Origin of the sequence: Williamsia sp., assembly GCF_016462415.1 — a bacterium.
Taxonomy (GTDB): Bacteria; Actinomycetota; Actinomycetes; order Mycobacteriales; family Mycobacteriaceae; genus Williamsia_A.
This window is the reverse complement of sequence record NZ_JAEMTF010000012.1, coordinates 22922-79856: the sequence shown is the minus strand read 5'-3', so window position 1 is coordinate 79856 and position 56935 is coordinate 22922. Positions and strand designations below refer to the sequence as shown.

The following is a 56935-nucleotide window of genomic DNA, read 5'->3' as shown; positions in this document are numbered from 1 at the left end:
GCCCAGTCGACGTCCGCAACCGCCCAGTCGACGGGGTTACGTGCCCAACTGACGGCTCAGTAGGCCTTGGGCAGAGGCATCGAGCGATCGGCGAGCACCTGACGCAGCCGACTCGGGTAGTCGGTGATGATCCCGTCGGCCCCGGCATCGATCTGCGCGTTCATCACGTCGGTGTCGTTGATGGTCCACGGGATGACCGTGAAACCTGCCGAGTGCGCGCGATCGACGAAGCCCTTGTCGGCGATGAGCTTGAAACCGGCGTCCTTGGTCGTCTGGCCGTAGGGAACCGAGTAGCCGGGCGAGAGGACCTGCACCCCGAGCTGCTTGGCACCGGCGATCACGTCGCCACCGACCGCGTCGTAGTCCACCGACCCGGTCCACTGCGACTTCGACTTCCACGTGGTCTCGTCCCACAGCGCGACCAGCGGGATCGACGGATCGGCGGCCCGCACGAGCGGCAGGGTCCGCCAGTCGAAGCTCTGGATGTCGACGAGGTCGGTCTTGCCCGCCGCCTTGATCGCACCGAGCATCACGTCGACGTACTGCTGCGGCGTCGCCGATTCGCTGCGCTTCTCGCCCTCGATCTTGGTCTCGATGTTGTAGTGCACCCGCGCGTTGTACTTGTCCGCCAGCGCGAACAGCTGCGGCAACAGCGCGATCTTGTTGCCCTCGACGACCTTCGCGTCCGGGAAGCCCTCGAGCTTCTTGCCGCAGGTCAGCGTCTCGATCTGCTTGTAGGTCAGGTCGTGGACCACCTTGCCGACGTACGGGAACTGCCGATCTCCCGGCGTGGCGGCCGCGGTGTCGGAGCACTTCGTCGGGTCGATCGTGGGGTCGTGCCAGATGATCGGCTGCAGGTCCTTGGTGAGCACGATGTCGAGCTCGAGGGTGTCGACGCCCAGCTTCAGCGCCTGCTCGAACCCGTACAGCGACTCCTCGGTGTGCTCACCGCGTCCGCCACGGTGCGCCTGCAGATCGAAGGCGCGGGCGGACCCGGAGGCCGAACTCGACGAGTCGGACGCGGCGGACGAGGAATCCGAGCCGCACGCGGCGAGGCCGACGGCGGCAGCCGCGGCGGCGGTGAGCAGGGCGGCGCTGCGGAACAGGCGAGAAGAGGTCACGAAGATCCAAACTATGGGGGTCGTGGCGTGCAGGGCCAGCTCAGCCCGGGGTGTTCATCGAGTGTTAATGCCTGCGGACTCAGGCGTTGACCGGCGCGAGGACATCGACCACATCGCACAGCGCCACCCTGGTCACTGCCATCACGTCGTCCTCGGCGTCGGCGAGCGCGCCCACCACGGCGCCGTCCTCGACGGCCATCAGCTGGGCGATGCGCGCGGGACTGCCGACGCGGCCGGACTTCTCCAACACCTCGCCGTGCAGACCGGCCAGCAGCTTGCGCCGGTTCGCCAGCACCGGTCGCAGTCGCGGGAAGCGGGCGCACAGCACGACCATCTCGAAGCGGGTCGTGAGTTCGTCGCGGGTCGTGCAATCGCCGACGAAGACGTCCGCCAGCGCCTCTGCCGTGGCCTCACCGCCGCGACGACGACGCGTCAACAACTCCGACCGCAGCCGGATCGCCTCCTCGTCGTGATGACACGTGAAGGTGACCGCTTCGACGATCAGATCCTCGAGCGACTCGAAGTAGTACGTCGTCGACGCGAGGGGCAGTCCGGCACGTTCGGCGACCGCCCGGTGCCGAACGGCATCAAACCCACCCTCCAGCAAGAGTTCTCCGGCGGCGGAGATCAGTCGCGCCCGCCGTCGCAATCCCTTGGGCGTGGCTGCCGACGTCATCGGCTCATCGTGCCAAAGCACACACGACCTCAGACTTGTTTTGCGCAAATCTGCTCCAGGACGATCACCAATCGGTTCGGGGTGTGAGCAGCGCGGTCAGAGCCGGACGACGGGACCGAGCAACTCGATCCCACGCTCGATGTCGGCCGCACTGCCCGCGAAGCTGAGTCGGACCGTGCGGTGTCCGGTGCGGGTGTCGAAATCCGCGCCCGGGGCCATCGCCACCCCGGTCTCGGTCAGCACCCGCGCACACCACCCCAGGGAGTCGTCGGTCACCGCACCCACGTCGGCGTAGACGTAGAAGGCCCCGTCCGGTGGGGCGATGTCGTCGATCCCCAGACTCGTCAGACCGTCGAGCAGGACGGCCCGGTTCGCGGCGTACCGGGCGACGTGGGAGTCGCACTCGGCGATCGACTCCTCGTCGAAGGCCGCGATCGCCGCGATCTGAGACACCGCGGGCGGGCAGATCGTCAGATTCGCGGTCAGTCGCTCTACGCCCCGGAGGTATCGACGCGGCACCAACATCCAGCCGAGGCGCCACCCCGTCATCGAGAAGTATTTCGACACCGACCCCATCACCACCGACTCACGCGATGTCGCCCACGCGCACGAGGTCGGCCGGTCCGGGCTGCCGTACTCGATCCCGTGGTAGATCTCGTCGGAGATCAGCAGGGTGCCGTGCGCATCGCACCAGCGGGCGAGGTCGGCCAACTCCGCCGGGGTCAGGATCGTCCCGGTGGGGTTGGCCGGGCTGGCCACGATGAGCCCTGCGGGAGGTTCGTCGAGCGCGTCGAGCATGGCCGGGGTCGGGACGAACCGCGACTCCGGGCCGCAGTCGAGTTCGACGACCTCGCACCCCAGGGCGGTCAGCGCGTTGCGGTAGGCGGGGTAGCCCGGCCGTGCCATCGCGACGCGGTCCCCCACATCGAACGCGGCGAGGAAGATCAACGTGAACGCACCGGACGACCCGGTGGTGACGACGACGTCGGTCGCGTCGACGGCCAGTCCGTACCGGCGTCGGTAGAGATCGGCGATGGCCTCACGCAACGGCGTCAGACCGAGCGACTCGGTGTAGCCGAGCAGGTCGGAGTCGAGGGCGGAATGCACCGCGCGCAGTACCGGCGCCGGCGCCGGCGTGGACGGTTGCCCGGCCGCGAACGAGACCACCTCGAGCCCCGTTGCGCGTCGCGCGGCACTCGCAGCCAGCACGTCCATCACGTGGAACATCGCCACGTCCGATCGCCGCGATCCCTCCGCTGCCGCCATCCGTCGAGCGTAGTGGCCCACGCCGCGGCGGCGAGAAAGGGCGCCCACGTCGCGATTCATCGGTCGGCGGCCGCACCGGTACCCTGTGGGTTCGATGGCCAGGGGGCGCACACACCAGGGATTCGGGGGACGACGATGACGGGGCTCGATCTGTGACGAGCAGGTTCAACCGTCGCGCGCTGTTCCGAGCCGGCGCCGGTCTCTCCGCACTCGGTGCGCTGGCCGCGTGCGCCGGCGAACCGGCCACGGGATTGCCTCCGCGGCAACGATTGCAGGCGCGTGCACAGGACGAGGTCGTCCCCGAGAGCACGACCAGCGCGGCCGTCGTCCCCGGCGATCCCGCCCTGATCACCGGCAGTTTCCGCTCCGTCGCCATGCGTGGTCGCGACACCCGTTGGGTCGTCGCGCGACCGCCGGGTGTCACCGGCGACATCCCCGTCGTGGTGATCCTGCACGCGTTGAACTCCGACGAGCGCACCGCCTTCGACAGCAGCCTGCAGATGCACCGGTATCTGGCCCAGTCGGTCGCCGGCGGAACCGCACCGTTCGCCCTCGCGGCCGTCGACGCGGCACGGTCGTACTTCCATCCGCGGGTCGACGGCACCGACAGCGGAGCCATGGTGATCAACGAGTTCCTGCCGATGCTCACCGACAACCGTTCGCTCGGTCTGCGTACCGACCGCATCGGCCTCTACGGCTGGTCGATGGGCGGTTACGGCGCGCTGCGACTCGGGGCCATCATGGGCCCGTCGCGGGTGGCCGGTATCGCGGCTAGTTCGCCTGCGCTGTGGGGCGACCCACGCAATTTCCCGCCCCGCGCCTTCGACAACCCGGCGGATTACCAGGCCAATTCACTCTTCGGCCAGCAGGCCGCGCTGACGAAGATCCCGCTGCTCATCAACATCGGGTCGAGCGACCAGTTCTACCTCTACACCCGTCAGTGGATGGCGGGGCTGCATCCGGCCGCGGCCTTCTCCACCTCGCCCGGTGGTCACAACAACCGGTACTGGCGCAGCGTACTGCCCGACCAGATGGCGTTCCTGGGCCGCAGTCTCGCCGCCTGATGTTCCCGTCGACGATGGTCAGGGGATGGTGATGCGCCCCTCGAGGGCAGCGAGTCCGATGTCGGAACGGTGGTGTGCGCCCGCCAGTTTCACCGCCGCGATGCGCTCGTAGGCCTGGGCCCGCGCTGCCGCGAGGTCAGCGCCCGTGCCCACGACACTCAGCACCCGTCCCCCACTGGAGACGACGGATCCGTCGGAGCCGCGCGCGGTACCCGCGTGCAGCACCCCGTCGGCCTCGCTGCCGGTGATCACGTCACCCTTACGCGGCGTACCGGGGTAGTTCTCGGCCGCGACGACGACGGTGACCGCCGATCCCGCACGCCAGCGCAACGGTTCGAGGTCGGCGAGGGTGCCGGTCGCGGTCGCCGACAGCACCCGTCCCAGCGGGGATTCCAGCAGTGACAGCACGGCCTGGGTCTCGGGATCGCCGAAGCGACAGTTGAACTCGACGACCGCCGGCCCGTCGGCGCCGATGGCGAGCCCGGCGTAGAGCAGGCCGCTGAACGGTATACCGCGCGATTCCATCTCTGCCGCAACGGGTCTGACGACCTCGTCGACGATGCGATCAACCATGCCGTCGGGCAACCAGGGCAGCGGTGTGTAGGCGCCCATGCCGCCGGTGTTGGGGCCCTTGTCGTCGTCACCGACTCGTTTGTGGTCCTGCGCGGGCAGCAACGGGACCACCTCGGTGCCGTCGACGAGACAGAACAGGGACACCTCGGGTCCGTCCAGGAACGACTCCAGCAGGACCGGGTGCCCGTCTTCGAGCAGATCGGCGGCGTGCACACGGGCCGCGGCCCGATCGGTGGTGACCACGACGCCCTTGCCCGCGGCCAGCCCGTCGTCCTTGACGACCCAGGTGGGGCCGAACCGGTCCAGCGCCGCGTCGAGACGAGCCGGGTTGTCGACGATCTCGCTGTGCGCGGTGCGAACGTTCGCCGCGGCCATCACGTCCTTGGCGAACGCCTTCGAGCCCTCGATCCGCGCGGCCTGGGCGCCGGGACCGAATGTCGCGAAGCCCGCGTCCCGCAGGGCGTCGGCGACACCGAGGACCAGGGGCACCTCGGGTCCGATGACCACGAGGTCGGCCTCGACCTCACGCGCCAGGGCGATGACGGCGTCGGCGGAGGCGATGTCGACCGCGTGGTTGGTGGCCAGCGATTCCGTGCCCGCGTTACCAGGAGCGACGTGCAGCGCCGTGACCTCCGGATCGTTCGACAGCCCCACGAGCAGCGCGTGTTCGCGGCCGCCCGATCCGATCACCAGTGTTCGCACGGGGCCACACTCTACTAGCAGCGGCGCCCCGTCAGGACAGGCTGTGTTCCAGCCGTTCCAGGGCCACCGCGCGATGCTTCGTGCCGACGACCTCGTCGAGGATCACCACGGCGACGGGCGCGGCGGCCGTGACCACCAGGGCGTAGACCACCGACAATCCCGCCGCGGCGAGGAACACCGACCCGACGAGGACCGCGAGCGCCGCCACCGTCAGCGCCAGGTTCAGCACGTCGAACTCGACGAGGTAGGTGTACATCGCGGCGATCGACACGATGTAGATGCCGAGGGGGACGGCGACGCACGCCACTGCGGCCGCGGCCGAGATGTGCGACTCGTGTTCGAGATAGAGCGCCGCCACGTGTAACCCCGCACCGACCGCGGCGATGGACATGAAGACGATGATGTGCGCGTACCCCCACCCGAAACATTTGGCGCGCCGCAGTTCCAACGCCTCGCCGGTGGGCACCACGAAGTAGATCCACCACATCGCGAAGGTGGCCGCGGTCCCGGCCAACCCGAGCACGGCCGTCTCCAGGGTCCACCCCTGGGCGTGGACCACCGCCTGCAGCGCGACCACCGTGCCGACGATGCCCTCACCCAGGGTGATGATCGCCAGCAGCCCGTAGCGCTCGGCGATGTGGTGCGGATGCCACGGTGTGTCCGGCTCGGAGTTGAGCCGCTCGGCGATGAACGGTCCGGACAGTTCCACCCCGACCAGCACGAGGGTCGCGACGAGTGTGGGGATCAGCGACGTGTTCACCACGATGAGAACGATCCAGCCGACCTGCGCGACGAGGATGGCCAGCGCGTAGGTGAGGCAGGTCCGTCGGTACTCCGTGCTCTGTAGCGCGGCTCGGATCCACTGGAACATCATCGCCACGCGCATGACCACGTAACCGAGGACGGCGACCCGGTTGTCGATGTGCTCCCCCTCCGCGACAGAGGTGAAGACCGGCTCGATGCCCAGCGCGAGGATGAGGACACCACCCATCTGCACCATCGTCACGACGCGGAACACCCAGTCGTCGGTGTCGAAGGCCGAGGCGAACCACGAGAAGTTGATCCACGCCCAGATACTGGAGAACGTCGCGAACAGGAAGCCGATGATCGCGGTCTTGTAGTCGCCGTCGGCGAGATAGTGCGCCACCTGCGTGCCCGCCAACGAGAACGCGACGACGAAGGTCAGGTCGAAGAACAGTTCCAGATTCGTTGCGGTGCGGCCCTCTTCGTCCCGCGCGCGGCCGGTCATCTTCGCGGCGCGATGGCTCAGGACCTTTGCTCCACCGCTACCGGGGTCTGAAGTCATTGCGAAATAGTACGTATTGCCCGTTCCCTGCGTGCGGCACCGGCACCCGTTAGGTTGGGTAAATGGCCGCCGTCGTGCCCTACCCTCCGACCGTTCCCCATGAAACCGGCATGCTCGACGTCGGCGACGGCAACCTCGTCTACTGGGAGACCTGCGGCAACCCGGACGGTAAGCCGGTGTTGCTGGTACACGGAGGTCCGGGTAGCGGCTACCCGCCGGGCGGGGGACGCACGTTCGATCCGCAGCGGTACCGCATCGTCATCTTCGACCAGCGTGGAAGCGGGCGGAGTCTCCCCCACGCCAGTGATCCGGCGACGTCGCTGGAAGCCAACACGACATGGCACCTCGTCGCCGACATGGAGCTCATTCGCGAACATCTCGGGATCGAGCGATGGATGCTGCAGGGCGGATCATGGGGGTCGACGCTGACCTTGGCGTACGCGCAAACACATCCAGAGCGCGTGTCAGAGATCCTCCTGGTCGCGGTCACAACCTCGAGTCGCCGCGAACTCGACTGGCTCTACCGGGGCGTGGCCAGATTCTTCCCCGAGGAGTGGGATCGATTCCGCGCCGGCGCCGGCGTCGGCGAGCATCGTCCCGCAACCGAACGGCAGGACCTCGTGGCCACGTACGCGCGACTCGTGAACGATCCCGACATCGAGGTCCGTACCGCGGCGGTCGATGCCTGGTGTCGCTGGGAGGACACTGTTCTCTCCCTGGAACCACGTCCCAAGTCGAATCCGTTCGGTGATCGACCGTCGGACGCACGTGTCGCCCTGGTGCGGATCTGTAGTCACTTCTTCGCGAATGCGGCGTGGCTCGACGAAGGAGTCCTCATCCGCGAGGCCCACCGACTCGCGGGCATCCCCGGTGTGTTGGTCCACGGCCGCCTCGACTTCAGCTGTCCCGCCGAAACCGCCTATGACCTGGCCCGCGCGTGGCCCGGCTCGGAGTTGTTCATCACCGACGACGGCGGCCACACCGGGTCGACACAGATCGGGCGGCGTCTCCTCGAAGCCGCAGACCGCTTCGCGCGCACCTGATCACGCCTCAGTCGGACACTCGGGCGACGAAAGCAGCCAGATTGGTGTGCACTCGTTCGATCTTGGCCTCGACGTCGAGGTCCTCGCGGTACTGCTTACCCAAGGCCGGGGTCTTCTTCCCGCGCGCGTAGAGGGAGCAGGCGAGATCGGTGCACATGTATGTCCCGACCGAATTGCCTTTCCGTCCCGCGTCGCCGGACCTGCTCGCCGTCATCAGCGAGACCCCGCCGGACGGGTGCGTGGTCAGGCAGATCTTGCACATCTGGGCGCGCCTGGACCCACCGGTCTCGTGCCGCAGGGCCAGCCCGACGAGTCCGTCCCCGTCCGGGGCGACGAGGTAGCAGCGTCCGGCGTACGTCGGATCGGTCCATCCGAGGAAATCGAGCTCGTCCCACGGGCGCGTGTCGAGATCACGGGGGATGACGATGCGCTTGGCCTCGCCCTTGGTGCAGTTGACGAACGACGACCTGATGTCGGCTTCGGTGACGGGATGCATGGACTCACTCTTCGTTGATCGTCGGTCGGGCTCGGCGAGTGACGCTACGCGCGGGTCAGCGCGACGTACAACGAGTTTTCCGCGCCCGACGACAACGCGACGACCGCCGGATCGGGGGTCCGACGGCCGTCGCTGCCGTGACTCAGCCCTTGGGCTGGGTCAGGTCGTAGAGCGTCACCGAACCGACCGTCTTCTCGGTGTAGTTCGCGGTGACCCACTCCCTGATCTGGGTGGCCGTGCCCTCGGCGTTCATCCCGCCACCCATCATCCCGCCGCCGATGAAGTAGTGGATCTTGCCCTGACGGACGTACTCCTGGAACTGCGCGAGCGTCGGCGACGGATCGCTGCCGTTGAACCCGCCGATCGGCATGACCGGATCCTGCGTCGCCAGCTGATACCCCGCCGCCGACATCGCCGTGACGGTGGCCGCCACCCACGTGTACTTGTCGGAGTCGGATTCCAACAGTTCCACCAGTTGCGTCGACGGCGTCGACGCCTGCATGAACCCGCCGGGACCGCCCATGCCGCCGAATCGCTCGGCCAGGGTCGAACCGGTTGAACCCGTTCCGGCGCCCGGCGTCACACCACCCTGTTGACCGCCGCCCTGAGCCATCCCCGGAGGCATCTGACCGCCGAAGCCACCGGGTGCCTGACCACCGGGTGTCTGGCCTCCTTGTGCCTGGCCACCGAACCCGCCCGGTCCGAAGCCGCCGCGCATCCCGCCACGACGACCGCCCATACCGCCGGGACCGAAGCCGCCCTGCGACGGTCCGGCCGAGACGATCGGTCCGTTCTTCGCGGTCGTCACGGTGTCCAGGGCGTACGCCGTCGGACCGGCGAGGCCCATCACGATCGCGACCGCGGCCGCGATGGCAGCAACCCTCGGCCACTTCGGCACCACCAGCGCGACGGCGGCGACCACGGCGAGGACCACGACCACCCACCGCAGCCACGGCAGAAAGTCCGAGGATCGGTTGAGCAGGAAGAACGACATCGCGCCGGTCACCAGGACGGCGACCGCGAGCACGATCCGCACCCACGTGATGTGACGACCCTTCCAGCACATGACACCGCCGGCCCCGATGAGCGCGGCGATGGCGGGTGCCAGTGCGACGGTGTAATACGCGTGGAAGATGCCGGACATGAAGCTGAAGACAGCCGTCGTGGTGAGCAGCCACAGCATCCAGACGCTGATGAGCGCCCGGTGGATGTTGGTTCGAGACGACCTGCCGCACAACACCAGTGCCGCAACGCCGAGGATGAGCGCGGTGGGGATGAGCCAGGCGATCTGACCGCCCTGCTCGGGCTGGAACATGCGGAACACGCCGGTGTCACCCCAGATGCCGCCGCGTCCGCCCGGCCCGCCCATGCCGCCGGGTGCCTGACCACCGAACCCCGTGGCCGCCTCGGCTGCACCGGACCGGTTGCCGCCACCGGGAACGACGCTGCCGGTCTCGTTTCCGGTGAGTCTGCCGAATCCGTTGTAGCCGAACGTCAACTCCAGGATCGAGTTGTTCTGCGAGCCGCCGATGAAGGGCCGGGAGTCCTTGGGCCAGAACGTCACGGCCAGTACCCACCAACCCGCGCTGACCAACATGGCGGCGAGGGCGGCGAGCAGATGTCCGAACCGCTTGATCCAGGTGTGCTGTCCGAACGCGAGATAGGTGATCGCCAACGGCGGGATCACCAGGAACACCTGCAGCTGCTTGGTGAGGAACCCGATACCCACCAGCACGCCGGTGAGCACCATCCACCGGATCCGGCCGTCCTCGATCCCCTTCAGGGTCGCCCAGACGGCGGCGATCATCAGCAGCACCAGGAGTGCGTCGGGGTTGTTGAAGCGGAACATCAACGTGGCCACGGGTGTCAGCGCCAGCGCGGCGCCGGCCAACAGGCCCGCGGAGACCCCGAGGTACTTCTTGACGATCAGGTAGAGCAACGCCACCGACGCGACCCCCATCAGCACCTGCGGAACCAGGATCGACCAGGAGTTGAGCCCGAAGATGCGCACGGAGATCCCCGGGATCCACAGCGAGACCGGCGGTTTGTCGACGGTGATGGAGTTGCCCGCGTCGGAGGAACCGAAGAACCACGCCTTCCACGACTGCGACCCGGCCTGGATCGCCGCCGAGTAGAAGGAGTTGGCGTAGCCGTTGATGCTCAGATTCCACAGGTAGAGCACGGCAGTGGCGGTGAGCAGTATGCCGAGCCCCCACCGGTCCGGACGGGGAACCGCCCATCGGCGCCTCCCATCGTCGGATGGGGAGACGCCGGTGGGTGTGTCGAGAACGGATGTCACGCTGCGGCCTCCATGCCTGCGTCGTCGGATCGGGCCTGGCTCGCCGAGCCGTGGGCGTTGCGGAACACCCATCGGAAGGCGACGAATCGGGTCAGGGTGGCAACGAGGTTCGCCACGACGAGGACGAGGAGTTCGATGTGCTTCGAGGCGCCCGGGAAACCGGCCTCCAGGGCGAGCAGGGATCCTGCGGTGATCGCCCATCCGAACAGGAACACCGCGATGCCCTGCATGTGGTGCCGGGCGGCGCCCTCGCGCCCCTTGACCCCGAAGGTGAACGCGCGGTTGGCGGCGGTGTTGAACACCGCGGTGATGAGCAGCGCCGCGAAGTTCGCGAACTGGGCGCCGAGCATCGAGTGGAGCACGAGATAGAGCACCGCGTAGGCCACCGTGGAGATGACCCCGATGACGCCGAATCGGACCAGCTGACCGACCATGCCGTGCGGCACCCCGGTGAGTTGCGGATCGTCGAAGCGATTGCGTCCCAGGCTGCGTCGCAGCTCGACCACAGGGAGATCGCCGTTGGCCAGGGCGCGGGCGACGCGCCAGCATCCCTTGAGATCCTCGGTCGCGGTCTTGACGATGTCGACGCTGCTGTTGGGGTCGTCGACCCAGTCGACCGGCACCTCGGCGATCCGAAGTCCGATGCGCTCGGCGAGCACCAACAGCTCGGTGTCGAAGAACCAACCGGTGTCCTCGACGTAGGGCAGCAGCGCGTGCGCGACGTCGGCGCGCATCGCCTTGAAACCGCACTGCGCGTCCGAGAACTTGGCCCCCATCGTGGTGCGCAGGATCAAGTTGTAACTGCGCGAGATGAATTCGCGCTTCGCGCCACGCACGACGCGTGAGGACCGCGACAGCCGGGATCCGATGGCGACATCGGAGTGTCCCGACAGCAGGGGCGCCACCAGCGGCATCAGCGCGTTGAGGTCGGTCGACAGATCGACGTCGCAGTACGCGACGACGGTGGCGTCACTCATGCTCCACGTCGCGTTGACCGCACGACCGCGGCCCTTCTGCGCCAGGTGCACGACGCGCACGTGCTCCATGGTCTGCGCGAGCTCGACGCCGACGGCGAGGGTGCTGTCGGTGCTCGCGTTGTCGGCGATGGTGATCCGCGCCGAGTAGGGAAAGTTGTTCTTCAGGTGTTCGCCGAGGCGACGAATGCACCCGGCGAGGTCGGCCTCCTCGTTGTAGACCGGCACGACGACATCGAGCTCGGGATGGGCGGCCGTGCCGTCCACGACGACGATCATCTCAGGGGCGTCGGCCGGCTCCGGCATCGCGGGACCGCCCGACCGGTCAACGGTGTCTGTTGTCATGACACAGACTCTGATCCCGCAAGCTGCCGCGTCTCTGCGGCCGACCTGTCAGCTTCCTGTGAGCGAGGGCACCCCTAGTCGGACGTGTGCGCCTCGTGCCCGCCCGCCCGCAGAGCTGCACGAACACGGTTCGCGGCGTCGTCGAGCGACGCCGGATCCGGGTCCTTCTCGGCCAACGCGAGGTCGAAGGTCTCCACCGAGTGCGCCGGGAAGACGTGGATGTGCAGGTGCGGCACCTCGAGGCCGGCGATGAGCAGCCCCATCCGTGGGGCATCGAACGCCTCCCGGGTTGCCTGGCCGATGATCTGCGACACCGACGTCAGGTGGGCGAACACCGCCGGGTCGACCTGTTCCCAGTGGTCGATCTCCTCGCGCGGGACCACGAGCACGTGACCTGCGGTCACCGGGTTGATCGTGAGGAACGCGACGGCCGTGTCGTCCTTCCAGACAAAACGTCCCGGGATGTCGCCGTTGATGATCATGCTGAATACCGAAGCCATGGGGTCGATCGTATTGCGTCGCACAATCGAGCACGGGGCGTGTCAGCGCTCAACCCGCGTGAAACTCACGAACCCGCGTCGGGCAGGAGGCGGGTTCGTGAGTTGAGGGCGGAATCGTGTCCGCCTCACTCCAACCGCGGCAACCGAACCCAGAAGGTGGCTCCGCCGCCGGGGGTGTCCTCGACGCCGACGGTGCCTCCGTGGGCGGCGACGAGCGCGGCCACGATCGACAGCCCGAGCCCACTGCCCCCGGAGCGCTCGTCGCGGTGCCGTGAGCTGTCGCCGCGGTAGAAGCGTTCGAAGACCCGCGCCTGGTCGTCCGGACTCAGCCCGGGACCGGTGTCGGCGACGGCGAGGATCGCGCTGTGTTCGTCGGTGCCGACGCGGACGGTGATCCGCGCGTCGTCGCCGGTGTGTCGGATGGCGTTGGTGATGAGGTTGCTGAGCACCTGCGACAACCGCGGTGCGTCGCCCATCACGGCCGGGATGCCGGGCCCGTCGATCATCTCGACGGAGATGTCGCGGTTCGGCGCGGTGGCCCGCGCGCTGTGCACCGAGTCCGACGCCAGACCGAGCAGGTCGACCTGGGCACGTTCCAGCGGACGCTGCGCGTCGAGCCGGGCGAGCATCAGCAACTCCTCGACCAGTAGCCCCATCCGGCCGGCCTCGTGCTCGATCCGCGACATCAACTGGTCGGGATCGGTCATGGCGCCCTGGCGGTACAGCTCGGAGAAGCCACGGATCGACGTGAGCGGCGTGCGCAGTTCGTGACTCGCGTCGGCGACGAACCGGCGCATCTTGTCCTCGGAACGCCGGGCCTGTTCCTCCGACGCGGCGGTGGTGGCGAAGGCGGCCTGGATCTGGTGCAGCATCACGTTCAACGACGCCGCGAGCCGTCCGACCTCGGTGTTGGCCGGCGACACCGGGACACGCTGGTCGAGGTCGCCGCCGGCGATCGCCTCGGCGGTGACCTCCACGCGTCGCAGCGGGCGGAGGCTGCTGCGCACCAGCAGGTATCCGAGTCCACCGACGACGACGACGACCGCGAGTCCCACACCGAGCTGCAGCCAGGTGAGCCGCTGCACGGTGTCGTCGACATCCGTGAGTTTGATGGCCACCACCGACGTCCCGAACGCATTGACCGTCTTGACGACCCGCCATCGTGCCGAACCGCCGTCGGCGGAGAGCACGGTGGTCGGCCCGGTTCCCTGCGCCGGAAGGCTGTCGAGATCCGGCTCGCCGCCGACGTCGTTGATGACGAATTCGGAACCACCCGTCGGGGTCACGCGCACCCAGTAGGGGGATGGTGGTCGCCGTTCGTCCTGCGGCGGACCGAAGCGATCGGCGTTCTCCCGCGGTCGGGCCCATGTGTCCGCTGCGCCCACCAGACCGTTGTCGGTGCGGTCGATGAGCCGGTTCTCCATCGCCGACGTCACCGACACCCCCGACACCACGAGCCCGAGCGCGACGAGCACCAGCATCAACCCGACGAGCGACACCCGCAGTGGGATGCCGCGACGATGTCGAGGCGGGGTCGACGGTGGTGCGGTCGTGACCGCCTCCTGATCCGGGCGGGCAGTGGTCATCGGGGTTCGCGCATCACATATCCCACGCCGCGCAGCGTGTGGATCAGGCGTTTGTCCCCGGTGTCGACCTTGCGGCGCAGGTAGGACACGTACGACTCGACGACGTTGACCTCGCCACCGAAGTCGTAGTTCCAGACGTGGTCGAGGATGCGCGGCTTCGACAACACCGTGCCCGCGTTGATCATGAAGTACCGCAGCAGCGTGAACTCCGTCGGCGACAGCGACACCAGTTCGCCGTCCTTCCACACCTCGTGGGTGTCGTCGTCGAGTTCGATGTCGGCGAACGTGATCCGGGTGGGTTCGGCCTTCTGCTCACCGAAACCGTTGCGACGGAGAATGACCCGAAGCCTGGCCACCACCTCTTCCAGGCTGAACGGCTTGGTGACGTAGTCGTCACCGCCGATGGTGAGGCCGTTGATCTTGTCCTCCATCGAGTCGCGAGCGGTGAGGAACAGCGCCGGCGCCTCGATGCCGTCGGCACGCAGACGCCGCAGGAGGCCGAAACCGTCCATCCCGGGCATCATCACGTCGAGGACGAGCGCGTCGGGACGGAAGGTCCGCGCCTTGTCGATCGCGGCCGGACCGCTCGCCGCGGTGGCGACATCGAAGTGCTGGAACTTCAACGACACCGACAGCAGTTCGAGAATGTTGGGCTCGTCGTCGACGACGAGCACCCGGGCACCGGAATCAGTCATGGTGCCACCTTCCGTGTTTACGCTGGGCCACCGCTGAACACTTCCTGGCAGCTCGCTGTGAACTCTCATCGCACCACGTGAGCCGTCAGAAGAGCGTGGGTTCACCGAACCCCGGGACGCTCTCGGCGGCCAGGATCCGCCCCTTGGTCGCCGCTCCGCCGGGTGCCGAGAACCCTCCCACCTCGGTTCCTGCCCCGAGCACGCGGTGACACGGGATGACGACCGGTATGGGGTTGCGGCCCAGCGATCGCCCGACCGCCTGCGCAGCCAGCGGCTGACCGATCCGGGCCGCCACCTGCCCGTAGGTCAGGGTGCGGCCCCGTGGGATGGACCGGGTGACGGCGTAGACGCGTTGATCGAACTCGGGGAGGTCGGAGACGTGGACCACGATCGCCGACAGGTCGACGTCCTCACCGGCGAACAGACGGACGATGGACTCCGCCGCCTCGGCGACGGCCTCCGGTGGGGTCTGCTCGGTCGCGTCGAAACCGCGCAGATAGACGGCGACGTCGTTCGCGTCCGACTCGGGCAACGCGACGGCGACGATGCGGTCCTGGAGATCCCAGGCCAGCCCGCAGATACCCAACGCGGTGTCGAACAGGGTGAAACCGCGGTCGTCGCGGGTCATGCTCGCACCGCCATCACGAGGCGGTGTTCCGCATGAACGGGGCCGGATACCCCGGCTTCGGCCGCACCTCACCGAGCCAGCCGGCCAGGGCGTCGGCACGTGCGGTCAGGTCCTTCGTGGCGCCGCGCGACAGCTTCTCCAGGGGATGCAGCCCGGTCGAGCCGTCCGGCCGGAGGAACCATCCGCCGACGATCCGGCCGTCCCACCAGATGCTCTGACCGCCGTTGCCGTTGCGGTCGAACATCTCCGCCCCGTGCGCACCGAGATACCACCCGCGCTGTTTCCACCCCATGGTCGTGGGGTCGAGTTCGGGCAGGACGGCCCCGGTGGGCGGTACCGGCTCGACGGGGTCGAGATCGTCGGGCAGCAGATATCCGACCTCGAACCGGTCGGTGTCGACCTCGATGTCCACCTCCACCGCGTCGAGCTGCGCCAACGCCGTCCGGACCGCCTTCTTCGTCGATCCCAACCACCACACGATGTCGGTCTCGGTGCCGGGCCCGAAGGATCGCAGCCACCGCTCCACCATGGCCCGATGTCCGGATTCGGGATCGACGAGCGGGAGCTCGGCACCCAGCCAGCGCGGCATCGACGACCAGCGGGGGCGCGAGACGTGCCAGCCTGCGGTGTTGGGTCCGCGGACGATGTCGCCGGCCGCGCTCATCATGTTGAGCACCCGCGGCCCCATCGGGGACGACCCACCCCAGGTGTCGAGCGGGCCGGAGACGATGACGCCGTCGAGTTCCGGCAGGCGCTTGCGGAGTTCCGACGACGACGCGAGGGTGCCGTCGGACAGTTCGGTGGCGACGGCGGAGCGTGCGGCCTCGATCCAGCCCTCGGGGTCCGGGAAATCAGTGCTGCGGCGCAGATCGCGCAGCATGTTGGTCCGTTCGCTCGCCGCGACCCGCGGACCGACGGCGCTGACCGCATCGGCGAGGGTCGCACGATCCACGACGAACACGGTGCGACGCATCGCCAGCTGTTTGACCAGCGACCGCGACTCGTAGAGCAGGGACTGGAGATCGTCGGGCACGAAACCCGTTGTGCGCGCCCACACCGACATGAACACCGTCGGCGGGCAGGTGGCGTGCAACGCGACGACGGCCTGCGCCACCTCGAGGGCGCCGTCGGCCCGTGCGGTGTCGGTCAACAGGTGCCGTCGCAGCATGCGAGCGCGTCTCTGCGCGGCGGTGACTCGCAACCGGGTGGGCATCGAGGTGCGGGTCAGTTCTGCGGGATGGCCGCGATCGCCTCGATCTCGACGAGCTGACCGTCGTGGGCGAGCACGGTGACACCGATGAGGGTGCCCGCCGGCTTGTGGGCACCGAAGGCCTCGACCACCGCGTCCCAGGCCACCGAGAGGTCGGCCTGCAGACCCTCGGCGACGTAGACGGTCACCTTGGCCACGTCCGAGAGAGAAGCGCCCGCCTCGGACAGGATGGTGGTGAGGTTGAGCATGCATTGGCGTGCCTGGGCCTGTACGTCGCCGGGCCCGAAGGTAGATCCGTCCGCCTCGGTGGGTGCAGCGCCGGCGGTGAAGATGATCGAACCGGGCAACGCCGTTGCGCTGTAGGTGAATCCACCGTCGTAGAGGGTTTCGGAGCCGTTCAGGCGTAACTGCGACATGGGGTCCACCCTACGTCGTTGCCCTCCGCGGACGCCCGCATCCGAGTAGCGTCGAATCGTGTCCCGGATCTCGGGACGCCGCAGCGTCTCCAGCATCGGGCCTGTTCCGCTATCGATGAAGGAGCGCCACATGGCCGCATCCGCACCGGTGATCTTCGTCCACGGCCTCTGGCTGCACTCGTCCACCTGGAAACCCTGGATCGATCTGTTCGTCGCCGAGGGCATCCCCGCGTCCGCACCCGGATGGCCGCGCGAGCACTCCTCGGTGTTCAAGTGCCGCCAACGCGGCGAGGACGTGGTGGGCATGGGCATCGCCGAGGTCGCCACGCACTATGCGCGCATCGCCGCCGAGTTCGACAGCCCGCCGGTGGTGGTCGGTCACTCCCACGGCGGTCTCGTCGCGGAGTACCTGCTCGCCAGGGGACTCGCGTCGGCCGCTGTCGCCATCGACCCGGCCCGTCTGAGTGAGGAACTCCCGCAGCCCATCTCGCAGTTGATCGCCGAGTATCCGGCCATGGCGAACCCGGCCAACCGTGGCCGCGAGGTCAACCTGAACAACCGCCAGTTCCGATCGGTGTTCGGCAACGCCATCAGCGAGGACGAATCGGACAGCCTGTACGAACGATGGACGATCCCCGCGTCCGGGGCCCTCATGTTCGAGACCGAGTTCGCGGGCAGTGAGCCGCCCGCGGCGGACGACCCCGCCCGCGGACCCCTGCTCCTCGTCTCCAGTGGCCGGGGTCAGACCACCGACGACACCGCGCCGACGTCCAGTTTCGAGTCGTATCGCCACGCCGATGCCGTGACCGAGCGACGCACCTTCGCCGACCGGGGACACTCGCTGGTCATCGACAACGACTGGTCCGACGTGGCGAAGTCGGTCCTGGAGTGGGTCGGGGCGCACGGCGGCCGCGGATGACCGAGGAGCAACGCCGCAGCATCGGTCGCAATGACGGTCCCCTCGAGAGCGAACTCGAGGACAGCTTCGAGGTCATCGTCACCGAGGGGGCCGAGCGGCTGCACCGCACCGTCCGGACGGTGATCATCACCGGCCTGTTCGGCGGGATCGAGGTAGCCCTGGGGATCATGGCGATGCTGGCCGTGCTGCACGAGACCGGCAATCACCTGCTCGCCGGCCTGGCGTTCGGCATCGGGCTCATCGCGATCTTCCTGGCGCACAGTGAACTGTTCACCGAGGACTTCCTCATGCCCGTCGCGGCGGTGGTCTCGCGGAACGGATCCGTCGCCCAGCTGGCCAAGTTGTGGGTCGGGACGCTCGCGGCCAACCTCGTCGGTGGGTGGGCGATCATGTGGATCATCACCCGGGCGTTCCCTGAATGGTCCGGGGTGCTGAGCGAATCCGCGCTCCACTTCGTCGACGCACCGCTGGCGTTGCAGTCGATCTGTCTGGCGGTACTCGGTGGGGCCACGATGACCCTGCTGACCCGGATGCAGCAGGGCACGCAGTCCGACGTCGCGAAGATCGTGGCGGCCGTGGGTGCCGCGTTCCTGCTGGCCGGGCTGCAGCTGTTCCATTCGGTCCTGGACTCGCTGATCATCTTCGGCGCCATCCAGACCGGCGCCGAGGTCAGCTATCTCGACTGGCTGAACTGGTTCTGGTACACCACCGCGTTCAACATCATCGGTGGCGTGGTCCTGGTGACGGCGCTGCGACTGCTCCGCACCAAGGAACTCGTCGCGGAGGAACGCGAGCGCTGACGCCCTTCGACCACGACAACAGACCCCGCCGCGACCGAGAACTCATCGCGACGGGGTCTGGTGGAGCGGACGAGATCAGCGCAGGGCGCGGCGGGCGCGCACGGCTCCACTGAGGGTCAACGCGACCACGGCACCGACAACCGCCGAACCCAGCAGCGCGACACCGACACCCAGATCGAAATCCCAGGCGATGAAGCTGATGGAGGTGTGCACCGTGTTCTGCAGGACGAAGACGACGAGCGCGGCGACGAGAACGGTCGCGACGGCGAGCATCAGCTTCGACGCGGCGCCGAAGGTGCGGCGTCCGGAACGGTGGGTGGTGGTCTCGGTGGTGGCGGTGGCCATGGTGATGCCTTCTCTCTGGGGTGATGAAAGTGGATGGGTCAGGGCGGGGCGACGGCGGGTGGCCGGATCGCGGCCCTGCGGGTCGCCGCCGGATGGGCGGCGACCCGACGAGCGTGTGGCGAGCGGCGGATCAAGGGCCGATCAGCTCAGCTTGTCCTTGATGTTCTCGCCGACCTTCTTGGCGCCGGAGACGCCCTGGTCCTTCTTGCCCTCGGCCTCGAGGTCCTTGTTGTCGGTCACGTCACCGACGACCTCCTTGGCCTTGCCGATCGCGTCTTCTGCAGCGTTCTTGGCCTTGTCGACGATTCCCATGATGATTCCTTCCTCAGGTTCCGCGACCGGGGTGCCGCGGTTACATCCAGTGAGTCGTGGACCGACGAAGTTCTGCACTCCACATCCCGCGTGACACCGATCACACAGTGGCGGGCTACCGGTGGATCGGGCCGTTGAGGATCGACAGGGGCCGCGCGGAGGCGTCCGAGCGCACCGCGATGATCTGCGCGGCGATCGACACCGCCGTCTCCTCGGGGGTGCGGGCATCGAGGTCGAGGCCCATCGGGCTGTGCAGACGGGAGAGGTCCTCAGGGGCCACGCCCGCGTCGACGAGGCGCGACCGCCGATCAGCGTGGGTACGACGGGATCCCAGAGCACCGACGTACGCGAACCTGCCGAGGGTGAGGGCCGCCACGATCGTCGGGACGTCGAACTTGTCGTCGTGTGTCATCACCGCGACCACGGTCCGCCCGTCCAGGCGTCCGGCCGCGTGTTCGGCGCGGAGGTAGCGGTCCGGCCAGTCGACCACGACGGCGTCGGCACGCGGAAAGCGTTGCGGTGTTGCGAAAGTGGCGCGGGCGTCGACGACCGTCACCGCGTAGCCGAGCGTCCGGGCGGTGTCGGTGAGCGCGCGGACGAAATCGTTGGCCCCGGCCAGGATCATCCGCGGCGCGGTCGCGAACGACTGCACGAAGACCGGCCGACGGCACCCGGCCGCCTCGTCGCCGTTGTTGACCTCGCTGCCACCGACGATCCCGCTGCGACCGACAGCGAGCAACGCGCGGGAATAGCGATCGACCCGGTTCCACGGCGAATTCGGTTCATACCGCTGCGCGGTCGTCAGCACCGTGCGCAGTGTGGGTGCACCGACGGTGGTCACGAGCGCACACGGCGTGCGTGCGGCGATCCGAGCGCGCAGGTCGAGGAAGACGGAAGGGTCGTCGACGCGTTCGATGAGCACCTCGATCTCGCCGCCACAGGTGAGTCCGACCGCGAACGGGTCGATGTCGGATCCGCCGAAGCGCTCGAACGATGGTTCGCCGGTGGCGATCACGTCGACGGCAGCGGCGACGACCGCCGCCTCGACACACCCGGACGACAACGACCCGACGACGTCTCCGTCGCCGGTCACCACCAGCGCGGAACCCACCGTGCGCGGGGACGATCCGGTGACACCGACGATCCGCGCGAGTGCCACCGGCGATCGGGTGGACCCGACGACGAGGGCGTCGAGGATGTCGAGCATCAAAAGAGATTATCGTGTTCAGCGACAGTGTGATCGGACTCGTGGAGCCTCCTGTCGGGATTGAACCGACGACCTTTCGCTTACAAGGCGAGTGCTCTACCGCTGAGCTAAGGAGGCGTGTGTCTCGTGCGTGAGTATATCGGCCGGATGTTGCGCCCATTGGCGGGCTCCAAACGGGCCACGATCGACACGATCGAGCCGTACACATCGCCGCTGTCACCCCGGCAACCTGTCGATCTCACCGACGACGGCGCGGTCACCGAGGTCCTCGACCTCGCCATCAAGGTCGGGTCGGTGCTGCTCGACTCCGGTACCGGCGCGATCGACACCCAGACCCAGATCCGTTTCGTCGCCGGGATGTTCGGCGTCGAGCGATGCGACGTCGACGTGACCTACAACACGATCATGGCCAGTGCCCGTCGCGGGTCGTCGATGCCGCCGGTCACCGCGATGCGCACGGTGCACTACCGCTCGCTCGACTTCACCCGCCTCGCCCAGGTCGACCGACTCATCCGCAAGATCCGCAGCCTGGCCGTCACCCCGGGCGAGGCCCACCTGGTCATCGACGAGATCATCGCGGCTCCGCACCCCTACGCGCGCTGGGTGGCGACGCTGGCGTGGTCGACGATGGCGGCGGCGCTGTCGGTAACCCTGGGCGGCAACTGGTTGGTCGCGGTGGTCTCGTTTCTCACCACGGCGGTCATCTACCGGCTCAACCAGGCACTCAACCGCCTCGGCACACCGGTGTTCTTCCAGCAGATCGCCGGCGGATTCGTCGCGGTCATCCCGGCGGCGATCGTCTACCAGTATCAGGAGGCACTCGGGGTCGGGATCTCCCCGACCCTGGTCATCGCCGCCGGAGTGATCGTATTGCTGTCCGGACTGTCGCTGGTCGGTTCTGTGCAGGATGCGATCACCGGTGCACCGATCACCGGCGTGGCCCGATTCTTCGAACTGCTCATCCTCACCGGCGGCATCATCGCCGGGGTCAGTGTGGCCATCAAACTGCTGGAGAGCACCGGCATCTATCTGCCGACGATCACCAGCACCACCCAACTGGGCCTCACCGACGCACCGGCCCAGATCCTCGGTGGCGGTATCGCGGCCGGCGCGTACGCGCTGGCCAGCTACGCCGAGAACCGCGCGCTGCCGGTCGCGTTCATGGGCGGACTCATCGGCGCCGCGGTGTCGGCGGGCGCCGCGCTCGCCGGCATCGGCGGGGTCATCGCAGGTGGCATGGCCGCGCTGACCGTCGGGTTCGCCGGTGGTCTGCTGGCCCGCCGTGCACTCACCCCGCCGCTGGTCGTCGCGGTCGCTGGCATCACTCCCCTGCTGCCCGGTCTGGCGGTCTATCGCGGCCTCTACGGCGTCCTCAACGAGCAGACGCTCGACGGGTTCACCGCCATCGCCTCGGCGCTGGGCATCGGTGCGGCGCTCGCCGCGGGCGTCACCCTCGGTGAGTTCATCGCCCGGACCCTGCGCCGCCCGCGCATCCCGTCGCGACCCACCCGCGCGTTGCTCACCGCGCGGTCGGCGCTGCGACCGAAACGGTTCACCCGACCCGACACCGAACCGCAGCCGGTGGCCGATCCGCTGCTCACCGCGATCACCGAGCCGCTCCGGGCACAACCCGAATCGGCGAACCGGGTAAAGTAGAGGTCATGCCAGCGAAGACCACGGACAAGACCGACATTCCCGACGAAGAACTGGCGACGGTCGCAGACGAGACAGCCCGTGCCGCGCGTCGCGTGGTGGCCGCGTTCGCCACCGACGCCGACGAGTGCCGGATGCTGCTGGCCATGCTCGGGATCGCACCCACCGACGAAGCCTGAGTGGTGAGCGAGACCGGAACCGACCTCCAGATCGACCCCGATGAGTTGCACACGGCGGATTTCGTCGTGGTCGCCAACCGTCTCCCGGTCGACAAGGAAACCCTCCCCGACGGCTCGATCCGCTGGAAGCGCAGTCCCGGCGGTCTCGTCACGGCCCTCGAGCCGATCCTGCGGTCACAGACCGGTGCGTGGGTCGGCTGGTCGGGTGTTCCCGACTCGCACGACAACCCCGTCGTCGACGGCCTGCAGCTGATCTCTGTCCCGCTCAGCGCATCGGAGATCAACGAGTACTACGAGGGGTTCTCCAACGCCACCCTGTGGCCGCTCTACCACGACGTCCTGGTCAAGCCGGAGTATCACCGCGAGTGGTGGAACGCCTACGTCGAGGTCAACCGGCGCTTCGCCGAGGCCGCGTCCGCCGCGGCGTCCGAGGGCGCGATGGTCTGGATCCAGGACTACCAGCTGCAGCTCGTCCCGAAGATGCTGCGCATGCTCCGCCCCGATCTCAAGATCGGCTTCTTCCTGCACATCCCGTTCCCGCCGGTCGAGCTGTTCATGCAGCTCCCGTGGCGTACGGAGATCGTCGAGGGATTGCTCGGCGCCGACCTCATCGGTTTCCATCTGCCCGGCGGCGCCCAGAACTTCCTCTACCTCGCGCGCCGACTCGCCGGTCAGGCGACGTCGAAGGGCACCGTCGGGGTGCGCTCGAAGTTCGGTGTCGTCCAGGTCGGTTTCCGACACGTTCGTGTGGGCGCCTTCCCCATCTCCATCGACTCCGGCGCTCTCGACGCCGAGTCGCGGTCGCGCAAGATCCGCGCCCGCGCCGCCCAGATCCGTACCGAGCTGGGCAACCCGTCGACGATCCTGCTGGGCGTCGACCGTCTCGACTACACCAAGGGCATCGACGTCCGCCTGCAGGCGTTGTCGGAGCTGTTGGCCGAGGGGCGCATCGACCCGTCCGACACCGTGATGATCCAGCTGGCCACCCCCAGCCGCGAGCGCGTGGACAGCTACATCCAGATGCGCGCGGGCATCGAGCAGCTCGTCGGCAACATCAACGGCACCTACGGCGAGGTCGCACACCAGGTCGTGCAGTACCTGCATCGCCCGGTCGACCGCGACGAGCTCATCGCCTTCTTCGTCGCCGCCGATGTCATGTTGGTGACGCCACTGCGCGACGGCATGAACCTGGTGGCCAAGGAGTACGTCGCCTGCCGCAGCGACCTCGGGGGCGCGCTGGTGCTCAGCGAGTTCACCGGTGCCGCGGCCGAACTGCGCTCTGCCTACCAGGCCAATCCGTACGACCTCGACGGCGTCAAGGACGCGATCATGGCCGCGGTGGACCAGGACGACGAGGAAGGTCGCCGACGCATGCGGGCGCTGCGCAGGCAGGTCCTCGCGCACGACGTGAGCCGGTGGGCCGAGAGCTTCCTCGGAGCCCTCGGCAGCACCCAGGAGACGACGTCGAGCGCCAACCGCGGCGTCGACATAGTCGAGGAGTGACTCCGTCACGGTCGAGGAGTGAGCGCCCTCACCACCGATCGCCGACAGGGGTCCGCTCGATTGGACGGGTACCTGGTTTCTCGCTCTAGACTCACCGGGTGAGTGCCCAAGATCTAGCACCAGAACTTCGTCGCGCGTTGAAGGACATAGCGCGCACTCCTCGGCTTCTCGTCGCCTCCGACTACGACGGCTGCATGGCCCCGATCGTGTCGCGACCCGAGGACGCCCGACCCAATCCCGATTCGGTCCGGGCGATGCGCGCGATCGCCGACCTCGACTCCACCACCGCCGCGGTCATCTCCGGGCGCGCGCTGCGCGACCTCGCGACGCTGTCGCGCCTGCCCGCCGAGGTCCACCTCGTGGGCAGCCACGGCAGTGAATTCGACATCGGCTTCGTGCACGAGATCAGCCCCGCGGCCAACGAACTGCTGGACACGGTGATCACCGAACTGCGTGCCATCGCCGTCGACTACTCCGGTGTCACCGTCGAGACCAAGCCCGCCAGCACCGCGCTACACGTGCGCAACGCCTCGACGACCGATGCCGACGCCGCCATCCATCGAGTGCGCACCGGGCCCGCGTCGTGGGACGGGGTGCAGGTCACCGAGGGCAAGTCGGTCATCGAACTGGCCGTCATCCGGACCGACAAGGGCCAGGCGCTCGACATCCTCCGCCACCAGGCGGGCGCGGGCGCGGCCATCTTCTTCGGCGACGACGTCACCGACGAGAAGGCCTTCCGCCGGCTGCACGGACCTGATTTCGGGGTCAAGGTCGGCGACGGCGACACCCTCGCCACCTACCGGGTGTCCACCACCGACGACGTCGCGACGGCCCTGGCCTTCCTCTACGAGGAGCGCCGCGCGTGGCTGCGCGGGGAGAACGCCGCCCCGATCGAGCGGTTGTCGATGCTGGCGTCGCCGCGCACCGTCGCGTTGATGACGCCGGACGCCAAGATCTGCTGGATGTGTCATCCCGAGCCCGATTCGGCCGCCGTGTTCGCCAGCCTGCTGGGCACCGTCGACGCAGGCGAGTTCGGTGTCCGACCGTGGGTCGACGACGACCGGCGTCCTCCGCTGCCGCAGAGCCAGCGCTATGTCGACGGCACGATGACGATCCAGACACGTTGGGCCGGGCTCGAGGTCATCGACTACCTGCCGCACGATGTCGCACCGGGCCGTACCGATCTAGTGCGCGTGGTCACCGGCACCGTGCCGACGCTCGTCGAGTTCGCGCCGCGACCGGAGTTCGGTCAGGCCAGCGTCCAGCTCGAGGCCGTCGACGAGGGCCTGCGGGTGCTCGGCTCGAACGAGCCCATCGTGTTGCGGTCGCCGGGGGTCACCTGGCGCATCGACACCGACCGTTTCTACCAGCGCGCGACCGCCGTCGTCGATCCCTCCGACGGGCCGATCGTCCTCGAGTTGCGTTGTGGCACCGACTACATCGGCGAGGAGGAGCGCAGCGAGGAACAGCGTCGTGCACTCACCGAGACCTACTGGAGCGACTGGGTCTCCCGCCTGACGCTGCCCGGTCTCAAGCCCGACCTGATGAAGCGTTCTGCGCTGACGTTGCGCGGACTCGTGCACGCCGATTCCGGGTCGATCATGGCCGCGGCGACGACGTCGCTGCCCGAGGAGATCGGTGGCGTCCGCAACTGGGACTATCGCTACTGCTGGCTGCGCGACGCCGCGATGACCGCGTCGGCGTTGGTGTCGGTGGGGTCGCACGCCGAGGCCGAAGGCTATCTGAACTGGCTCTACCGGGTGTTGGGAACGGTCAACGGCCCCGAATGGCTGCACCCGCTCTACACCCTCGCCGGTGGTGGCCTGCCGCCCGAGGCGATCATCGACTCGCTGCCCGGATACGCGGGCTCGCGGCCGGTCCGGGTCGGCAACGCCGCCAACCAGCAGGTGCAGCTCGACGTGTTCGGCCCGATCGTCGAGCTCATCGGGCACCTCGCCGACGCGCGCGCGGCAGCCGGATCCACGACGCCGCTCACCGACGCCGACTGGGATCTGGTCGCCAACATGGTCTGGGCCGTGGAACGTCGGTGGTTCGAGCCCGATCACGGCATCTGGGAAATCCGCGGCAACCCGCGCCACCACGTGTACTCGAAGGTCATGTGCTGGTTGACCGTCGACCGCGCGCTGAGCATCGGCGCCCGCTTCGGCCGGGAGGTGGAGCCGGGCTGGTCGGTGCTGCGCGACGTGATCGCGGCGCAGGTCCTCGAGCAGGGATGGAACGCCTCGGCCAAGTCGTTCACCGCCGCATACGACGGCATCGACCTCGACGCCGCCACCCTGCACATCGGTTTGTCCGGGCTCATCGACCCGACCGACGAGCGATTCGCTCAGACGGTCAAGGCCACCGAGGCCGAACTACGCAGTGGCGCAACGGTGTACCGCTACCACCACGACGACGGCCTGCCCGGCGGCGAGGGCGGCTTCCACCTGTGTGCCGCCTGGCTCGTGGAGGCCTACCTGCTCATCGGCCGCCGTTCGGACGCCGAGGCGCTGTTCGACCAGCTCGTCAAGGCCGCCGGCCCCACCGGCCTGCTGTCCGAGGAGTACGACCCCGTCGCCGAACGCTCACTGGGCAACCACCCGCAGGCGTACAGCCACATCGGTCTGCTGCGCTGCGCCGCCCTGCTCGGAGCCTGACCGTTCGCTGACATCGTCCGACATACGGGCCGTCGAGGGCATATTGCCCTCGACGAGTCCCATATCGGACGATGTCAGCGCGAAAGTGCGATCAGCCGATGCTGATGTGGTCGGCGCCGTTGTCGATGGGCAGGTCCCCGTCGACGGTCGCGATGACCTCGTAGTTGTTCAGTGTGATGTTGCCCGAGTGGTTGTCGAGGAACGCCGTGTCGGCGGCGTCGCGACCGGTCGCGATGCGGACCAACGCCTGGCGAGGCGCCAGTCCGGTGGCGTCCACGACGAGCCACTTGTCGTCGATCAATGCCTCGGCGACGGCATGGAAGTCCATCGGGACACAACCCGGCGCGTAGACGGCGACAAGGCGGGCCGGGATGTTCAGCGCCCGCAGCAACGCGACCACGAGGTGGGCGAAGTCGCGGCACACACCGGCGTTGGCCAGCAGCGTGTCCGCGGCGCCGTCGATCGGGTCGCTGGCACCGGGGATGTAGTTCAGGCGCGCCGCGACGAACCGCGACACCTCGTAGAGCAGATCGATCGGCGGCTTGCTCAGATCGAATTCCGCTGAGACGTAACCGAAGAACTTGTCCGCCTCGGCGTACCGACTGGGACGCAGGTACAACGACCGCTCGCCGACCTGCACCGCGACGGGATCGGCCGGGGTGTTGATCGCCGCGGAGTACTGCACGAGGACGTTGCCGCGCTCCACGTTCAGCCGATGGATCCGGGTGCCGACCTCCCCAATGATCTCCTCGGGGGTCACGGAATTGCCGTTCACCGACACCGACAGGGTCTCGACGAGGTCCATCCCCGGGAGACGCGCAACGGTGACCTGCAACTCGAGTTCGGTGGCCGAATCCACCCAGATGTCCATCATCGATGAAACGTCACGCTTGATTGTGCCCATGTGCGGTCGGCGCCCTAACCGTCGGTGAATCTCTGCGATACGGCGGTCCTCGACCTGCTTCAAGGCGCCTGTGGGCCTAAGCCTAAGGTGCGCACGCCGCAACCGTAAACTCGTGGACATGAGCGACACATCGAAGCCGTCTGACCCCCGACCGGTCGCGGTTGTCACCGGCGCCAGTTCGGGCATCGGCGAGGCGACCGCGAGAACGCTTGCCGCACAGGGCTATGAGGTCGTGATCGGCGCCCGTCGACTAGACCGACTCAGCGAGGTGGCCGACTCGATCAACGGTCGCGCCATCGAGCTCGACGTCACCGACGACGACTCCGTCGCCCGGTTCTGCGATCAACTCGACTCCGTCGACATCCTCGTCAACAACGCCGGCGGCGCACGCGGACTGTCCACGGTGGCCGACGCCGATCTCGACGAGTGGCGGTGGATGTGGGAGACGAACGTGCTCGGCACGCTGCGGATGACCAAGGCGCTGCTCCCCGCACTGATCGCGTCCGGCGACGGGCTGATCGTCACCGTCACGTCGATCGCGGCCATCGAGGCCTACGACAACGGCGCCGGTTACACCTCGGCCAAGCACGCGCAGGCGGTCCTGCACCGCACGCTGCGGCTCGAGCTCATCGGCCAACCGGTCCGCTTCACCGAGATCCTGCCCGGCATGGTGGAGACCGAGTTCTCGCTGGTTCGGTTCGACGGTGATCAGGAACGCGCCGACGCGGTCTACGACGGCTTGACCCCGCTCACCGCAGACGACGTCGCAGAGGTGATCGGCTTCGTCGCCTCACGCCCGCCGCACGTCAACCTCGACCAGATCCTGCTCAAGCCCCGCGATCAGGCCAGCGCACGCCGCAACATCAAGACCGGATAGGTCCGGTCAGCCCGTCGGGCCCTGGCGTGCCGGGGCCGCCGAGGTGGTCGGTATGCCGGACAGCTGAGGGGCATTCGACGGGGTGGCCGGTGCGGTCGAACTGGTGACCTCACCCTCCAGCGCCGACATCGACTTCCAGTCGTCCCAGGAGAACGTCCAGTCGTAGATGTCGCCGTCGGCCTCCGACAGCGGGATCCGGGTGTTGGTGACCTCGACCGGATCTCCGTAGATCGCGACTCCGAAGTACTGCTGGGCGTTGTCCAGCGACAGGTTGATGCAGCCGTTGGTCACGTTGGACGACCCCTGCACACCGGTGGTCTCCGGGTTGGCGTGGATGAACTCGCCGTTGTTGGAGATGCGCACCGCGAACCGCTCGCGGATGTTGAAGTACCCGGCCGCGGGGTTGGACATGTAGAAGTCCTCGTGCTTCTCGCTCACCACGTGGATGCCCGAGCGCGTCACGTTGCGGTCGAGGTCGCCGCTGCCGTAGCTGCACGGCAGGGTCATCAGGACATTGCTGCCCTGCATGACGTCGATCTTGAACGACGTCGCGTCGGCCTTGACGATCTGCGCGCGACCGATGACGAAATCGCTCGTGACGTCGGCGGCACCGTAGGCACCGTCGCCGTGGTCGAGGCCGTACAGCGATGCCTTCATCGACACCTTGGTCCCCGGAGCGAAGTACTCCTTGCTGCGCCAGTGCGCGCGTGAGCCGTTGTCCTCGGGGAGCCAGGCCCAGCTGCCCTCGGTGGGCGGCGTGGTCGTCACCTTCAGCGCACGCTCGACGGCCTTCTTGTCCGAGATGGTCGAGTCGAACTTCAGGATCAGGGGCGCGGCGATGCCGACCTCCTGGCCGTCGGCGATGTTCACCACGACGTTGACCTGCTCCTGCGGGGTCAGTGTGGTGACAGTGCCCTCGATCGGAACGACCTTGCGGTCCTCACCGGTCGCCGAGCCGGACCAGGTGTAGGTGCCGCCGTACCCGAGCGGCTCGGTGACGGTGTACGTCGACCGGTCCTCCGACAACGTGCCGGTGACGACGGTGCCGCGGGCGTTGGTGAGCTTGACGTCCGGGTTGAGCTGTCCCTTGGACACCTTGACGGCGAACTCGGCCGTCGGGCTGGGGTTGGCGTCGGAGTCCAACTTCGGCAGGTAACTGATCTCCGCGGTCGGCTCGGCGCTCTTCGACGCCGCGACACCGGTGGACGAGCCACCGTTGTCGCTCTTGCTGCAGGCTGCGGCGGTCACACCGACCGCGCCCACGGCCAAAGCCGCGAGAGCCCCTCGCCTGGTCAACCGCACTGGGTCACGACTGTCGATCATGTACACCGACATTACCTGGTGATCTGCGGTGCTCCTTCCGGCCGACGAGCCTAGAGGCAGCAGCCGACCAGCACCGGCTCGGGTTCGAGACGGACCCCGAACGCGGCCTCGACACCGTCGCGCACCTGGCGGGCGAGGGTGAGAAGTTCTTCCGTCGTGGCGCCGCCACGGTTGGTGATGGCCAGGGTGTGCTTGGTGGACAGCCGTACAGAAGCGGTCTCGTCGGGGTGTCCGCGGGAGAACCCGGCACGCTCGATGAGCCACCCGGCGGACAGTTTGACGCCACCGTCGGCGGCGAATCGGGGTACCGGCACGTCTCCCACCCGCGCTGCGATGGCCTCCAGGATGTGAGGGAGATCATCGTCGGTGACGATCGGATTGGTGAAGAACGACCCCGCGCTCCACGTGTCGTGGTCGGCGGCGTCGAGCACCATCCCCTTGCCGGACCGCAGCGCGAGGACCTGTTCGCGGACGACGGCGACCGGGACCCGCTCGCCCTGCTCGACCCCGAGCGTGTGCGCGAGTTCGCGATAGCGGATGGGCGCACTGAGACCGTCGTCGGTCAGCCGCATGGCGACCCGGACCACGACTCGGTCGTCGTGATGCTTGAGAGCGCTGGTCCGGTACGCCAGGGCGAGTTCGGACGGGGTGATCCACCGCAGTGTGCCGTCGGCGCGATCGAGCACCTCGACGCCGTCGAGGACGTCGGCGATCTCCACGCCGTACGCGCCGACGTTCTGCACCGGCGTCGACCCGACCGCCCCGGGGATCCCGGACAGGCACTCGAGTCCTCCGAGGTTCCGCTCGACGGTGTCGGCGACCACGGCGTCCCAGTCGGCACCCGCATCGGCGACCACCCGGGGAGCGCCATCCGGGGCGACGTCGTAGCGGACCTCGTCGTTGGCGATCTGCACCACGGTCCCGGCGAAACCGTCGTCGGAGACAACGAGATTGGAACCGCCGCCGACCAGCAGCGTGGGTTCGCCCGCGCGATCGAGGCGCGTGAGGGTCGCGACGAGGTCATCGGTGGTGGTCACACGCACGAAGGCACGGGCCGGACCGCCGAGTCGCAGGGTGGTGAGCTGCGACAGCGACACCGGCTGACCGGGGCAATCCGCGTATGCGCGTTCGGGGCTCACGGTGTCAACGGTAACGTCTGCAGATCATGGCGACGAAGCTGCGGCACACGATCACCTGCCCGTTCGGGATGGCTGCGTACGTCGCGGCGATCTCCGCCCCCGATTACTGGGAGACGCTGGCGACGAGCATCAAGGCGGCCCCCGGCGAGCTGAACTCGGCCGACGTGGACACCGACACGGCGCAGGTGCACCTCACCCAGCACATCCCGGCCGACAAGCTCCCCTCGGCGGTCACCAAGCTGGTGTCCGGCGACCTGGCCATCAAACGGTCGATGACCTGGGAGTTCCACACCGATGCCCACACCACGGGCACGTTCGCCGCCGATGTGGTCGGGGCGCCCGCGACCACGAAGGGCACGGTGGACGCCACCGGTACCGCCGACGAGTGCACCATCGTCTACACCGGCTCGGTCACTGTCCGAATCCCATTGGTCGGCGGCAAGATCGAGAAGCTGATCGCCGAGAAACTCACCGACCTCCTCGACGCCGAGCGTGATTTCACGGTTGCCTGGCACGAGGAGCACCGCTGATCACCAGGACGGTACGGTAACCACCATGGCGCGCCGTCTCAGTTATTCAGCCCGATATGAGCATCCAACCGAGAAGGTCTACTCGGCACTGTCCAGCCGCGAGTTCTGGGACGACCAGATGGTCGAGTTCCGCAAGCTGACCCCGCAGTCCGACGTCGACAAGTTCGTCGTCGACGAGAACGGTGTCGACATCGTTCTCGTGCAGACCCTCCCGAAGTCCGATCTGCCGGCCATCGCCAGCGCGGTGATCAAGAAGGACATGATCATCACCCGCAAGGAATTCCTCGGGCCGTACAACCCCGAGAAGACCGAGGGCACCTACAGCGCGGGCATCCCCGCCGGTCCGGGCAACGTCACGGGCGTGCAGGAGCTGTTCCCCACCGACACCGGGTGCACGCTGCGACGCACGACCGAGGTCAAGGTCTACGTCCCGTTCGTCAACGGCAAACTCGAGCAGCTCATCCTGGTGAACCTCGTCGACCTGTTCCGCGGAGAGGCGGAGTTCACGGCCGACTGGATCGCCAAGAACAGCTGACCTTCCACCTGGGTTCGCGTGGGTCCCGACGGGTCCGTACGGACAGCGCCATCCCCGGAGGGGCACATCACCCGGGGCACCACCAACCTCAATCGGTTGCGTCGTGTCGATCGGTGGATGGCCGGGCGCCCCGAGATCGTCGAACTCCTTCACGCACAGCATGATCCGCTCGCGGTCGACCTGGGCTACGGCGATCGCCCCGACACCGCGGTGGAGATGTCGCGCCGACTCCGCGCGGTGGCACCGCGGACGACTCTCGTGGGTCTGGAGATCGACCCCGCCCGGGTGGTCGACGCCCGCGAGGGCGTGCGCTTCGCCCGCGGCGGTTTCGAACTCGCCGGACTGCGCCCGCACCTGGTCCGCGCCTTCAACGTCCTGCGACAGTACGACGAGTCCGAGGTGGGTCCCGCGTGGGCCCGGATGCAGGCCGGCCTCGCGCCCGGCGGTCTGATCGTCGAGGGCACGTGCGACGAGATCGGTCGACGATGCGCCTGGATCCTGCTCGACGCCGACGGACCGCGTTCCCTCACCCTCGCCTGGGACCCCGACCACACCGATCGTCCGTCCGACATCGCCGCACGACTGCCCAAGGCACTGATCCACCACAACGTCCCGGGACGCCCGATCCACGATCTGCTGACCGCCGCCGACCGGTGTTGGGACGCCGCGGCGCACTACGCGCCCTACGGCCGCCGCATTCGCTGGAATCACGCCCGGACCGCGCTGCACGGGCAGGGCGTGCCCTGCGAGCTACCCCGCAGACGTCTTCGCGACAACGTGCTGACCGTCCCGTGGGACGTGGTCTCGCCCGTCCGACCGTAGAATCGGGCACATGCGTATCGCGATGGCCCAGGTTCCCAGCGGGACCGATCCCGCCGCCAACCTGGACCTGCTGCGCACCCGGGCCGAACAGGCCGCGGCCGACGGCGCCGATCTGATCGTGTTCCCGGAAGCGATGATGTGCCGGTTCGGGGTCTCCCTGGCCCCGATCGCCGAACCCCTGGACGGTCCGTGGGCCACCGGCGTGCGCGACGCCGCCACCGCGTTCGGCGTGACGATCGTGGCGGGGATGTTCACCCCGGCCGACACCCTCGACGGCCGACGACGGGTGCGCAACACGCTGATCGCCGCCGCGCCGGACGGGACCGTGACCTCCTACGACAAGATCCACCTCTACGACGCGTTCGGGTTCCGCGAGTCCGCGACGGTCGCTCCCGGGTCGACCCCGGTGGTGATCGAGGTCGCCGGACACACCGTCGGACTCGCGACCTGCTACGACATCCGCTTCCCCGAACTGTTCACGACCCTCGCGACGGCCGGCGCCGAGCTGATCGTCGTCCCGGCGTCGTGGGGCGCCGGACCGGGCAAGCAGCAGCAATGGAGGGTGTTGGCCCAGGCCCGTGCACTCGACAGCAGCACCATCGTCGCCGCGGTGGGTCAGCCCGTCCCATCGGATCCCGACGTCGCGGACTCCACCGCGCCGACCGGGATCGGCCACTCCCTGCTCGTCGACCCGTTCGGTGACGTTCTCGCCGAATACGGCGACGAAGAACGTCTCGACCTGCACGTTCTCGACTTCGACCGCGTCGACGCGGCCCGGTCGACGATCGCGGTGCTCGAGAACAGGATGCTGCACGTCTGACGACGCGGTCGGACCTTTCAGAGAAGTCTCACGATCGGCACAACTTGGGCAGGCAGAATCGAGGGCGATGAATGAGCGCAACGACAACGACGACGCCCCCACCGCCAAGGCCTATTCACAGACCCGGCCGTTCGAGGCTCCTCCGGGAACGGAGTATCCGGCCGTGCCCGGATACGGCCCGCCGTCGGGACCGCCTCCGCCGGGTGGGGGGTTCGACGACCGGTCGGAGCCCGCGGGTGAGCCGCCGAAGCCGGCGAAACCGCGTCGTCGCGTGGGTGTGATCGTCACGATCAGCGCCCTGGTGCTGGTGCTCGTGTTGGTCATCGCCGGCGTGGGCAGTGAGCTCTATCTGCGCAGCGCGACCAAGGACTGCCTGCAGAAGTCGTTCGCGGAGCTGACCGGCTCATCGGCGTCGGTGTCGTTGAGCAAGAAGCCCATGCTGTTGCAGGCGGCGACCAAAGAGGTCCCCTACGTCCAGATCGACACCTCCGGTGACGACGGGTCGGCCATCGAACTCCACGGCCGCGCCGACAACATCAAGGGCGTCTCCGGCGGCTCGACCATCGGCAGGCTCGCCGCCACCGGCTCGGTCCCGTTCGCGCGAATCGTCGAGCTGAGCAAGCAGACGTCGCAGCAGTCCACCGAGAACAGCCAGCAGCCGTCGACCGGCCTGGGCGGCCTGTTCGGTGACTTCACGCTGGACAACGTCACCGGCAATCCGTCGAGCGGCACCATCACCGTCACCGCGGGCGTGAGCCTGGCCGGGCTGATCTCGATCCCGGTGAGCACCGAGATCAAGCCCGTCACCACCGGCGGCAAGATCGAATTCCAGGTGGTCAAGGCCAGCGCGCTCGTGTTCGGCATCCCGTCGAACTTCGCGCAGACCCTCGTCGACGGGGTGTCGAAGTCGCTGTTCCCGCCGCTGTTCGACCAGCTGTCGATCGACAAGCTCGCCGTCACCTCCAGCGGTGTCGACTTCGCGGTCACCGGGACCGACGTGCCGCTCGACGAGAGCACGCTCGGGTCGACGCCGAACCAGCAGAGCCAGACCACCTGCACCGTCATCTGATGCGCCCATGACCTCGACACCGGAACCGTTGTGGCTCTTCGCCGATCAGCTCGGCCGCCACATCCACTCGGCGCCGGAACACGCCGATCGCGAGATCATCCTCATCGAGTCGACCGCGGCGCTGCGGCGTCGCGGCGGTCATCGACAGAAGGCGCACCTGCTGCTGTCGGGGATGCGGCACCTCGCAGCCGAACTCGGTGAGCGCGCGCAACTGTGGCAGGCCGACGGCTACCGCGACGCGCTCGTCCAACTCGGCCGTCCGGTCGTCGTCCACGAACCCACCTCGCGGGCGGCGCACGATTTCGTGCACGCCCTCGCCGAGGAGGGCCTCGTCGCCGAGGTGCTGCCGAACCCGTCGTTCGCACTGTCGCGGGACGACTTCGAGACCTGGGCGGGCACGGCGTCGTCGTTCCGGATGGAGACCTTCTACCGCGAACAACGCCGCCGTTTCGACATCCTCATGGACGGCGACCGGCCCGCGGGCGGGACGTGGAACTACGACCACGAGAACCGGGAGTCGCCGCCGAAGTCCGAGACCCTCGGGGTCGACCCGCCCTGGTGGCCGACCGAGGACGAGATCGACGAACAGGTCCGCGCCGACCTCGACGCCCTCGAGATCGAGTGGTCCGGCGCCGACGGCCCGCGCCTGTTCGCGGTGACCACCGACGAGGCGAACGAGGCCCTGCGCACCTTCATCGACCAGCGGCTCGCGACGTTCGGCCGCTACGAGGACGCCATCATGGGGGCGGACTGGACGATGTCGCACTCGCTTCTGTCGGTGCCGCTGAACCTGTCACTGCTCGATCCCCTCGACGTGGTGCACGCCGCCGAGGACGCCGCACGCAGCGGCGACGTGGACCTCGCCGCCGCCGAGGGCTTCATCCGCCAGATCATCGGGTGGCGCGAATTCGTCTGGCATCTCTACTGGCACTTCGGTGCGGAGTACGTGACGAACAACAAGCTCGATGCGCATGTACCGCTGCCGGACTGGTTCCGTGATCTCGACGCCGACGCCGTGACCGCCCGGTGCCTGTCGGACGCGCTCGAGGGCGTCCGCGACCGCGGCTGGGTCCACCACATCCCGCGGTTGATGATCCTGGGCAGCCATGCGCTGCAGCGGAACTACGACCCGGCCGAACTGACCGAGTGGTTCCGCGCCAACTTCGTCGACGGATACGAATGGGTCATGCCGGTCAACGTCATCGGGATGAGCCAACACGCCGACGGCGGACTGATGGCCACGAAGCCGTACACATCCGGCGGCGCGTACATCAACAAGATGTCCGACCACTGTCGCTCCTGCGACTACAACCCGAAGAAGCGGGTCGGCGACGACGCCTGCCCGTTCACCGCCGGGTACTGGGCGTTCACCCATCGACACCAGGAGATGTTGTCGGCCAATCACCGCACCGCACGCGCGGTCTCGACGATGAACCGCCTCTCCGACCTCGACGCGGTGCTCGAGCAGGAAGCCGACCGGGAGGTGTTCTGAAGACGCGGTCGAACGCCGACGCCACAGAGGCGGCGCGCGTACGATCGGCGACAGTTCCCACAGGGGCGAGACGAGGTGCACGTGATCATGCCTGAGCAGAACCGAGCCGCGGTCGCGATCGTGAGTTATGTCGGCGTCCTGTACGCCGCGGTGGCGGTCTTCGCCGTCACCCTGTTCTATTCGACCGCCGTCGACTACGGCCCGCGGCACGAATACCCGCTGGAGCACTGGATTCTCGCGGCCGGGGTCTCTGCGCTGGTCGCGGGCACGCTGCTGTTCGTGGTCAACGCGTTGCTCCGCGACACCCGGATGGCACGCACCCGGATCTGACGCACACCGACCACCACGGCCGAGTTGAACCCGCCGAGGGTCTAACCGTCGACGGCACGTGACGGGCACGCATAGCGTCGGATCGCGTGTCTGTGAAAACCGTCGAAGCGTCCGCACGACCCACCCCGGATGGCTCGGGGAGCGCACCGACGGACCCGACCCGGCTGCGTCTGGTCATCGCGTCGGCACTGCTGGGCACCACCATCGAGTGGTACGACTTCTTCCTCTACGCCACGGCCGCGTCGATCGTGTTCAACAAACTCTTCTTCCCCGACAGCAGCTCGTACGTCGGGACCATGCTGTCGTTGGCGACATTCGCGGTCGGCTTCGTCGTCCGCCCCATCGGCGGCGTGGTGTTCGGCCACATCGGCGACAAGATCGGTCGCAAACGCACGCTCGCCGTCACGATGCTGCTGATGGGTGTCGCGACCGCACTGATGGCGGTGCTGCCGACCGCCACACAGGTCGGGGTCGCGGCGCCAATCCTGCTGTTGGTGCTGCGAGTCGTGCAGGGGTTCGCTCTCGGCGGCGAGTGGGCCGGCGCGGTCCTGATGTCGGTCGAACACGGACCGCGCGGGCGGACCGGCTTCTTCGGGTCGATCCCGCAGATCGGGTTGGCGTTGGGTCTCGGACTCGGCACCGCGGTGTTCGCGACGCTGCAGACCGTCTTCGACACCGCCGAGTTCCTCGCCTACGGCTGGCGCATCGCGTTCGGCGTGAGCGTCATCCTGGTGATCGTCGGCTTCGTGGTCCGTCTCGTCGTCGACGAGACCCCGTCGTTCCGGGCCGCCGAACGCGCGGTGACCACCGTGCGCGCCCCCATCGCGGCGCTGTTCGCCGATCGTCATCTGCGTCGCCAGACGTTCTTCGGCCTGCTGTCCCGTTGGGCGGAGGGCGCGGCGTTCAACACGTGGGGCGTCTTCGCCATCACCTACGCCACCGGCACGCTGGCGATGGACAACGTGTCGGTCCTGTGGTCGGTGACGATCGCGACCGGGGTGATGGCCGCCGTGATCCCCTTCTCCGGCATGATGGCCGACCGCATCTCCCCCAAATGGATCTTCATCAGCGGTGTCGCCGCCTACGGTGTGGCCGTCTACCCGGTGTTCGCACTGTTCAGCACCCGCGACATCGTCTGGTTCACCGTCGGCCTGGTGATCGTGTTCGGTCTCGTACACGGCTGGTTCTACGGCGCGCAGGGCACGCTGTACGCGCTGGTGTACCCCACCGAGGTGCGGTACACCGGCATCTCGTTCATCTACAACTTCGCAGGCGTCTACGCATCCGGCCTCACACCGCTGATCCTCACCGCACTCATCCACGGCGGCAACGGGAAGCCCTGGGGCGCGGCAGGTTATCTCGTGGCGACCGCGGTCATCTCGGTCGTCGGGTCGGCGTTCCTCAAGCCATCACGTCCCGATCAGGCCCTCACCTGGGTCGACGACGCCGTGCTCGTCGAACCCGTGCGCGCGGGTGTGTCGGCGACCGCGATCGCGGGTGTGCCACGCTCGTAGGCATGACGGAGTCCATCACCTCGCAGTACACCCGCCGGCAGGTCGCGGCCATCGTCGACCACACCCTGCTCAAGCCCGAGGCGACCCGCGCCGACGCCGACGCCACCGTGGCCGAGGCCGCCGAGTTGGGTGTCGCGGCGGTCTGCCTGTCCCCCTCGATGCTCCCCATCGACACCGGCCATCAGGCGACCTGCGTGGTCGCGGGATTCCCGTCGGGGAAGCATCATTCGTTGGTGAAGGCGGCCGAGGCGCGGCTCGCCGTGGACTCCGGCGCCCACGAGATCGACATGGTCATCGACGTCGGCGCCGCCGTCGCGGGCCACTACGACGAGATCTTCGCCGATGTGCTGACCGTCCGCGAGGCCGTGGGCCCCGAGGTGGTGCTCAAGGTGATCATCGAGTCAGCGGCCCTGTTGGAGTTCAGCGGGCCCGACTGTGTGACCCAGGTCTGTGTGAAGGCGGCCGCGGCCGGTGCGTCGATGGTCAAGACGTCGACCGGGTTCCACCCGTCCGGCGGGGCGAGCGTCGAGGCCGTGCGGTTGATGCGCGCCGCCGTTCCCGGGCGGGTCGGTATCAAGGCGTCCGGCGGCATCCGAACCGCGGAGTTCGCGGCCGAGTTGATCGCCGCCGGTGCCACCCGGCTGGGGTTGTCGGGCACGCGGGCGGTGCTCGACGGGTTCGACGACGTCTGAGCGGCGCGTGGCGCCCAACCGTCAGGCGATGAACTGCGCTCTGTCGGTGGTCTTCTCGAGCATCTCGGTGAGCAACCGGTCGTAGGCGTCGTGCTCCTCGATGTTGCTCATGTGCCCCGTGTGCGGCAGCACGAGGTACTCGTGGAGGTGACCGGCCTCCTCCAGCGTCGCGGCGATGGCGTCGGAATGCTTGCGCGGGGTGAGGCGGTCGTCGGTTCCGACGACCACGGCGGTGGGCACGGTCAGGTTGAGCACGCCCTGCCACACGTCGAGGTCCAACATCGCGGCACCCCATCGTGCCCGTGCGACCGCCGGGCACTCGGAGATCATCCGGTCGCAGAACTCCACGTGCGCGAGTCGGGCCTGGGTGTTCAGCGCGATGTACTGCGCCATCTTCGGCGAAACGGTGGTGTGCGGCAACGGAAGCGGAGTGGTCGCGATCATCCGACCCACCGCGTACTCCAGCGGACGGGTGAACCGCGGCAAACCCTCCGGGATCACCGCGAGGTTCTGCATGATCTCCACCGCGGCCGTCGACGTGAGCACGACGCCCCTGGCGAACCGGTCGACGCTGCTCGGATGGTTGGCGGCCCAGGCGAGCACCGACATCCCGCCCATGCTGTGGCCGGCGATGATGGCCCGCCGATCCGGCGGGACCACCGCCTGCAGAACCGATTGCAGATCGGAGCCGAGCAGATCGGTGCTGAGCTTGGTCTTGCCGAGTGGGGTCTCGCCATGGCCACGCTGGTCGTAGACCACGACGCGGCACGTGTCGGCGAAGTCGTTGATCTGCGCCCACCAGTGCCGGGTGTTGCAGGTCCATCCGTGGGCGGCGACGATCAGATCCCCGTCGGCGGGTCCGTAGGCGAGCACGTTGATCGGGTTGCCGTCCGCGGCGCGCACCGCGATCCGCTCGGGTGTCGCGCGTGGTCGGTCGAGCAGATGGTCGGGGCCGTCGTCGACCGGCGGGGCCGCGGTGAGCGCCGAACGCACCAGCGCGGTGAGAATCGTTCCGACACCGATCCCGGCCGCGCCGACGCCGACGCCCCCGGCAACGGCGAGTCCGGTGAGTGCCTTGCTGGACCTGCTCATGGAATCGGGCCTCTCGTCAGGTGGTCTGGGTTCCGCTGCCGTCAGGCGCGATGTCGATCTGATCGAACTCGCCGGGGTCGCCCTCGAGTATCTCCGACGCCTCGCCGATCGCGATCGAGATCTTCCGATCGAGGGCGCGGCGGAAAGCCGACTGCACGATCTCGTGCGCCATCGGCCGTACCGTCCGGATGAGGTGGGCGGCCTTCGCGACCTCTTTCTCCTCGAGGTCGAGCAGTTGGCCGTCCTCGCCGAAGTACTTGTCGGTGATGATCGCGACGAAGCTGTCGGCCACGTCGTCGAGGTCGTTCTGCACCCGCTCCCACTTGCGCAGCAACGACTCGAGATCGATTCCCGCCTTCACCAACACCTCGGCTCCCTCGAGGAGTTCCGGGCTCTTGATCGCGTACTGCGCACCCTCCTTGGCCAGCAAGCCCAGTCGCTGACTCATGGCGATGGTGGTGTCGGTGGCCCCGATGGTGCGGCGCAGTTCGGTCATGGTGATCGTCGCCGCCCGCTTGAAGGTCCGCCACCGGCCCCCCTTGGGCTCGCCGTCGAGGACGTGCTCGACCTTCATCCCGTAGTGCGCGGCCAGGAGCAACTCGCTGATCGTCGCGAACGTGTACCCGCGGTCGAGCAGCTTCGAGATGAGGTTCAGTCGAACGAGATGCTCCTGCGAGTACCACCCGGTCCGCCCCTTGATCTTGGGAGATGGCAGCAGACCACGATCCTGGTACACCCGGATGTTTCGGACACTGACACCCGAGATGTCGGCAAGCTCGTTGATCCGGTATTCAGCCACCGGCCGATTCTATCCGCGCACGTCGCGCGTTCTCGTACGCGGCGATCAGATGATCGCGCCGCGGCGCAGCAGGAACGTGCCGGGACCGCCGATGAGACCGCATTCGTCGAGGAAGGACACGGTCTTGGCGCACCCGTTGCGCTTGCGGTCGTTGTAGAACGTGTTGGTCCGCGCGGCCTTGACGGCAGCCTTCTTGTCCAGCCCGGCCGCCTCGTAGACCTTGGGGTTGACCAGGCAGAACACCACCATGTAGACGGTGATGGCCAGCATCAGGCGGGTCATGTGACGACGGATGGGGCTCATCTGCGCCGCGATGCGGACGGTCTCCTCGCGGGCGAAGCGGATGTGGCGCGCCTCTTCGAGGACGTGGATCTTGCTGACGGTGCGGGTGACCGGCTGGACGCGCGGATCCTTCATGAAATCGCGCTGCATCATGTCGAGGATCTCCTCGGCGGCGAGCGTGCCACCGAAGGCGAGCGATCCCGAGGCCAGCGCCTTGAACGGCCGGCTGAGGAAGTTGATCCACTTCGGGCGCTCGTAGTTGGGGATGCCGAAGTAGTCGGCCGCCTTGGCGAACATCGTCGAGTGGCGGCACTCGTCGGCGATCTCGGTCAGCGCGAACTGGAAGTGCGGCGACGCGGGATCCTGCTTGTAGGCGTCGCGGATGAGCATCTGCATGAGGATGACCTCGAACCAGATGCCGGTTGCGCTGATGCTGGCGGCCTCGTGCTCGGTGAGCGTGATCCGCTGCTTCTCGGTCATCTGATCCCACATCTCGGTGCCGTAGAGGCTGCACCATTCGGGGGTCATCCCGTAGAAGCTCTCGTGATCGATCGGGGCATCCCAGTCGACCTCGATCAGCGGGTCGTAGGACTTACGTGCCGACGACGCGAGCAGGCGACGCGCAACATCCTGGCGGTCGAGTACCTTGTCGAGCCGGGTGAGCGGTTCTGCGATGGTCATCGTGCACTCCTATGCGGGCCGGATGACCCGTCGTCGACGACAAAAACCTTGTCAATCAACGATGCAACATGACACTGCTCGATGTCAAGGTTTTCCGACAACGAACATTGTCATATCGACGCGCTCAGACCTTGCGGAACCACTTCTTGTTCTGGACGGAGTCGACGCGGGGGCGGACGTCGACCAGGTAGACCAGCACCGCGACGATCCCGATGATGCCGAAGATGCCGAGGAGTCCGAACAGCCAGAGGAACAGGGTCGCGACCACGAGGATGCTGACCCAGATCACCTTGCTCTGACGGTCGACGGCCGGGAACGCATCGGGACGTTGGATCGCGGCGTGGATGAGTGCGACCACCGCCGCCACACCGGCGATCACGGTGAGGATCAGCACGAAGAAGCTGCGGGAGTAGTCGAGTACGGAGACGAAGTTCACGCGCGCAGTCTATATCGGACATCGGCGGATGCCGGCGTCCGCGATGACCGGACACGACGATGCCCCCGCAACTCGTGGAGTCGCGGGGGCACGGGGTCGAGCGGGTGCGAGGGTCTTACTTCGCAGCCTTCTTGGCCGGAGCCTTCTTGGCCGGGGTGGCCTTCTTGGCCGGAGCCTTCTTCGCGGGCGCCTTCTTGGCCGGCGCCTTCTTCGCGGTGACCGGCTCGTTCTTCAGCTCCTCGAGCTTCTTGGCCGGCGAGTCCTTGGCGCCACGGCCCTTGGCCTCGACGGTGCCTGCGGCGCCGGCGACCTTGCCCGAGGCGAGGTTCGCGAGCTTGGCGGCACGCTCACCGACGGCCTTGGTCTGCGACGAGATGGTGCCCAGCGCGTCCTCGGTCAGGTCGATCGCGTCGTTGTAGGCCTTCTCGGCCTTCGACACGTTCTCCTGGAACTCAGGCTGCTGACGCAGGCGCTCGACGGTCTCCTCGCCGCGCTCGGCGAGCGAGTTGTAGATGCCGGTGGCGACCTCGATGTAGGCCTCGGCGACCTTGCGCAGCTCCTCCTGGGTGAAGCGGGTACGCAGCTCGTCGATGCCGGCCGGGACGTCCTCGGGCAGCGAGTTCAGGCGCTCACGGGTCTCTTCGATGCGGGTCTGCGCGGTCTCGGCAGCCGCCTCGGTGCGCTCACGGAGCTGGCTGAGGACCTCGTTGACCTGCTGCAGGGCGAGGTCGCCCGCGCCGACGGCGGCGAAGATCGGGGTGGTGATCTTACGATCTGACTTGCTCATGCTGTCTCCTCATTTGACTGATCTGGTGATGTCGGCGCGGTGGTCGCGACCGATGATTCTCGAATAACCATGTGCTGCTAGGACTTCGCGGAGTCCGAGCTGTTCTCTCTGCAGAACGACTCGTAGATCTCCAGCAGCATCTGCTTCTGTCGCTCACTGATCGCCGAATCGACGAGCAGCGCGTCGCGCACAGGGCTGGCTGGGCGTTCTTCGAGAATGCCGGCGCGCACATAGAGCACTTCGGCCGACACGCGCAGACCCTTGGCGATCTGCGCCAGCACATCGGCGGAGGGCTTGCGCAGCCCTCGTTCGATCTGACTGAGATACGGGTTGCTCACGCCTGCGCGCTCCGCCAACTGGCGGAGCGACACCTCCGCGGCGACCCGCTGAGACCGGATGAATCCACCGATGTCCAGTGCGGCACTGGCAACGCCTGCGACCGCTCGACTGGCTGCGTCCTCGAGGTCGGCGTCATCTGACGCGTTCTCCGAGGGATCAACCGCCTCTGGCTTCATCGGTGACCTCCTCTGGTTCCGATCGCCAGTATTCGCATGAGTGCTAGCAAATGCAAGCACTCAGCTAATTTTCCCCCTGATTAGTGGTCGACGCCACATTTCAGGAGAACAGCAGCACCGACACCGTGTAGATCGCGAGGCCCGCGAGCGAGCCCACGACCGTGCCGTTGATACGGATGAACTGCAGATCGCGACCGACCTGGAGCTCGATCTTGCGGCTGGTGTCCTCGGCGTCCCACCCGCGAACGGTCTCGGTGATCACCGAAACGATCTCGGTCGCATAGTTGTTCGCGACGTGGCGGGCGACTCGGACGGTCCACATGTTCATCTTGGCCTGCAGCGGCTCGTCGTTGCTGACGCGTGTCGCGACCTTGATGACGGCCTCGGCGAGGTTGGATCGCAGGGTGCTGTCGGGGTCGTCGAGGGCCTGGCCCAGCACCGCTTTCGCCGAACGCCACGCCGTCGATGCCGCGCCCGCGACCTCGTCGCGTCCGATGAACTCCTCCTTGATCTGCTCGAGCCGGGCGATGGTCTCCGGGTCGTGCTGCAGGTCCTGGGCGAACTGTTCGAGGAACTCGTTCATCGCCCGACGGATGTCGTGGTCGGGATCGGTGCGCACCTTGTCGGTGTAGTCGACGAGTTCGCGGTGGATCCTCTCGCCCACCACGGCATTGAGGAACTTCGGCGCCCACGTGGGCCCGTCCTTGTCGATGACCTTGTCGATCAGGCCCTGGCTGCCCAGCGCCCAGTCGTGCGCGCGGTCGCACAGCATCTGGATGACCGGCGCGAGCCGGTTCTCCTCGATGAGCGACTCCAGCACCCGGCCGGCAGGCGGGCCCCACTGCGGCTCGGCCATCCAGCGCATGCCGGCGACGATGAACTGCTCGATGTCGTCGTCCTGCAGCATCTCCCCGGCGAGTCCGATGGCGCGGGACGCCTCCGCGCTGACCCGGGGCGAGTTCTTCGGATCGGCCAGCCACCGCGAGACGCGCTGCGGCAGCTCCAGCTTCGAGACCTGTCCCTCGATCACCGACGGGGTCATGAAGTTCTGTTCGACGAAATCGCCGAGCTGCTCCCCGATCTGATCCTTCTTGCGACGGATGAGAGCGGTGTGCGGGATCGGCAGTCCGAGGGGTTGGCGGAACAGGGCGGTGACGGCGAACCAGTCGGCGAGAGCGCCGACCATACCCGCCTCGGATGCCGCCCGGACGTAGGCCACCCAGCCCGCGGTGTCGTCACCGCCGCGGTCCTCGAGCCACCGGGTGAACAGGTAGACGCACGCGGCGAACACCAGCAGCCCGGTCGCCACGATCTTCATCTTGCGCAACGAACGGCGGCGTTCGTCGTCGGCGGCGGTGCCGCCGCTGAGGCCGCCGAGCGAGCTCGACGACGGGGGCGACACGGCGGTGTCGCGCTCCTGGACGGGGGTCGTATTCACTCGTCCAGTCTTACCCGAATCCGCCCCATCCGTAGTCACCGCGGCAGCAACGTCGTCGACCATCGTGACCAGCGATACTGTTGTGTCATGCCAGCCCGCCACACCACAGCCGCTGCCGCTCGCGCTGCCGTGGCCGCGGCCGCGCACGCGACGAAGGGGCTGGAGGCGGCACTGCGCGCCACGGCCCCCGCCGAGGCGAACGGCACCAAGACCGACGGTCGAAAGCAGCGGTGGCAGCAGCACAAGGAGGAGCGGCGCACCGAGTTGGTCGACGGGACCCTCGAGGCGGTGCGGGTGCTCGGGGCCGATGTGGGGATGGACGAGATCGCCGCCCACATCGGGGTGTCGAAGACCGTCCTCTACCGGTACTTCACCGACAAGAACGACCTGAACACCGCCGCGATGGTTCGGTTCATCGAGATCACGCTGCTGCCACGACTCACCGAGACCCTCGTGGAGGACGTCGACGAGTTCACGATGACCCGCGGGGTCATCTCGGTCTATGTGCAGACGATCTCCGACGAGCCGGAGATCTACGCGTTCGTCACCAGTTCGAACTACGCCAGCCCGAAGGTCCTCGCCGATTCCGAGAAGCTCATCGCCCAGGTGGTGGCCTACGCGATGACCGATCGGTTGTCCGACCGCGACCTCGACACCAGCGGGTTCGAGACCTGGGCGTACGCCCTCGTCGGCGGGGTGCAGTTGGCAACCCACTGGTGGATGGTGGAGCGACGCCTGTCCCAGGAGGCGCTCATCAACCACCTCACGATGCTGGTGTGGACCTCGTTCGTGGGCATCACCGAGGTCGGCGGGTCCGCGGAGCTGTTCATCGCGCAGGAACACCCGCTCCCGCACTTTCCCTCCGACGCGGCACCCGAACGATCGGCCGATGGCTAGTCTCCTTGCATGAGCGATGCCGATGAGTCCGGCCACGACGACGACGATGCGGGGAGTTACTCCGGCCCCGCCACGGTGACCGTCACGGGGCGTCGGCCGGTCGAGGTCTCCGTGCAGCTGGTCGGTCACTTCGACCCCATCGGCGGGAAGTTCGTGTGGCAGGGCCGTATTCGCGGGTTGACCGCGGCGTCCGACCCGAACGATCCACCGGTGACCGACGGCACCGAGGTCCACATCGCGACCCCTCGCGGTGCCGGCGACGGACTGCTCGCCGCACAGGACGCCTTCGGCGGCCATGTCGTGACCGGGGTGGGCGCTCCCCCGTTCGCGCAGCTGCCCGACGACGTGGACCGGTGACCGACCACCGGGTTGCCCTGGTGACCGGCGGCAGCCGCGGCGTGGGCCGCGGTGTCGCCACCGCACTGGGCGCAGCCGGGTGGACGGTCTACCTCACCGGCCGCGGCGGAACCGACGCCGACGAGCCCCTCGGCCGGGTCGCGGCCGACATCCGGGACGCGGGCGGGCGCGCACACGCGGTGACCTGCGATCACATCGACGACGATCAGGTGGCCGAGGTCTTCACCCGGATCCGCTCCGACGAATCACGGTTGGATCTGCTCGTCAACAACGTCTGGGCCGCGCCGCGGGGGTTCGGCGGATTCAGCGACACCTTCTGGCAACGGCCGATCTCGGACTGGGACACCCTGATCGAGGTGGGTCTGCGGGCGCACTACGTCGCGTCGGTGCACGCCGCGCAGATCATGGTGCCGCAGGGCTCGGGGTTGCTGGTGAACATCTCGTCGTTCGGGTCGCGCGGCCACCTGCACTCGGTGCTCTACGGGATGAGCAAGACCGCGCTGGACAAGATGGCGTTCGACATGGGCCACGAGCTCGAGGGCACCGGGGTGTCGGCGATCAGCCTGTGGCTCGGCCTCATCCGCACCGAACTGCTCATGTCCCTGGGCGTCGACGAGTTCGCCGGGTTCTCGCTCGAACGCGCGGAGGACCCGACGTTCGTCGGACGCGTGATCGACGCGCTGGCCACCGATCCCGACCTGGCGACACACAACGGCGCCACCCTCGTCAGCGCGGAGTTGGGCGCCGGCTACGGCCTCACCAACGACAACGGCAGCCGGCCGGACTCGCATCGCGAGGCATTCGGCGGTGGCGGGATGTTCGGACCGGTACGTTGACTCGATGGCCTCATCGACAGACGCCGATCCGCCGGCAGCCCCCACGACCACTCTGCGCGCGTCCTCGATAGGCCCTCTGGCCGACATCGACCCCCGCGACACACCGGGTTTCAAGGGTTACAAGTCGGACGGCAAGGCGTTGCTCAAGGAGCGCGGCGAGGTTCTCGCGGCCCTGCAGGAGCGGTTGTACGCCCACGGGCGCAGCGGCGACCGACGCTCGATCCTGCTGGTGCTGCAGGGCATGGACACGTCCGGAAAGGGTGGCATCGTCCGGCACGTCGTGGGCATGGTCGACCCGCAGGGCGTCTCACACGCGACGTTCGGCAAGCCCACCGAGGAAGAACTCGCCCACGATTTCCTGTGGCGCATACGCAAGAAGTTGCCGCTGCCCGGTCAGATCGGCGTGTTCGACCGGTCGCACTACGAGGACGTCCTGGCGGTGCGAGTCCACGAACTGGTGCCCGAGTCACAGTGGCAGGCACGGTACGAGGTCATCAACGATTTCGAGCGCGAGCTCGTGGCGGAGGGGACCACCGTCATCAAGGCGATGCTGCACATCTCGCCGGGCGAGCAACGCAAGCGGCTGACGAAACGACTCAACCGCCCGGACAAGTACTGGAAGTACAACCCCTCCGACATCGACGAGCGCGGGTTCTGGTCGGCGTACCAGGAGGCCTACCAGGTCGTCCTCGACCGCACCGACAACGACGACGCACCCTGGTACGTCATCCCCGCGGACCGTAAGTGGTTCGCGCGGTTGTCCATCACGGAACTGCTGATCGACGCGCTGGAGGCCATGGACCTCGAGTGGCCGGACCCCGATTTCGATGTCGAACACGAGAAGAAGCGCCTCGCCAAGAGCTGACGCGGAATGGTCAGCAGACTTTCCCGGTGAGCGGGAAACTCTGCTGACGATCCGACGACACCGCGGGTCAGCGGGTAACAGGCGAGCCCGATGAGGACCGCCGAGAGGTGCCCGAGGTTGGTGACACCGACATCGAGGATCAGCGGTGTCGCACAACAGGTCACGATGACCGCGATGTAGACCGTCCGCCACCGCCCGGTGAAGCGGTAGGCGAGCACGCCCATGATGGCGAACATGAAGTAGCTGACGCCGACGTCACGCATCGACATCTCCGACGAACCGGCCGACCCGGCGTAGATCGCCAGCCAGAGCGCACCCTGGCTGATGTAGGTGGCCAGCACATGGCCGGCCACCCCGACCATCAGCCAACGGCGCGCCCCCAGCCAGCGCTCGGTCGGAACGAGCAGGACGCCGAAGAACACCGCGTACGGGAGCCAGTAGGCGCCGTCGAGCCAGACGAGGCTCGACGCCAGCACCGACAGCGGCTCACGCGACAGGTGCACCAGGTCGGTCGACGACTCGGCCAACCACCTCGACACCGTCGTCGCCGACACCGTGTGCTGCACGATCGTGGTGATCAGCAGGACCAGCAACCACGCGGTGGTCAGCGGTGCGTGGGCGAAGTGCTTCCACACCGATCTGCCCAGGTCCATGCAGTCGACACTGCCGGGCCCGACTGCGGATCGGCTCCCTCCCGGCTGGGAGGTCGCTGAGCGTCTGCGGCTACTTCTTCGCGTACTCGTAGAAGCCGTGTCCCGACTTCTTGCCGAGACGACCGGCCTCGACCAGGCGCAGCAGCAGCGGCGGCGGTGCGTACAGCGGCTCCTTGTACTCGTCGAACATCTTGTCGGCGATCGACTTCACGGTGTCGAGGCCGACGAGGTCGGTGAGCTTGAGCGGACCCATCGGGTGCGCACACCCGAGGACCATGCCCTTGTCGACGTCCTCTGCGGTGGCGAAACCGCTCTCCACCATGCGGATCGCCGACAGCAGGTACGGAACCAGGAGAGCGTTGACGATGAAGCCCGAGCGGTCGGCCGAGCGCACGACCTGCTTGCCCAGGATCTCCCCGGCGAACTGCTCGGCGCGCGCCGACACCGCGTCCGACGTCGCGAGGCTGGTGATCAGCTCGACCAGCGGCAGCACCGGAACGGGGTTGAAGAAGTGCATGCCGATGACGCGTTCGGGGTTGGCGGTGGCCACACCGAGTCGCGTGATCGGGATCGAGGAGGTGTTCGACGCGAGCACGGCGTCGGGGTCGGTGACGACCTTGTCGAGCTCGGCGAAGACCTTCGTCTTGATCGTCTCGTCCTCGATGATGGCCTCACACACGATCTGACGATCGGCGAAGTCGGCGAGGTCGGAGGTGAAACGCAGGTTGTCGGTGGCCTGTTCGCGTTCGCGCTCGGTCAACTTGCCGCTGCTCACGCCGCGGTCGAGCGACTTGAGGATCCGGTCACGACCGGCGGCGACCAGTTCGGGGGTGTTCTCGTACACCAGGACGTCGGCGTGGGCACGTGCACACACCTCGGCAATGCCTGCGCCCATCTGACCGGCGCCGATGACACCGACCCGCGAAATCTTCTCGTTTGCCATGTACTTCAGGCTCCTCGACTCGAAAGCTGTTCGTGCTGTTGAACAAGTATGTGAATACAGGTCCGGGGTGGGCACGACAGTCGTCGCGCCCACCCCGGTCCGGTCATGCTGGGAGAGTCACTTCCTAGTGGAACTGGCCTTCCTCGGTGGAGCCCTTCAGTGCTGCGGTCGACGTGTTGGGGTCGACGGTGGTGGCGATGCGGTCGAAGTAACCGGCGCCGACCTCACGCTGGTGCTTGACGGCGGTGAAGCCACGCTCCTCGGCGGCCTTGAACTCGCGGTTCTGCAGGTCGACGAACGCGGTCATGCCGTTGCGGGCGTAGCCGTGGGCCAGATCGAACATGCCGTAGTTGAGCGAGTGGAAACCGGCCAGCGTGATGAACTGGAACGTGAAGCCCATGGCGCCGAGTTCCTTCTGGAACTTCGCGATGGTCTCGTCGTCCAGGTGCTGCGACCAGTTGAACGACGGGCTGCAGTTGTAGGCCAGCAGCTGGTCGGGGAAGTCGGCCTTGACCGCCTCGGAGAACTTGCGGGCCAGCTGGAGATCGGGGGTGCCGGTCTCCATCCAGATCAGGTCGGCGTACGGCGCGTAGGACTTCGCACGCGCGATGCAGGGCTCGATGCCGTTCTTGACGTTGTAGTAACCCTCGGCGGTGCGCTCGCCGGTGACGAACTGCTTGTCGCGGTCGTCGACGTCGGAGGTGATGAGCGTGGCGGCCTCGGCGTCGGTGCGGGCGATGACCACGGTGGGCACGTTCGCGACGTCGGCGGCCAGACGAGCCGAGTTCAGGGTGCGGATGTGCTGCTGGGTGGGGATGAGCACCTTGCCACCGAGGTGGCCACACTTCTTCTCCGACGCCAGCTGGTCCTCCCAGTGGGTGCCGGCGGCACCGGCGGCGATGAGCGCCTTCTGCAGCTCGTAGACGTTGAGTGCGCCACCGAAGCCGGCCTCACCGTCGGCGACGATCGGGACGAGCCAGTTGTCGACGGACTTGTCACCCTCGACAGCGGCGACCTCGTCGGCGCGCAGCAGCGCGTTGTTGATGCGACGGACCACGGTCGGGACCGAGTTCGCCGGGTACAGCGACTGGTCGGGGTAGGTGTGACCGGACAGGTTCGCATCACCGGCGACCTGCCAACCGGAGAGGTACACGGCCTTCAGACCGGCGCGGACCTGCTGCACGGCCTGGTTTCCGGTGAGCGCACCGAGCGAGTTGAGGTAGCTGCCGTCACCCTTGGTGACGCCGTCCCACAGGATCTCCGCGCCGCGGCGGGCGAGGGTGTGCTCCTCGACGACGGTGCCCTGGAGCTCCGACACCTGCTCGGCGGTGTAGTCACGCTGGACACCCTTCCAGCGGGGGTTGGTGTCCCAGTCCTGCTGGATCTCGGCGGGGGTCTTCGGCTTTCCGACAGTGCTCATGTTCGCCACTTCGCTTTCGTTGTTCCGTCGTGCGATTTGCGGACCACCTCATGGAGTGCGAATCATCTTCGCAACTGTGCTGCCCGATGGGCGGTGCCTGCAACGAGAGTGCCACAGAACAAACGTGCTGGTCCACACCTCGCAAGTGCCAATTCAGGCCAGCATTTGCACGGTTTTTGCGAAGTTTGCAAAGTTGGGTCTGCGAAGCCCCGTGCCGAGCAGTGCGAAAAAGTACGCCCGTACTGCGTTTTTACACGGGCGGCGTGCAAGGCCCGACGCGAGCATTCGGCGCGCCACACGACGAGTCCTGGCCGAGAGGACCCGCCGCACAGTGACGACAATCACATCTCAGGTCCGACAACCCGGACCCCGACGTCGGCACCGCGACACACCGAACCCGTCGTAGCCTGAGACGGTGAGCAAGACCTACGTGGGATCGCGGCTGCGGCAACTGCGGTCCGAGCGCGGTCTCTCGCAGGTCTCATTGGCCCAGACGCTGTCGATCTCGCCGTCGTACCTCAACCAGCTCGAGCACGATGCCCGCCCGCTGACCGACCCGGTGCTGCTCAAGCTCAGCGAGGTCTTCGGCGTCGACGAGGTGTTCTTCAGCTCGCAGGACAACGTGCGACTGGTCGCCGAGATGAACGAGGTGCTCCAGGACCCCGACGTCGGCGGCGGCACCGAATCGGCCGAGGTCGCCGACATGGTCCGCGCCCACCCCGAGCTCGCCCGCGCCATGGTCAACCTGCACCGGCGCTACCGAATCGCCACCGACCAGCTCGCGGCCGCGACCGACGACCGCGTCGACGGCAGCATGCGTGGCGCGATCACCGCACCCCACGAAGAGGTCCGCGACTACTTCTATCAGCGGCACAACTACCTGCACGACCTCGACACCGCCGCCGAGGAACTGACCAACCGGATGCGGATGCACTCGGGCGACGTACGCCGCGAGATCCACAACCGACTCGAGACGGTGCACGGGGTGTCAGTGGTGCGCCGCGTCGACATGGGCGACACCGTCCTGCACCGGTTCGACCCGACCGCACGCCGGCTCGAGATCTCGCGTCACCTCTCCGGTGGCCAGCGGACCTTCAAGCTCGCAGCCGAACTCGCCTACCTCGAGTACGGCGACCTGCTGAACTCGTTGGCCGACGAGGGCAACTTCACCAACGACGAGGCGCGCAGTCTCGCGATGCTGGGCCTGGCCAACTACTTCGCCGCGGCCACCGTGTTGCCCTACGCCCAGTTCCACGGTGCCGCCGAGGATTTCCGCTACGACATCGAGCGCCTCTCGGCGTTCTACCAGGTGTCCTACGAGACCGTCTGCCACCGGCTGTCGACGCTGCAACGCCCGAACCTGCGCGGTGTGCCGTTCTCGTTCGTCCGGGTCGACCGCGCCGGCAACATGTCGAAGCGCCAGTCCGCCACCGGATTCCACTTCTCGTCGAGCGGCGGCACCTGCCCGCTGTGGAACGTCTACGAGACCTTCGCCTCGCCAGGCAAGATCCTCACGCAGATCGCTCAGATGCCCGACGGGCGCACCTACCTGTGGGTCGCGCGGACGGTGGAGCGTCGCGCGGCCCGCTACGGCCAGCCGGGCAAGACCTTCGCCATCGGTCTCGGATGCGAGCTGCGCCACGCCGGGCGCCTGGTCTACGCAGACGGCCTGGAGATCGGTCCGCAGGCGCAGGTGACACCGATCGGTGCCGGCTGCCGAGTCTGCGAGCGGGTCAACTGCGCCCAGCGCGCGTTCCCCGCTCTCGGAGCGACGCTGCAGATCGATGAGCACCGCAGCACCATCTCGCCGTACCTGATCGAGTGACTCGGCTACCGTCGAGCCCGTGACCGAACCTCGCATCACCCCTGGCACCCTGCGGCAACTCGGACCCGTCAACTGGGCGTTCTGCCGAATCGCCTCGCGCACCCTGGGTCTGCCCGACATGCACATCTTCTCCACCCTCGGCCGCACCGGCGGGTTGTTCCGCGGGTGGTTGTACTACTCGGCCCGGCTCATGCCGTTCGGGACGCTGTCGCGCCGCGACACCGAGATGGTCATCCTGCGGACCGCACACCTGCGTGACTCCGCCTACGAGATGGACCACCACATCCGTCTCGGCCGTCGCGCCGGGGTCGACGCCGCGATGGTCGAACGCATCGTCGCCGGCCCCGACGCCGGGTGGTCCCCTCGGGACACGGCGATCCTGCGCGCGGTCGACGAGCTCGTCACCGACCGCGACATCACCGACGGGACGTGGCAGACGATCACCGAGCACCTGTCCGAACGGCAGCAGATCGGGCTGGTCATGCTTGTCGGACAGTACGATTCGTTGGCCACCACGCTGGGGACCCTGCGTGTGCAGCGGGACCGATGACCGCGCCCACCGACCGGATCCGGGCCCTGCTGACCGTTCCCGTCCGCGACGACTCCGCTGGGTACCTCGACGTCCTCGATCCGCCGGAGGCCGCAGCGTCGCTCAGTCTCCGGGTCATGCAGAACCCACTGTTCGCCGAGGTCTACGAGCGCGCGTGGCGCCCTGTGTTCACCCGCCTGTTCAGTCTGGGCGGCGCATCGACGGTCGTGCACGATCGCACCCTGACCACCCACCTCAGCCGCTCCGGTGACCGCAAGGTCCTCGACGTCGCCTGCGGTCCCGGCAACTACACGCGCCGCTTCGCCGCCGGATTGACCGGCGACGGACTCAGTGTCGGGGTGGACTTCTCCGCACCGATGCTCGGTCGGGCGGTGCGCGACAACAGCGGGGAGCGCACCGGATACGTGCGCGGGGATGCGCACGCACTGCCGTTCGCCGACAACACCTTCGACACCGTCGCGTGTCTGGCCGCGCTCTACCTGATCACCGATCCGTTCGCGGTCGTCGACGAGTTGGCCCGTGTCGTCGCCCCCGGCGGCGAGGTCGCGGTCTTCACCACCGTCCGCACCCGCATCACGGCGGCGCCCGGACTCGGTGTCCTCAACCGGGTCAGCGGTTTCCGGATCTTCGGCCGACACGAGATCACCGACCGACTCGCCGCGGCCGGCCTGGTCGACATCGAGCAGACCATCACCGGTCAGGGCCAGTTCGTCACCGCCCGGAAATCACCTGCCCCGACGTCTCGGTAACGACGCGACGGATCGGTCACGTGGGTTAGCCTGTGGGTTCATGCCGGGGGGCATGTCCACAGAGCATCCGGGGGGAAGCTGCCATGATCACGCGTGAACGCACGTCGAGCGAGCCATCGATGACCGACGCACTGCACCAGACATTCCGGGCATATCTGCGCGATCCGAAGTCCGCGGCCGACCTCAGGCCGTTGGCCCATCACCTCGTCGACCGCGCGGCGGCCACCATCCCCTCACATCGTGTTCCCACGCCGGATGCGTCCGCACACGTCGTCGACGCGCTCGTCGAGACGTCGATGCGGGCCGCGATGGCCACCGTGCCCGATGCCATGGGGCCGTCGGGGTACCTGCGCACCGGACCCGAACCCCTTGTCCGACTCGGCGAGACGGTCGCCGAGTGGGCTCAGGACGGGGTGGACCTCGTGTCAGTGTTGGCGCTGCTGGACCGTGGTTTCGACATCGTCTTCACAGCGTTGGCCGACCGCGCTGCCAGCACCGGCAGGTTCACCACCGACATCAAACTCCTCGTCGACGTCCGCGCCGACGTCGCCACCCAGGCCGCCGGGGTGTTCGCCGTCACCGACACCCGCGCGGTCACCGCGTCGTCACGCCGGGCCTTCGGCGAGGCGCTGCTCGCCGGACGGATCGACATCGGCGGTGCGCGCCGAGTCGGCCTCGCGGTGGCCGACCGCTACCAGGTGATCGCCCTGGCCGTCGAGGAGCGGGTACTCGACGACGACGGACGCAGCGTCCCCGGCGCGTCGACCGTCGGGTCCCTGGACTCGGTGGTCCGCCGGATACTGGGGCATCAGGCGTTGTCGGTGCTGAGCGACGCCGGCGGAACCGTTGTACTGCCGGCTGACGGGCCGCACGGACTCGTCACCGCAGAGGCGGTGACCGCGTTGGGCCACGCCGTCGGCGCCGAGATCACCGCGACGCGGGTTGTGGGCACCGCCGAGTCCATCCCCGACATGGCCCTGCGTGCAGATGAACTGCTCGACCTCGCCCGGGCGATCGGCAGGCCACCGGGCGTGTACACCATGGACGACCTCGTCGTCGAGTACCAGATCACCCGTCCCGGACCCGCCCTCGACCGGCTTGCCGCCCTCATCCATCCCCTGGAAGATGCCAGTGCGGAGCTGCTCGAGACCCTGCGGGTGCACATGTCGTGCGGGATGAACCGCCGGGAGACCGCCCGCCGGCTGTCGGTCCATCCGAACACCGTCGACAACCGGATGACCCGGGTGGCCGCTGCACTGGGCCTCGACCTCAACCGCCCCAAGGCCATTGCGCAGACGCAGTCGGCGATCCTCGCCTTCGACACCGTGCGCCGACCCGGACGCCGTGGTCACCTGCCCTCACCCGCCTGATCGGCGACCCGCGATGTGAACGGACGATCCGGACAACTGCGGTCCCGGCGGACCGGTCCGTTTGTTCCCTCTGTTTACAATCGCTGGTGCCCATTTCGGTAGTGCTTCCCGCTTTCAACGAGGAAGCCGGCATCGTCGCCTGTCTCGAACGGCTGATCCGCCAGGGCGAGGCGGTCGCCGAGATCATCGTGGTGAACAACAACAGCACTGATTCGACCGCGGACCTGGTTGCCGATATCGCCCAGCGTGACAGTCGTGTTCGGATGATCGATGAGACGAAGGCGGGGGTCTCGTATGCCCGCTACGCCGGCTTCGACGAGGCGTCGCAGGACGTGATCGCGTGCATCGACTCCGACACCCAGGTCGCGGCCGGCTGGGCCGATGCGATCGAGCAGATCTTTGCCGATCACGCCGAGATCAGCGCGGGCGGGGCGCCCATGATCATGCACGATCTACCGTTCCAGAAACACTTCGAGCGCCGCTGGGACAGGGTCAAGCGCGTCGCGGCCACGCGACTGGCGGCCGGGCGGCCGATACCGCTGATCGCCCTGAGCGGTGCCAATTCCGCCATCCGCCGCTGCGCCTGGGAGACCATCCGGGACAGGGTGTCCTACCGGCGCGATGTCTTCGAGGATCTCGATCGGAGCCTGCATCTCAAGGCGGCCGGCTTCACCCTTGTCCTCATCCCCGGCATGGATGCCACCGTGTCCGGTCGGCGGTTGCTCACCGGTCCGCGCGAGTTCCTGAGGTACGTCGCGTGCGGCGCGCGGACCTATCGGCTGCACGGGAAGAACGGCATGGCCCTGCTGACCTGGATCACCGGCACCGTCAACCTCGTGCGAATGGCCGTACTGCTGCCCGCGAACCGCGCGTGGGATCCGCAGACCGGGCGGTTCTCCATCGAGCACCTGAGGTCGCACCGCGAGGTTCGCGAGTCCCCGATCAAGGCGGGACTCGACTGAGCCGTCGTCAGATCGAGCGGTAGTCGCGGATCGACATCCGCGCCCCGTGCCGCTCGGCCCGGGTACCGAACATCTCGGCCAGCCGGACCACCCGATAGCGCTGTCCGGCATACGGTTTCAGCAGTTCGAGCATGCCGGCGTCGTCGACCGGGCGGCCGATCAACGTCTGCCCGACGGTCCGGCAGACGTGATAGTCGCCGACCGGGACCACGTCGGGGTCGCCGAGAGCGCGACACCGTGTCTCCGACTCGGTCCACCGGCCGACACCGCGCAACATCGTCAGTCGGGTGTGGTGACGTTCGACGTCGAGCATGGTCGCGCCGCGGATCGTTCGCATCCGGACCGGCTCGGCGCCGCTGCGATGCCATTCCCAACTGGGGATGTCCTGCCAATCGCGCTGCGGTGGAGCCACTCTCATGTCCGGAGCACCCGGAGCCGGTGTGCCGTGGCGCATCAGCAGATGCCGCCAGGCCCGAAACGCCTCCCGGCCGACCACCTTCTGCTCCAGGATCGCCGGCACCAACGCCTCCCACACGCGGTCGGTCCGGCCGAGACGTACTCCCCCGGATCGCTTGATCAGCCCCGCGACCACCTCGTCCTGCGCAACGAGAGCGTCGGGATCGTCGTCCGCCCCGAGCAGACCAGGCAGGTGCTCGAGCATCCACGACGCACCCGGGCCCCAGCCGTGACCGGTGACCACTCCGTCGCGACGGGTGATGGCCAGCGTGCCCGGACCGTCCGGCGTGTGCGAGGTCTTCCATACCGAGCCGTCGGTACGGAACCGGAACGCCGGATCACCCGCGCCGCGACGGTGCAACGACAGCGTCCGTCGGATGTCGAGCGGCCAGGGTGGTGTCCAAGCCCTGGTCAGCTCGGCATCCACACTGTGCCTCTCCAACGGCAGGCCTCTCCAACGACAGGCCTCTCGAACGGTCCTACAGGTTGATCATGTGGCC

At 67.8% G+C, this 56935-nt stretch carries 57 protein-coding genes, 1 tRNA gene and 1 pseudogene; 27 read left to right on the top strand and 32 right to left on the bottom strand.

The window, feature by feature from the left end:
* Positions 1-56: 56 nt before the first annotated feature.
* The 3 genes from JHC79_RS05360 to JHC79_RS05350 all read right to left on the bottom strand — a co-directional run bounded on the left by JHC79_RS05360 (position 57) and on the right by JHC79_RS05350 (position 3063).
* Complete coding sequence (locus JHC79_RS05360; protein ID WP_296389080.1) at positions 57-974, bottom strand: glycerophosphodiester phosphodiesterase family protein; 918 nt, start codon at positions 972-974, stop codon at positions 57-59.
* A gap of 226 nt (positions 975-1200) precedes the next feature.
* Positions 1201-1797 (bottom strand): TetR family transcriptional regulator, encoded by a 597-nt coding sequence (locus JHC79_RS05355; protein WP_296389071.1) that lies wholly within the window; start codon positions 1795-1797, stop codon positions 1201-1203.
* 96 nt (positions 1798-1893) lie between these two features.
* Entirely contained in the window at positions 1894-3063 is a 1170-nt protein-coding gene (locus tag JHC79_RS05350; protein WP_296389069.1) for a pyridoxal phosphate-dependent aminotransferase, read from the bottom strand.
* A gap of 152 nt (positions 3064-3215) precedes the next feature.
* On the opposite strand from JHC79_RS05350, the gene JHC79_RS05345 reads away from it, so the two are divergent.
* Positions 3216-4127: an alpha/beta hydrolase-fold protein gene (locus JHC79_RS05345; protein WP_296389066.1), complete on the top strand. Its 912-nt coding sequence runs from the start codon at positions 3216-3218 to the stop codon at positions 4125-4127.
* 18 nt (positions 4128-4145) lie between these two features.
* Here JHC79_RS05345 and purD read toward each other — a convergent pair whose 3' ends face one another.
* Entirely contained in the window at positions 4146-5402 is a 1257-nt protein-coding gene (purD, locus tag JHC79_RS05340; RefSeq protein WP_296389064.1) for a phosphoribosylamine--glycine ligase, read from the bottom strand.
* A 31-nt stretch (positions 5403-5433) separates the two neighbouring features.
* A complete protein-coding gene (locus tag JHC79_RS05335) occupies positions 5434-6708 on the bottom strand; it encodes a low temperature requirement protein A (protein WP_296389062.1) in 1275 nt (424 codons plus the stop codon).
* Between the two features lie 62 nt (positions 6709-6770).
* Here JHC79_RS05335 and pip point away from each other — a divergent pair, with 62 nt between their 5' ends.
* Positions 6771-7751 (top strand): prolyl aminopeptidase, encoded by a 981-nt coding sequence (pip, locus tag JHC79_RS05330; protein WP_296389061.1) that lies wholly within the window; start codon positions 6771-6773, stop codon positions 7749-7751.
* A gap of 7 nt (positions 7752-7758) precedes the next feature.
* Here the strand turns inward: pip and JHC79_RS05325 are convergent, their stop codons facing one another.
* The 9 genes from JHC79_RS05325 to JHC79_RS05285 form a co-directional block, all read right to left on the bottom strand.
* Positions 7759-8247 carry an FBP domain-containing protein gene (locus JHC79_RS05325; protein ID WP_296389059.1) on the bottom strand — a complete coding sequence of 163 codons (489 nt, stop codon included), beginning with the start codon at positions 8245-8247 and terminating at the stop codon, positions 7759-7761.
* 142 nt (positions 8248-8389) lie between these two features.
* Positions 8390-10546, bottom strand: a complete 2157-nt coding sequence (locus JHC79_RS05320) for a glycosyltransferase family 39 protein (protein WP_296389056.1) — start codon at positions 10544-10546, stop codon at positions 8390-8392.
* Positions 10543-11799 carry a bifunctional glycosyltransferase family 2/GtrA family protein gene (locus tag JHC79_RS05315; protein ID WP_296389078.1) on the bottom strand — a complete coding sequence of 419 codons (1257 nt, stop codon included), beginning with the start codon at positions 11797-11799 and terminating at the stop codon, positions 10543-10545. The genes JHC79_RS05320 and JHC79_RS05315 overlap by 4 nt, the downstream gene beginning before the upstream one ends.
* Before the next feature lie 140 nt (positions 11800-11939).
* Positions 11940-12365: an HIT family protein gene (locus tag JHC79_RS05310; protein ID WP_296389054.1), complete on the bottom strand. Its 426-nt coding sequence runs from the start codon at positions 12363-12365 to the stop codon at positions 11940-11942.
* A 125-nt stretch (positions 12366-12490) separates the two neighbouring features.
* A complete protein-coding gene (locus tag JHC79_RS05305; protein ID WP_296389053.1) occupies positions 12491-13951 on the bottom strand; it encodes a HAMP domain-containing sensor histidine kinase in 1461 nt (486 codons plus the stop codon).
* Positions 13948-14646, bottom strand: a complete 699-nt coding sequence (locus JHC79_RS05300; protein WP_296389050.1) for a response regulator transcription factor — start codon at positions 14644-14646, stop codon at positions 13948-13950. Before JHC79_RS05300 ends, JHC79_RS05305 begins: the two co-directional genes overlap by 4 nt.
* A gap of 85 nt (positions 14647-14731) precedes the next feature.
* Positions 14732-15274 (bottom strand): methylated-DNA--[protein]-cysteine S-methyltransferase, encoded by a 543-nt coding sequence (locus JHC79_RS05295; RefSeq protein WP_296389048.1) that lies wholly within the window; start codon positions 15272-15274, stop codon positions 14732-14734.
* 13 nt (positions 15275-15287) lie between these two features.
* On the bottom strand, positions 15288-16442 hold the full coding sequence (locus tag JHC79_RS05290; protein ID WP_296389045.1) for a winged helix DNA-binding domain-containing protein: 1155 nt from the start codon (positions 16440-16442) through the stop codon (positions 15288-15290).
* Positions 16443-16498: 56 nt separating this feature from the next.
* A complete protein-coding gene (locus tag JHC79_RS05285; protein WP_296389043.1) occupies positions 16499-16900 on the bottom strand; it encodes a RidA family protein in 402 nt (133 codons plus the stop codon).
* Positions 16901-17030: 130 nt separating this feature from the next.
* Between JHC79_RS05285 and JHC79_RS05280 the strand changes: the two genes are divergently transcribed.
* Together JHC79_RS05280 and JHC79_RS05275 are read left to right on the top strand one after the other, a co-directional pair.
* Positions 17031-17819 carry an alpha/beta hydrolase gene (locus tag JHC79_RS05280; protein ID WP_296389041.1) on the top strand — a complete coding sequence of 263 codons (789 nt, stop codon included), beginning with the start codon at positions 17031-17033 and terminating at the stop codon, positions 17817-17819.
* On the top strand, positions 17816-18619 hold the full coding sequence (locus tag JHC79_RS05275) for a formate/nitrite transporter family protein (RefSeq protein WP_296389039.1): 804 nt from the start codon (positions 17816-17818) through the stop codon (positions 18617-18619). The genes JHC79_RS05280 and JHC79_RS05275 overlap by 4 nt, the downstream gene beginning before the upstream one ends.
* A gap of 75 nt (positions 18620-18694) precedes the next feature.
* On the opposite strand, the gene JHC79_RS05270 is transcribed toward JHC79_RS05275, so the two are convergent.
* The 4 genes from JHC79_RS05270 to JHC79_RS05255 form a co-directional block, all read right to left on the bottom strand.
* On the bottom strand, positions 18695-18964 hold the full coding sequence (locus JHC79_RS05270; RefSeq protein WP_296389036.1) for a LapA family protein: 270 nt from the start codon (positions 18962-18964) through the stop codon (positions 18695-18697).
* A 141-nt stretch (positions 18965-19105) separates the two neighbouring features.
* Positions 19106-19276 carry a CsbD family protein gene (locus tag JHC79_RS05265; RefSeq protein ID WP_188485934.1) on the bottom strand — a complete coding sequence of 57 codons (171 nt, stop codon included), beginning with the start codon at positions 19274-19276 and terminating at the stop codon, positions 19106-19108.
* Positions 19277-19391: 115 nt separating this feature from the next.
* Complete coding sequence (locus JHC79_RS05260; RefSeq protein WP_296389034.1) at positions 19392-20483, bottom strand: XdhC/CoxI family protein; 1092 nt, start codon at positions 20481-20483, stop codon at positions 19392-19394.
* A 42-nt stretch (positions 20484-20525) separates the two neighbouring features.
* A tRNA-Thr gene (locus tag JHC79_RS05255) sits at positions 20526-20600 on the bottom strand.
* A gap of 9 nt (positions 20601-20609) precedes the next feature.
* On the opposite strand from JHC79_RS05255, the gene JHC79_RS05250 reads away from it, so the two are divergent.
* From JHC79_RS05250 to otsB, 4 genes are all read left to right on the top strand, one after another.
* Positions 20610-22139: a threonine/serine exporter family protein gene (locus JHC79_RS05250; protein WP_296389033.1), complete on the top strand. Its 1530-nt coding sequence runs from the start codon at positions 20610-20612 to the stop codon at positions 22137-22139.
* A gap of 5 nt (positions 22140-22144) precedes the next feature.
* Positions 22145-22315, top strand: a complete 171-nt coding sequence (locus JHC79_RS05245; RefSeq protein WP_188485940.1) for a hypothetical protein — start codon at positions 22145-22147, stop codon at positions 22313-22315.
* 3 nt (positions 22316-22318) lie between these two features.
* Positions 22319-23818 (top strand): trehalose-6-phosphate synthase, encoded by a 1500-nt coding sequence (locus JHC79_RS05240; protein WP_296389030.1) that lies wholly within the window; start codon positions 22319-22321, stop codon positions 23816-23818.
* 98 nt (positions 23819-23916) lie between these two features.
* The gene (otsB, locus tag JHC79_RS05235) at positions 23917-26475 is read left to right on the top strand and encodes a trehalose-phosphatase (RefSeq protein ID WP_296389029.1); all 2559 of its coding nucleotides are present in this window, start codon (positions 23917-23919) and stop codon (positions 26473-26475) included.
* A gap of 91 nt (positions 26476-26566) precedes the next feature.
* Here otsB and JHC79_RS05230 read toward each other — a convergent pair whose 3' ends face one another.
* The gene (locus JHC79_RS05230) at positions 26567-27349 is read right to left on the bottom strand and encodes a transglutaminase family protein (protein WP_296389026.1); all 783 of its coding nucleotides are present in this window, start codon (positions 27347-27349) and stop codon (positions 26567-26569) included.
* 148 nt (positions 27350-27497) lie between these two features.
* Between JHC79_RS05230 and JHC79_RS05225 the strand changes: the two genes are divergently transcribed.
* Entirely contained in the window at positions 27498-28256 is a 759-nt protein-coding gene (locus JHC79_RS05225; protein ID WP_296389025.1) for an SDR family oxidoreductase, read from the top strand.
* 6 nt (positions 28257-28262) lie between these two features.
* Here JHC79_RS05225 and JHC79_RS05220 read toward each other — a convergent pair whose 3' ends face one another.
* Together JHC79_RS05220 and JHC79_RS05215 are read right to left on the bottom strand one after the other, a co-directional pair.
* Positions 28263-29579 (bottom strand): Ig-like domain-containing protein, encoded by a 1317-nt coding sequence (locus JHC79_RS05220; protein WP_296389022.1) that lies wholly within the window; start codon positions 29577-29579, stop codon positions 28263-28265.
* Between the two features lie 50 nt (positions 29580-29629).
* Positions 29630-30718 carry a UDP-N-acetylmuramate dehydrogenase gene (locus tag JHC79_RS05215; RefSeq protein WP_296389021.1) on the bottom strand — a complete coding sequence of 363 codons (1089 nt, stop codon included), beginning with the start codon at positions 30716-30718 and terminating at the stop codon, positions 29630-29632.
* A gap of 26 nt (positions 30719-30744) precedes the next feature.
* On the opposite strand from JHC79_RS05215, the gene JHC79_RS05210 reads away from it, so the two are divergent.
* From JHC79_RS05210 to deoC, 9 genes are all read left to right on the top strand, one after another.
* Positions 30745-31248 (top strand): DUF2505 domain-containing protein, encoded by a 504-nt coding sequence (locus JHC79_RS05210; protein ID WP_296389019.1) that lies wholly within the window; start codon positions 30745-30747, stop codon positions 31246-31248.
* 25 nt (positions 31249-31273) lie between these two features.
* A complete protein-coding gene (locus tag JHC79_RS05205) occupies positions 31274-31783 on the top strand; it encodes a DUF2505 domain-containing protein (protein WP_296389017.1) in 510 nt (169 codons plus the stop codon).
* Positions 31784-31900: 117 nt separating this feature from the next.
* Positions 31901-32605, top strand: a complete 705-nt coding sequence (locus JHC79_RS05200; RefSeq protein WP_296389016.1) for a class I SAM-dependent methyltransferase — start codon at positions 31901-31903, stop codon at positions 32603-32605.
* 10 nt (positions 32606-32615) lie between these two features.
* Positions 32616-33425, top strand: a complete 810-nt coding sequence (locus JHC79_RS05195) for a carbon-nitrogen hydrolase family protein (RefSeq protein ID WP_296389014.1) — start codon at positions 32616-32618, stop codon at positions 33423-33425.
* Between the two features lie 67 nt (positions 33426-33492).
* The gene (locus tag JHC79_RS05190; RefSeq protein WP_296389012.1) at positions 33493-34494 is read left to right on the top strand and encodes an LmeA family phospholipid-binding protein; all 1002 of its coding nucleotides are present in this window, start codon (positions 33493-33495) and stop codon (positions 34492-34494) included.
* Positions 34495-34501: 7 nt separating this feature from the next.
* Positions 34502-35986 (top strand): cryptochrome/photolyase family protein, encoded by a 1485-nt coding sequence (locus JHC79_RS05185; protein ID WP_296389010.1) that lies wholly within the window; start codon positions 34502-34504, stop codon positions 35984-35986.
* An 87-nt stretch (positions 35987-36073) separates the two neighbouring features.
* Entirely contained in the window at positions 36074-36316 is a 243-nt protein-coding gene (locus tag JHC79_RS05180) for a hypothetical protein (RefSeq protein ID WP_296389006.1), read from the top strand.
* 86 nt (positions 36317-36402) lie between these two features.
* A complete protein-coding gene (locus JHC79_RS05175; protein WP_296389005.1) occupies positions 36403-37830 on the top strand; it encodes an MFS transporter in 1428 nt (475 codons plus the stop codon).
* A 2-nt stretch (positions 37831-37832) separates the two neighbouring features.
* A complete protein-coding gene (gene deoC, locus JHC79_RS05170) occupies positions 37833-38522 on the top strand; it encodes a deoxyribose-phosphate aldolase (RefSeq protein ID WP_296389002.1) in 690 nt (229 codons plus the stop codon).
* A 21-nt stretch (positions 38523-38543) separates the two neighbouring features.
* Here deoC and JHC79_RS05165 read toward each other — a convergent pair whose 3' ends face one another.
* From JHC79_RS05165 to JHC79_RS05135, 7 genes are all read right to left on the bottom strand, one after another.
* The gene (locus tag JHC79_RS05165; protein WP_296389000.1) at positions 38544-39614 is read right to left on the bottom strand and encodes an alpha/beta hydrolase; all 1071 of its coding nucleotides are present in this window, start codon (positions 39612-39614) and stop codon (positions 38544-38546) included.
* 16 nt (positions 39615-39630) lie between these two features.
* Positions 39631-40413, bottom strand: coding sequence for a MerR family transcriptional regulator (locus JHC79_RS05160; protein WP_296388998.1), 783 nt, complete (start codon positions 40411-40413; stop codon positions 39631-39633).
* Positions 40414-40458: 45 nt separating this feature from the next.
* A complete protein-coding gene (locus JHC79_RS05155; RefSeq protein ID WP_296388996.1) occupies positions 40459-41376 on the bottom strand; it encodes a diiron oxygenase in 918 nt (305 codons plus the stop codon).
* Positions 41377-41500: 124 nt separating this feature from the next.
* Positions 41501-41812 carry a DUF2516 family protein gene (locus JHC79_RS05150; RefSeq protein ID WP_296388994.1) on the bottom strand — a complete coding sequence of 104 codons (312 nt, stop codon included), beginning with the start codon at positions 41810-41812 and terminating at the stop codon, positions 41501-41503.
* 115 nt (positions 41813-41927) lie between these two features.
* Entirely contained in the window at positions 41928-42599 is a 672-nt protein-coding gene (locus JHC79_RS05145; RefSeq protein WP_296388993.1) for a heparin-binding hemagglutinin, read from the bottom strand.
* A 77-nt stretch (positions 42600-42676) separates the two neighbouring features.
* Positions 42677-43114: a helix-turn-helix transcriptional regulator gene (locus JHC79_RS05140; protein WP_296388991.1), complete on the bottom strand. Its 438-nt coding sequence runs from the start codon at positions 43112-43114 to the stop codon at positions 42677-42679.
* 100 nt (positions 43115-43214) lie between these two features.
* On the bottom strand, positions 43215-44432 hold the full coding sequence (locus JHC79_RS05135) for a DUF445 family protein (RefSeq protein ID WP_296389077.1): 1218 nt from the start codon (positions 44430-44432) through the stop codon (positions 43215-43217).
* 207 nt (positions 44433-44639) lie between these two features.
* Between JHC79_RS05135 and JHC79_RS05130 the strand changes: the two genes are divergently transcribed.
* Genes JHC79_RS05130 through JHC79_RS05115 form a run of 4 tightly spaced genes read left to right on the top strand, consistent with a single transcriptional unit; the run spans position 44640 to position 47507 of the window.
* The gene (locus tag JHC79_RS05130) at positions 44640-45449 is read left to right on the top strand and encodes a TetR/AcrR family transcriptional regulator (RefSeq protein WP_296388989.1); all 810 of its coding nucleotides are present in this window, start codon (positions 44640-44642) and stop codon (positions 45447-45449) included.
* A 9-nt stretch (positions 45450-45458) separates the two neighbouring features.
* Positions 45459-45806, top strand: a complete 348-nt coding sequence (locus tag JHC79_RS05125) for a DUF4873 domain-containing protein (protein ID WP_296388987.1) — start codon at positions 45459-45461, stop codon at positions 45804-45806.
* A complete protein-coding gene (locus tag JHC79_RS05120) occupies positions 45803-46642 on the top strand; it encodes an SDR family NAD(P)-dependent oxidoreductase (RefSeq protein WP_296388985.1) in 840 nt (279 codons plus the stop codon). The genes JHC79_RS05125 and JHC79_RS05120 overlap by 4 nt, the downstream gene beginning before the upstream one ends.
* A 4-nt stretch (positions 46643-46646) precedes the next feature.
* On the top strand, positions 46647-47507 hold the full coding sequence (locus tag JHC79_RS05115; RefSeq protein ID WP_296388983.1) for a polyphosphate kinase 2 family protein: 861 nt from the start codon (positions 46647-46649) through the stop codon (positions 47505-47507).
* 68 nt (positions 47508-47575) lie between these two features.
* Here the strand turns inward: JHC79_RS05115 and JHC79_RS23795 are convergent.
* From JHC79_RS23795 to aceA, 3 genes and pseudogenes are all read right to left on the bottom strand, one after another.
* Positions 47576-48160 (bottom strand): annotated as a pseudogene (locus tag JHC79_RS23795) (rhomboid-like protein); the annotation flags it as partial.
* A 70-nt stretch (positions 48161-48230) separates the two neighbouring features.
* Complete coding sequence (locus tag JHC79_RS05110) at positions 48231-49103, bottom strand: 3-hydroxybutyryl-CoA dehydrogenase (RefSeq protein WP_296388980.1); 873 nt, start codon at positions 49101-49103, stop codon at positions 48231-48233.
* A 124-nt stretch (positions 49104-49227) separates the two neighbouring features.
* Positions 49228-50523 (bottom strand): isocitrate lyase, encoded by a 1296-nt coding sequence (gene aceA, locus JHC79_RS05105; RefSeq protein ID WP_296388979.1) that lies wholly within the window; start codon positions 50521-50523, stop codon positions 49228-49230.
* A 415-nt stretch (positions 50524-50938) separates the two neighbouring features.
* On the opposite strand from aceA, the gene ramB reads away from it, so the two are divergent.
* The 5 genes from ramB to JHC79_RS05080 all read left to right on the top strand — a co-directional run bounded on the left by ramB (position 50939) and on the right by JHC79_RS05080 (position 55979).
* Complete coding sequence (gene ramB / locus JHC79_RS05100) at positions 50939-52348, top strand: acetate metabolism transcriptional regulator RamB (protein WP_296388977.1); 1410 nt, start codon at positions 50939-50941, stop codon at positions 52346-52348.
* 19 nt (positions 52349-52367) lie between these two features.
* On the top strand, positions 52368-52898 hold the full coding sequence (locus tag JHC79_RS05095) for a carboxymuconolactone decarboxylase family protein (RefSeq protein ID WP_296388975.1): 531 nt from the start codon (positions 52368-52370) through the stop codon (positions 52896-52898).
* 116 nt (positions 52899-53014) lie between these two features.
* Entirely contained in the window at positions 53015-53647 is a 633-nt protein-coding gene (locus JHC79_RS05090; RefSeq protein ID WP_296389075.1) for a class I SAM-dependent methyltransferase, read from the top strand.
* A 119-nt stretch (positions 53648-53766) separates the two neighbouring features.
* A complete protein-coding gene (locus JHC79_RS05085) occupies positions 53767-55017 on the top strand; it encodes a CdaR family transcriptional regulator (RefSeq protein WP_296388973.1) in 1251 nt (416 codons plus the stop codon).
* A gap of 86 nt (positions 55018-55103) precedes the next feature.
* Positions 55104-55979, top strand: coding sequence for a glycosyltransferase family 2 protein (locus JHC79_RS05080; RefSeq protein ID WP_296388972.1), 876 nt, complete (start codon positions 55104-55106; stop codon positions 55977-55979).
* A 7-nt stretch (positions 55980-55986) separates the two neighbouring features.
* On the opposite strand, the gene JHC79_RS05075 is transcribed toward JHC79_RS05080, so the two are convergent.
* Entirely contained in the window at positions 55987-56862 is an 876-nt protein-coding gene (locus tag JHC79_RS05075) for a 3-methyladenine DNA glycosylase (RefSeq protein WP_296388971.1), read from the bottom strand.
* Positions 56863-56935 lie beyond the last annotated feature (73 nt).

Excerpts from the sequence above, each read along its gene's own strand:
- JHC79_RS05090 (WP_296389075.1), top strand. The coding sequence starts at position 53,015 with ATGCAGAACCCACTGTTCGCCGAGGTCTACGAGCGCGCGTGGCGCCCT.
- JHC79_RS05315 (WP_296389078.1), bottom strand. The coding sequence starts at position 11,799 with ATGATCGTCGTCGTGGACGGCACGGCCGCCCATCCCGAGCTCGATGTC.
- JHC79_RS05335 (WP_296389062.1), bottom strand. The coding sequence starts at position 6,708 with ATGACTTCAGACCCCGGTAGCGGTGGAGCAAAGGTCCTGAGCCATCGC.
- JHC79_RS05305 (WP_296389053.1), bottom strand. The coding sequence starts at position 13,951 with ATGACCACTGCCCGCCCGGATCAGGAGGCGGTCACGACCGCACCACCG.
- JHC79_RS05155 (WP_296388996.1), bottom strand. The coding sequence starts at position 41,376 with ATGACCATCGCAGAACCGCTCACCCGGCTCGACAAGGTACTCGACCGC.
- JHC79_RS05210 (WP_296389019.1), top strand. The coding sequence starts at position 30,745 with ATGGCGACGAAGCTGCGGCACACGATCACCTGCCCGTTCGGGATGGCT.
- JHC79_RS05185 (WP_296389010.1), top strand. The coding sequence starts at position 34,502 with ATGACCTCGACACCGGAACCGTTGTGGCTCTTCGCCGATCAGCTCGGC.
- JHC79_RS05190 (WP_296389012.1), top strand. The coding sequence starts at position 33,493 with ATGAATGAGCGCAACGACAACGACGACGCCCCCACCGCCAAGGCCTAT.
- JHC79_RS05275 (WP_296389039.1), top strand. The coding sequence starts at position 17,816 with ATGACCGAGGAGCAACGCCGCAGCATCGGTCGCAATGACGGTCCCCTC.
- JHC79_RS05245 (WP_188485940.1), top strand. The coding sequence starts at position 22,145 with ATGCCAGCGAAGACCACGGACAAGACCGACATTCCCGACGAAGAACTG.
- JHC79_RS05310 (WP_296389054.1), bottom strand. The coding sequence starts at position 12,365 with ATGGCTTCGGTATTCAGCATGATCATCAACGGCGACATCCCGGGACGT.
- JHC79_RS05205 (WP_296389017.1), top strand. The coding sequence starts at position 31,274 with ATGGCGCGCCGTCTCAGTTATTCAGCCCGATATGAGCATCCAACCGAG.
- JHC79_RS05130 (WP_296388989.1), top strand. The coding sequence starts at position 44,640 with ATGCCAGCCCGCCACACCACAGCCGCTGCCGCTCGCGCTGCCGTGGCC.
- JHC79_RS05300 (WP_296389050.1), bottom strand. The coding sequence starts at position 14,646 with ATGACTGATTCCGGTGCCCGGGTGCTCGTCGTCGACGACGAGCCCAAC.
- pip (WP_296389061.1), top strand. The coding sequence starts at position 6,771 with ATGGCCGCCGTCGTGCCCTACCCTCCGACCGTTCCCCATGAAACCGGC.
- JHC79_RS05135 (WP_296389077.1), bottom strand. The coding sequence starts at position 44,432 with ATGAAGATCGTGGCGACCGGGCTGCTGGTGTTCGCCGCGTGCGTCTAC.
- JHC79_RS05270 (WP_296389036.1), bottom strand. The coding sequence starts at position 18,964 with ATGGCCACCGCCACCACCGAGACCACCACCCACCGTTCCGGACGCCGC.
- JHC79_RS05265 (WP_188485934.1), bottom strand. The coding sequence starts at position 19,276 with ATGGGAATCGTCGACAAGGCCAAGAACGCTGCAGAAGACGCGATCGGC.
- JHC79_RS05295 (WP_296389048.1), bottom strand. The coding sequence starts at position 15,274 with ATGACCCGCGACGACCGCGGTTTCACCCTGTTCGACACCGCGTTGGGT.
- JHC79_RS05225 (WP_296389025.1), top strand. The coding sequence starts at position 27,498 with ATGAGCGACACATCGAAGCCGTCTGACCCCCGACCGGTCGCGGTTGTC.
- JHC79_RS05145 (WP_296388993.1), bottom strand. The coding sequence starts at position 42,599 with ATGAGCAAGTCAGATCGTAAGATCACCACCCCGATCTTCGCCGCCGTC.
- JHC79_RS05085 (WP_296388973.1), top strand. The coding sequence starts at position 53,767 with ATGACCGACGCACTGCACCAGACATTCCGGGCATATCTGCGCGATCCG.
- JHC79_RS05115 (WP_296388983.1), top strand. The coding sequence starts at position 46,647 with ATGGCCTCATCGACAGACGCCGATCCGCCGGCAGCCCCCACGACCACT.
- JHC79_RS05220 (WP_296389022.1), bottom strand. The coding sequence starts at position 29,579 with ATGATCGACAGTCGTGACCCAGTGCGGTTGACCAGGCGAGGGGCTCTC.
- JHC79_RS05285 (WP_296389043.1), bottom strand. The coding sequence starts at position 16,900 with ATGTCGCAGTTACGCCTGAACGGCTCCGAAACCCTCTACGACGGTGGA.
- JHC79_RS05290 (WP_296389045.1), bottom strand. The coding sequence starts at position 16,442 with ATGCTGCGACGGCACCTGTTGACCGACACCGCACGGGCCGACGGCGCC.
- JHC79_RS05355 (WP_296389071.1), bottom strand. The coding sequence starts at position 1,797 with ATGACGTCGGCAGCCACGCCCAAGGGATTGCGACGGCGGGCGCGACTG.
- JHC79_RS05230 (WP_296389026.1), bottom strand. The coding sequence starts at position 27,349 with ATGATGGACATCTGGGTGGATTCGGCCACCGAACTCGAGTTGCAGGTC.
- JHC79_RS05140 (WP_296388991.1), bottom strand. The coding sequence starts at position 43,114 with ATGAAGCCAGAGGCGGTTGATCCCTCGGAGAACGCGTCAGATGACGCC.
- JHC79_RS05260 (WP_296389034.1), bottom strand. The coding sequence starts at position 20,483 with ATGCTCGACATCCTCGACGCCCTCGTCGTCGGGTCCACCCGATCGCCG.
- JHC79_RS05200 (WP_296389016.1), top strand. The coding sequence starts at position 31,901 with ATGGCCGGGCGCCCCGAGATCGTCGAACTCCTTCACGCACAGCATGAT.
- JHC79_RS05165 (WP_296389000.1), bottom strand. The coding sequence starts at position 39,614 with ATGAGCAGGTCCAGCAAGGCACTCACCGGACTCGCCGTTGCCGGGGGC.
- JHC79_RS05350 (WP_296389069.1), bottom strand. The coding sequence starts at position 3,063 with ATGGCGGCAGCGGAGGGATCGCGGCGATCGGACGTGGCGATGTTCCAC.
- JHC79_RS05195 (WP_296389014.1), top strand. The coding sequence starts at position 32,616 with ATGCGTATCGCGATGGCCCAGGTTCCCAGCGGGACCGATCCCGCCGCC.
- JHC79_RS05325 (WP_296389059.1), bottom strand. The coding sequence starts at position 8,247 with ATGCATCCCGTCACCGAAGCCGACATCAGGTCGTCGTTCGTCAACTGC.
- JHC79_RS05180 (WP_296389006.1), top strand. The coding sequence starts at position 36,074 with ATGCCTGAGCAGAACCGAGCCGCGGTCGCGATCGTGAGTTATGTCGGC.
- JHC79_RS05125 (WP_296388987.1), top strand. The coding sequence starts at position 45,459 with ATGAGCGATGCCGATGAGTCCGGCCACGACGACGACGATGCGGGGAGT.
- aceA (WP_296388979.1), bottom strand. The coding sequence starts at position 50,523 with ATGAGCACTGTCGGAAAGCCGAAGACCCCCGCCGAGATCCAGCAGGAC.
- JHC79_RS05110 (WP_296388980.1), bottom strand. The coding sequence starts at position 49,103 with ATGGCAAACGAGAAGATTTCGCGGGTCGGTGTCATCGGCGCCGGTCAG.
- JHC79_RS05280 (WP_296389041.1), top strand. The coding sequence starts at position 17,031 with ATGGCCGCATCCGCACCGGTGATCTTCGTCCACGGCCTCTGGCTGCAC.
- deoC (WP_296389002.1), top strand. The coding sequence starts at position 37,833 with ATGACGGAGTCCATCACCTCGCAGTACACCCGCCGGCAGGTCGCGGCC.